The sequence below is a fragment of the Streptomyces sp. NPDC003393 genome, from assembly GCF_053589015.1.
The window spans coordinates 55190-111654 of the sequence record NZ_JBSFRB010000019.1; the positions used below are offsets into that span (position 1 = coordinate 55190).

The 56465-nt window shown below is 71.6% G+C and carries 48 protein-coding genes and 1 pseudogene; 26 read left to right on the forward strand and 23 right to left on the reverse strand.

What is annotated here, in order from left to right:
• Positions 1-39: 39 nt before the first annotated feature.
• Together ACWDUZ_RS19895 and ACWDUZ_RS19900 are read right to left on the reverse strand one after the other, a co-directional pair.
• On the reverse strand, positions 40-2517 hold the full coding sequence (locus tag ACWDUZ_RS19895) for an MFS transporter (protein WP_451633104.1): 2478 nt from the start codon (positions 2515-2517) through the stop codon (positions 40-42).
• 159 nt (positions 2518-2676) lie between these two features.
• Positions 2677-3120 (reverse strand): SRPBCC family protein, encoded by a 444-nt coding sequence (locus ACWDUZ_RS19900; protein ID WP_451633105.1) that lies wholly within the window; start codon positions 3118-3120, stop codon positions 2677-2679.
• Positions 3121-3318: 198 nt separating this feature from the next.
• On the opposite strand from ACWDUZ_RS19900, the gene ACWDUZ_RS19905 reads away from it, so the two are divergent.
• The 4 genes and pseudogenes from ACWDUZ_RS19905 (at position 3319) to ACWDUZ_RS19920 (ending at position 7050) form a co-directional block, all read left to right on the forward strand.
• Entirely contained in the window at positions 3319-4389 is a 1071-nt protein-coding gene (locus tag ACWDUZ_RS19905; RefSeq protein ID WP_451633166.1) for an Rv2578c family radical SAM protein, read from the forward strand.
• A 134-nt stretch (positions 4390-4523) separates the two neighbouring features.
• Positions 4524-6119 carry an alpha/beta hydrolase gene (locus ACWDUZ_RS19910; protein WP_451633106.1) on the forward strand — a complete coding sequence of 532 codons (1596 nt, stop codon included), beginning with the start codon at positions 4524-4526 and terminating at the stop codon, positions 6117-6119.
• Positions 6120-6179: 60 nt separating this feature from the next.
• Positions 6180-6526, forward strand: a pseudogene (locus ACWDUZ_RS19915) (Rid family hydrolase).
• Between the two features lie 20 nt (positions 6527-6546).
• Entirely contained in the window at positions 6547-7050 is a 504-nt protein-coding gene (locus tag ACWDUZ_RS19920) for an N-acetyltransferase family protein (protein WP_451633107.1), read from the forward strand.
• 4 nt (positions 7051-7054) lie between these two features.
• Here the strand turns inward: ACWDUZ_RS19920 and ACWDUZ_RS19925 are convergent, their stop codons facing one another.
• Entirely contained in the window at positions 7055-7630 is a 576-nt protein-coding gene (locus tag ACWDUZ_RS19925; protein ID WP_451633108.1) for an adenylosuccinate lyase, read from the reverse strand.
• A gap of 370 nt (positions 7631-8000) precedes the next feature.
• Here ACWDUZ_RS19925 and ACWDUZ_RS19930 point away from each other — a divergent pair, with 370 nt between their 5' ends.
• From ACWDUZ_RS19930 to pssA, 9 genes are all read left to right on the forward strand, one after another.
• Positions 8001-9806, forward strand: a complete 1806-nt coding sequence (locus ACWDUZ_RS19930) for a 3-hydroxyacyl-CoA dehydrogenase family protein (protein ID WP_451633109.1) — start codon at positions 8001-8003, stop codon at positions 9804-9806.
• Between the two features lie 136 nt (positions 9807-9942).
• Positions 9943-10761, forward strand: a complete 819-nt coding sequence (locus ACWDUZ_RS19935) for a TetR family transcriptional regulator (RefSeq protein ID WP_451633110.1) — start codon at positions 9943-9945, stop codon at positions 10759-10761.
• 442 nt (positions 10762-11203) lie between these two features.
• Positions 11204-12541 (forward strand): crotonyl-CoA carboxylase/reductase, encoded by a 1338-nt coding sequence (gene ccrA, locus ACWDUZ_RS19940; RefSeq protein WP_451633167.1) that lies wholly within the window; start codon positions 11204-11206, stop codon positions 12539-12541.
• Positions 12542-12558: 17 nt separating this feature from the next.
• Positions 12559-14607 carry a protein meaA gene (locus ACWDUZ_RS19945; protein ID WP_451633111.1) on the forward strand — a complete coding sequence of 683 codons (2049 nt, stop codon included), beginning with the start codon at positions 12559-12561 and terminating at the stop codon, positions 14605-14607.
• Positions 14604-15578 (forward strand): HpcH/HpaI aldolase/citrate lyase family protein, encoded by a 975-nt coding sequence (locus ACWDUZ_RS19950; protein ID WP_451633112.1) that lies wholly within the window; start codon positions 14604-14606, stop codon positions 15576-15578. Before ACWDUZ_RS19945 ends, ACWDUZ_RS19950 begins: the two co-directional genes overlap by 4 nt.
• A gap of 5 nt (positions 15579-15583) precedes the next feature.
• Positions 15584-16141 (forward strand): MaoC family dehydratase, encoded by a 558-nt coding sequence (locus ACWDUZ_RS19955; protein WP_451633113.1) that lies wholly within the window; start codon positions 15584-15586, stop codon positions 16139-16141.
• Positions 16142-16144: 3 nt separating this feature from the next.
• Complete coding sequence (locus ACWDUZ_RS19960) at positions 16145-17350, forward strand: acyl-CoA dehydrogenase family protein (RefSeq protein ID WP_451633114.1); 1206 nt, start codon at positions 16145-16147, stop codon at positions 17348-17350.
• Between the two features lie 169 nt (positions 17351-17519).
• Positions 17520-18176 (forward strand): phosphatidylserine decarboxylase, encoded by a 657-nt coding sequence (locus ACWDUZ_RS19965; protein WP_389836748.1) that lies wholly within the window; start codon positions 17520-17522, stop codon positions 18174-18176.
• Between the two features lie 22 nt (positions 18177-18198).
• On the forward strand, positions 18199-19017 hold the full coding sequence (gene pssA, locus ACWDUZ_RS19970) for a CDP-diacylglycerol--serine O-phosphatidyltransferase (protein WP_451633168.1): 819 nt from the start codon (positions 18199-18201) through the stop codon (positions 19015-19017).
• Positions 19018-19207: 190 nt separating this feature from the next.
• On the opposite strand, the gene ACWDUZ_RS19975 is transcribed toward pssA, so the two are convergent.
• From ACWDUZ_RS19975 to ACWDUZ_RS19995, 5 genes are read right to left on the reverse strand one after another with little or no spacing between them, the layout of a single operon-like run.
• Positions 19208-20473: an ABC transporter substrate-binding protein gene (locus ACWDUZ_RS19975; RefSeq protein WP_451633115.1), complete on the reverse strand. Its 1266-nt coding sequence runs from the start codon at positions 20471-20473 to the stop codon at positions 19208-19210.
• Positions 20473-21627 (reverse strand): branched-chain amino acid ABC transporter permease, encoded by a 1155-nt coding sequence (locus tag ACWDUZ_RS19980; RefSeq protein WP_451633116.1) that lies wholly within the window; start codon positions 21625-21627, stop codon positions 20473-20475. The genes ACWDUZ_RS19975 and ACWDUZ_RS19980 overlap by 1 nt, the downstream gene beginning before the upstream one ends.
• A complete protein-coding gene (locus ACWDUZ_RS19985) occupies positions 21620-22510 on the reverse strand; it encodes a branched-chain amino acid ABC transporter permease (RefSeq protein WP_451633117.1) in 891 nt (296 codons plus the stop codon). Before ACWDUZ_RS19985 ends, ACWDUZ_RS19980 begins: the two co-directional genes overlap by 8 nt.
• Positions 22507-23277 (reverse strand): ABC transporter ATP-binding protein, encoded by a 771-nt coding sequence (locus ACWDUZ_RS19990; RefSeq protein ID WP_451633169.1) that lies wholly within the window; start codon positions 23275-23277, stop codon positions 22507-22509. Before ACWDUZ_RS19990 ends, ACWDUZ_RS19985 begins: the two co-directional genes overlap by 4 nt.
• Positions 23277-24077, reverse strand: a complete 801-nt coding sequence (locus tag ACWDUZ_RS19995) for an ABC transporter ATP-binding protein (RefSeq protein ID WP_451633118.1) — start codon at positions 24075-24077, stop codon at positions 23277-23279. The genes ACWDUZ_RS19990 and ACWDUZ_RS19995 overlap by 1 nt, the downstream gene beginning before the upstream one ends.
• Before the next feature lie 179 nt (positions 24078-24256).
• On the opposite strand from ACWDUZ_RS19995, the gene ACWDUZ_RS20000 reads away from it, so the two are divergent.
• Positions 24257-25453: a helix-turn-helix domain-containing protein gene (locus ACWDUZ_RS20000; protein ID WP_451633119.1), complete on the forward strand. Its 1197-nt coding sequence runs from the start codon at positions 24257-24259 to the stop codon at positions 25451-25453.
• Positions 25454-25928: 475 nt separating this feature from the next.
• Here ACWDUZ_RS20000 and ACWDUZ_RS20005 read toward each other — a convergent pair whose 3' ends face one another.
• Positions 25929-26873, reverse strand: a complete 945-nt coding sequence (locus ACWDUZ_RS20005) for a helix-turn-helix domain-containing protein (protein ID WP_451633120.1) — start codon at positions 26871-26873, stop codon at positions 25929-25931.
• A gap of 157 nt (positions 26874-27030) precedes the next feature.
• Here ACWDUZ_RS20005 and ACWDUZ_RS20010 point away from each other — a divergent pair, with 157 nt between their 5' ends.
• Positions 27031-27897 (forward strand): oxidoreductase, encoded by an 867-nt coding sequence (locus tag ACWDUZ_RS20010; protein WP_451633121.1) that lies wholly within the window; start codon positions 27031-27033, stop codon positions 27895-27897.
• 68 nt (positions 27898-27965) lie between these two features.
• On the opposite strand, the gene ACWDUZ_RS20015 is transcribed toward ACWDUZ_RS20010, so the two are convergent.
• The gene (locus tag ACWDUZ_RS20015) at positions 27966-29084 is read right to left on the reverse strand and encodes a glycerate kinase (RefSeq protein ID WP_451633170.1); all 1119 of its coding nucleotides are present in this window, start codon (positions 29082-29084) and stop codon (positions 27966-27968) included.
• 178 nt (positions 29085-29262) lie between these two features.
• Between ACWDUZ_RS20015 and ACWDUZ_RS20020 the strand changes: the two genes are divergently transcribed.
• On the forward strand, positions 29263-30426 hold the full coding sequence (locus tag ACWDUZ_RS20020; RefSeq protein ID WP_451633122.1) for an ADP-ribosylglycohydrolase family protein: 1164 nt from the start codon (positions 29263-29265) through the stop codon (positions 30424-30426).
• The gene (locus tag ACWDUZ_RS20025; RefSeq protein ID WP_451633123.1) at positions 30423-30923 is read left to right on the forward strand and encodes an NUDIX domain-containing protein; all 501 of its coding nucleotides are present in this window, start codon (positions 30423-30425) and stop codon (positions 30921-30923) included. The genes ACWDUZ_RS20020 and ACWDUZ_RS20025 overlap by 4 nt, the downstream gene beginning before the upstream one ends.
• Before the next feature lie 18 nt (positions 30924-30941).
• Here ACWDUZ_RS20025 and ACWDUZ_RS20030 read toward each other — a convergent pair whose 3' ends face one another.
• Positions 30942-31130, reverse strand: coding sequence for a DUF2191 domain-containing protein (locus ACWDUZ_RS20030; protein ID WP_451633124.1), 189 nt, complete (start codon positions 31128-31130; stop codon positions 30942-30944).
• A gap of 83 nt (positions 31131-31213) precedes the next feature.
• Between ACWDUZ_RS20030 and ACWDUZ_RS20035 the strand changes: the two genes are divergently transcribed.
• Complete coding sequence (locus ACWDUZ_RS20035) at positions 31214-31951, forward strand: SIR2 family NAD-dependent protein deacylase (protein ID WP_451633125.1); 738 nt, start codon at positions 31214-31216, stop codon at positions 31949-31951.
• Positions 31952-31962: 11 nt separating this feature from the next.
• Here the strand turns inward: ACWDUZ_RS20035 and ACWDUZ_RS20040 are convergent, their stop codons facing one another.
• From ACWDUZ_RS20040 to ACWDUZ_RS20070, 7 genes are all read right to left on the reverse strand, one after another.
• Positions 31963-32454, reverse strand: a complete 492-nt coding sequence (locus ACWDUZ_RS20040; protein WP_451633126.1) for a methylated-DNA--[protein]-cysteine S-methyltransferase — start codon at positions 32452-32454, stop codon at positions 31963-31965.
• Positions 32455-32465: 11 nt separating this feature from the next.
• A complete protein-coding gene (locus ACWDUZ_RS20045) occupies positions 32466-34001 on the reverse strand; it encodes an AlkA N-terminal domain-containing protein (RefSeq protein WP_451633127.1) in 1536 nt (511 codons plus the stop codon).
• 121 nt (positions 34002-34122) lie between these two features.
• On the reverse strand, positions 34123-34635 hold the full coding sequence (locus tag ACWDUZ_RS20050) for an O-acetyl-ADP-ribose deacetylase (RefSeq protein WP_451633128.1): 513 nt from the start codon (positions 34633-34635) through the stop codon (positions 34123-34125).
• Entirely contained in the window at positions 34632-36041 is a 1410-nt protein-coding gene (locus tag ACWDUZ_RS20055; RefSeq protein WP_451633129.1) for a phytoene desaturase family protein, read from the reverse strand. The genes ACWDUZ_RS20050 and ACWDUZ_RS20055 overlap by 4 nt, the downstream gene beginning before the upstream one ends.
• A gap of 144 nt (positions 36042-36185) precedes the next feature.
• Positions 36186-37025, reverse strand: a complete 840-nt coding sequence (locus tag ACWDUZ_RS20060; RefSeq protein WP_451633171.1) for an inositol monophosphatase family protein — start codon at positions 37023-37025, stop codon at positions 36186-36188.
• Between the two features lie 127 nt (positions 37026-37152).
• A complete protein-coding gene (locus ACWDUZ_RS20065) occupies positions 37153-38979 on the reverse strand; it encodes a gamma-glutamyltransferase family protein (protein WP_451633130.1) in 1827 nt (608 codons plus the stop codon).
• A 139-nt stretch (positions 38980-39118) separates the two neighbouring features.
• Positions 39119-39550 (reverse strand): MerR family transcriptional regulator, encoded by a 432-nt coding sequence (locus tag ACWDUZ_RS20070; protein WP_451633131.1) that lies wholly within the window; start codon positions 39548-39550, stop codon positions 39119-39121.
• Between the two features lie 405 nt (positions 39551-39955).
• Between ACWDUZ_RS20070 and ACWDUZ_RS20075 the strand changes: the two genes are divergently transcribed.
• Positions 39956-41461: a SulP family inorganic anion transporter gene (locus tag ACWDUZ_RS20075; RefSeq protein WP_451633132.1), complete on the forward strand. Its 1506-nt coding sequence runs from the start codon at positions 39956-39958 to the stop codon at positions 41459-41461.
• 148 nt (positions 41462-41609) lie between these two features.
• Complete coding sequence (locus tag ACWDUZ_RS20080; protein WP_451633133.1) at positions 41610-42398, forward strand: OBAP family protein; 789 nt, start codon at positions 41610-41612, stop codon at positions 42396-42398.
• A gap of 253 nt (positions 42399-42651) precedes the next feature.
• On the opposite strand, the gene ACWDUZ_RS20085 is transcribed toward ACWDUZ_RS20080, so the two are convergent.
• Positions 42652-44292, reverse strand: coding sequence for a fucose isomerase (locus ACWDUZ_RS20085; protein ID WP_451633134.1), 1641 nt, complete (start codon positions 44290-44292; stop codon positions 42652-42654).
• Between the two features lie 139 nt (positions 44293-44431).
• On the reverse strand, positions 44432-45910 hold the full coding sequence (locus tag ACWDUZ_RS20090; RefSeq protein ID WP_451633135.1) for an FGGY-family carbohydrate kinase: 1479 nt from the start codon (positions 45908-45910) through the stop codon (positions 44432-44434).
• Positions 45911-46186: 276 nt separating this feature from the next.
• On the opposite strand from ACWDUZ_RS20090, the gene ACWDUZ_RS20095 reads away from it, so the two are divergent.
• The 4 genes from ACWDUZ_RS20095 to ACWDUZ_RS20110 are packed head-to-tail and all read left to right on the forward strand — an operon-like array spanning position 46187 to position 50553.
• Complete coding sequence (locus ACWDUZ_RS20095; RefSeq protein ID WP_451633136.1) at positions 46187-47278, forward strand: glycoside hydrolase family 172 protein; 1092 nt, start codon at positions 46187-46189, stop codon at positions 47276-47278.
• 44 nt (positions 47279-47322) lie between these two features.
• Entirely contained in the window at positions 47323-48744 is a 1422-nt protein-coding gene (locus ACWDUZ_RS20100; RefSeq protein WP_451633137.1) for an ABC transporter substrate-binding protein, read from the forward strand.
• The gene (locus ACWDUZ_RS20105) at positions 48741-49706 is read left to right on the forward strand and encodes a carbohydrate ABC transporter permease (protein WP_451633138.1); all 966 of its coding nucleotides are present in this window, start codon (positions 48741-48743) and stop codon (positions 49704-49706) included. Before ACWDUZ_RS20100 ends, ACWDUZ_RS20105 begins: the two co-directional genes overlap by 4 nt.
• Positions 49696-50553 carry a carbohydrate ABC transporter permease gene (locus tag ACWDUZ_RS20110; RefSeq protein WP_451633139.1) on the forward strand — a complete coding sequence of 286 codons (858 nt, stop codon included), beginning with the start codon at positions 49696-49698 and terminating at the stop codon, positions 50551-50553. The genes ACWDUZ_RS20105 and ACWDUZ_RS20110 overlap by 11 nt, the downstream gene beginning before the upstream one ends.
• 139 nt (positions 50554-50692) lie before the next feature.
• Here the strand turns inward: ACWDUZ_RS20110 and ACWDUZ_RS20115 are convergent, their stop codons facing one another.
• Positions 50693-51706, reverse strand: coding sequence for a LacI family DNA-binding transcriptional regulator (locus ACWDUZ_RS20115; protein WP_451633140.1), 1014 nt, complete (start codon positions 51704-51706; stop codon positions 50693-50695).
• Between the two features lie 190 nt (positions 51707-51896).
• Here ACWDUZ_RS20115 and ACWDUZ_RS20120 point away from each other — a divergent pair, with 190 nt between their 5' ends.
• Both ACWDUZ_RS20120 and ACWDUZ_RS20125 read left to right on the forward strand, forming a co-directional pair.
• The gene (locus ACWDUZ_RS20120) at positions 51897-52961 is read left to right on the forward strand and encodes a lipoate--protein ligase family protein (protein WP_451633141.1); all 1065 of its coding nucleotides are present in this window, start codon (positions 51897-51899) and stop codon (positions 52959-52961) included.
• 156 nt (positions 52962-53117) lie between these two features.
• Positions 53118-53825 (forward strand): hypothetical protein, encoded by a 708-nt coding sequence (locus ACWDUZ_RS20125; RefSeq protein WP_451633142.1) that lies wholly within the window; start codon positions 53118-53120, stop codon positions 53823-53825.
• A 57-nt stretch (positions 53826-53882) separates the two neighbouring features.
• Here the strand turns inward: ACWDUZ_RS20125 and ACWDUZ_RS20130 are convergent, their stop codons facing one another.
• A complete protein-coding gene (locus tag ACWDUZ_RS20130) occupies positions 53883-55415 on the reverse strand; it encodes an NCS1 family nucleobase:cation symporter-1 (RefSeq protein ID WP_451633143.1) in 1533 nt (510 codons plus the stop codon).
• Between the two features lie 26 nt (positions 55416-55441).
• Positions 55442-56464 (reverse strand): TIGR03842 family LLM class F420-dependent oxidoreductase, encoded by a 1023-nt coding sequence (locus ACWDUZ_RS20135; protein ID WP_451633144.1) that lies wholly within the window; start codon positions 56462-56464, stop codon positions 55442-55444.
• Position 56465: the final 1 nt, after the last annotated feature.

Genomic DNA, 56465 nt, shown 5'->3' on the forward strand with positions numbered 1-56465 from the left:
AGTTCGCCGGGATCGAGAAGAGCGGGGCCGGCGGCCCGATCAGTCCTCGTGGCCGAGCTGAAGGTCTCGTTCCGTGCGGCCACCGCCCGCCACCTGGAGCACCGTGGCGACCGGTGGGTAGCCGGCCGCGATCACGGTGTACTCGCCGGAGGACAGATCCACGAAGCGGAACGTTCCGTCCGGTCCCGTGGTGAGCGTGTCGACGACATTGCCGGCCGCGTCGAGCAGGGTGACACGCGCGTCCTCCACGGGCCGCCCGCCACCGGCTCGCACCGTGCCGCGCAGCACGGCGCCGCCCGCCAGTTCCACGTCCTGGCGGGTCTCCCGCGAGGCCCGCACGCTCACGGGGAGTGCGGTCGGGCGGAAGGCGGGGGCGCTGGCGGCCAGGGTGTACTCCCCGGCGACCAGCTCGGTGATGACGTAGCCGCCCTCGCGTCCGCTGCGGGTGCTCGCGACGACCTCGCCGTGCACGTTGGTCAGGGTGACGGCGGCGTCCCGCACCGGGGTGCCGTCCGCGGTGCACACCGTCCCCGCCAGACGGCCGGCACCGCCGAGGACGACGTCGAGTTCGACGGGCCGCTCGCCGACGGTCACGGAGACCGCCTGCGGCTGGTGTCCCCCGGCGGCGGCGATCAGGACGTACGACCCGGGGCCCGGCGTGGACAGCGCGTACCGCCCGTCCTCGCCGCTCGCGCCGCGCCCGATCTGACGGCCGCCGACGTCGATGAGGGTGAGCGCCGCGCGGGGCACGACGGTGCCGTCCGCGTGCTGCACCGTGCCGCAGACGGGGATGCCGGCGGGGTACGGGGAACGTGCCTGTGGCACGCCCGGGGCCGAGGCGCCGGTGGCCGGCGCGGCGGGCTCCGTGCCGTGGACGGGCGCGGCCTCGTAGCCGGGTGCGGCCTCGTAGGGTGCGGCGGGGGTGTTGTGGGACACCAGCGGTTTCTCCTTGAGCAAGAAGGCGATGAGCAGACCGAGCACCAGGACCGGCACGAGGTAGAGGAAGATGCGCGGCATGGCGTCGGCGTAGGCCTGGACGTAGGCGTCGCGCAGGGCCGGCGGCAGTGTGTGCACCACCTGAGGGGTGACCGACTCCGGGTCGGGCAGGCCGGCGCCCGCGCGTGCGGGAAGGCGGTCGTGCAGGGCGTCGGCGAGCCGGTCGGCGAACAGGGTGCCGAAGACGGCGGCGCCGACGCTGCCGCCGATCTGCCGGAAGTAGTTGTTGGCGCTGGTCGCCGTGCCGAGGTCGGCGGGGCGCACGGAGTTCTGCACGGCGAGCACCAGGACCGGCATGACCAGGCCGATGCCGGCGCCGAGCACGGCCATCCAGACGCTGTACTCCAGCCGGCTGGTGCCGATCTCCAGACGGGACAGCAGCCACATGCCGACGGCGGACAGGGCGCAGCCGAGGACCGGGTAGATCCGGTAGCGGCCCGTGTGGCTGATGAGCTGCCCGGAGAGGATCGACGCCCCCACGACGCCGCCCATCATGGGCAGCATCAGCAGTCCGGACTCGGTGGCCGAGGCGCCGTCGGCCATCTGGAGGAAGGTCGGAAGGTAGCTGGCCGCACCGAACAGCGCCACGCCGACGACGAGCCCGACCAGGCCGCTGACGTTGAAGACGGAGTCGCGGAACAGGCGCAGCGGGATGAGGGGCTCGGCGGCGAAGTGCTCGGCGACGACGAAGAGAACGGCGGCCGCGGCGGCTCCGGCGCCGAGGCCGATGATGACGTGCGACCCCCAGGCGTACTCGGTGCCGCCCCAACTGGTCAGCAGCACCAGACAGGTGGAGGCGGCGGCGAGCAGCAGGGTGCCCGGCACGTCGAAGCGGGCCCTGACCCGGGTTCTGGGCAGTTTCAGGACGACCGCGACGACAGCGAACGTGACCAGGCCGAAGGGCACGTTGATGTAGAAGCACCAGCGCCAGGACAGGTGGTCGGTGAAGTACCCGCCGAGCAGCGGCCCGGCGACGGAGGCGAGGCCGAAGGCCGCGCCGATGAGTCCCATGAACCGGCCGCGCTCGCGGGGCGGCACGATGTCCGCGATGATGGCCTGCACGCCGATCATCAGTCCGCCGGCGCCGATTCCCTGCACGGCCCGGAAGGCGATCATCTGGTCCATGGTCTCGGCCCGGCCGGCCAGCGCCGAGCCGACGACGAAGACGCCGATGGCGAACTGGAACACGCTCTTGCGGCCGATGAGGTCGCCCAGTTTGCCGTAGACGGGCAGCCCGACGGTGGCCGTGAGCAGGTACGCGGTGATCGCCCAGGACATCTTGTCCAGGCCGTGCAGCTCACCGACGATCTTGGGCAGCGCGGTGGCCACGATCATCTGGTCGAGCGCGGCGAGCAGCAGCGCGAGCATCAGGCCGAGGAAGACCAGCCGCACCCGGCGGCGACCGAGCAGGGGGGCGGCGTCCGGCTCCGCGGCCGTCGGGGGTGCGGCCGGCGCCGCCGCGGCGGTGTCCGGGGGCGGCGGCACGACCGGTTCGTCCTGCACCAGAGTGATCCCGCCCACGCGCCTCTCCCTCGTCGCCGTACCGCGCCATGTCCACGCGTAACGCGACAACTACGCACAAGCGCGACGAGTTACGGCGTTGGGCAAGGCTGTGGGGAGATCACTCGAACCGGTGAGAGGCCAACAGGGCCCGCCGAGAGGTGAGTTGTGACCCCCGATCTACTTCTCGACCTCGGCGGCGAGCTTGCCGAGCAGGGCGTCGTAGATCCGGGCGAGGCCCTTCGGTGCGAACGTCTTCTCGAAGAAGCCGCCGATGCCGCCGGCGCCCTTCCAGGTGGTGGTGACGACGACCCGGGAGCGGCCCTCGCCGGCCGGGGTGACCCGCCAGGTGGTGACCATGGAGGAGTTCCGGTCCTTCTCGACGAGCTCGCCGTCGGTGGGCTCGCTCACCTCCATGAGGCAGTCACGGATCCGCTTGCTGGTGGCCTGGAGCTTCCAGTGGACGAGGGTGCCCTCGCCGTCCCCGCCCTCGCGCACCTCGTACTCGCTGAAGTGCTCGGGCAGCAGCCGTTCACGGGTGCCGCTGTAGTCGGCGAGGGCGTCGAACACCTTCTCCGCGTCCGCCGCGACGACCCGCTCCGTAGTGGCCTCGACCTGCGCCATGGGGTTCCTCCAGGACATCCGTTCTCGGGGTTGGCACACAGCCAACCACCCCTGTGCCGGGACCCCAAATCGGGGTCCGGCAAGTGATCGGATCCGGCGACCCGGGCGATCAGGAACGGCGGCGGAGCGATCGTCCGCACGATCAAGGGAACACATGTTCTATTCTGCTTCCCAGTGCCACCGAACAAGGGAGGCGTGATGCGCTGGGACAACCTCACAGCGGACTCCGGGGGCTCCGGAGCCCTTGAACACAGCCGGGCCGACGCCGCGCTCTTCGGCGCGGACGCGGTCACCACCCGCACCTTCGACACGCCCGAGTTCCGCGGGATCACCTTCCACGAGATCCGGGCCCGCTCGATCATCAACCGCGTGCCGGGCGCCTCCCGCATGCCGTTCGAGTGGACCGTCAACCCCTACCGGGGCTGCACGCACGCGTGCGTGTACTGCTTCGCGCGCAAGACGCACAGCTATCTGGACCTGGACACCGGGCTCGGCTTCGACTCCCAGATCGTGGTCAAGGTGAACGCGCCGGAGCTGCTGCGCCGCCAGCTGGCCTCGCGCCGCTGGCAGGGGGAGCACATCGCGATGGGCACCAACGTCGACTGCTACCAGCGGGCCGAGGGCCGCTACCGTCTGATGCCGGGCATCCTGACCGCCCTGCGCGACCAGGCGAACCCGTTCTCGATCCTGACCAAGGGCACGCTCATCCTGCGCGACCTGGACCTGCTGACGCAGGCGGCCGAGGTCACCGAGGTGGGCATCTCCGTCTCCGTCGGCTTCACCGACCCCGAGCTGTGGCGCACCGTGGAACCGGGGACGCCCGCGCCGGAACGCCGCCTGGACGTCGTCCGCACCCTGGGCGAGCACGGCATCGGCTGCGGGGTGCTGATGGCCCCGGTGATCCCGTTCCTGAGCGACCACCCGGCCCAGCTGCGGGCGACGGTACGCGCGATCGCGGCGGCCGGGGCCACCTCGGTCACCCCGCTCACGCTGCATCTGCGGCCCGGCGCCCGCGAGTGGTTCATGGCGTGGCTCGGCCGGCACCACCCGCATCTGGTGCGCCGCTACGAGCGCCTGTACGCCGAGGGCGCCTACGCCCCGAAGTGGTACCAGCGCCGGATCACCCGTCAGGTCCACGACCTGGCTCAGGAGTACGGCATCGGGCCCACGCGCGCGGGCATGCCGCGGCGTATCCGCCCGGCGGAGCCGGACACCGCCGCACCGCATCCGTCCTCGGCGCCCGAGCCGGTCCAACTCACGCTTCTCTGAGGTCGTTCGAGCGCATCGCACGGCCCGATCGGGTCAACAATCGCAGGAACGCGTTCTTACCGCGGAGCTTTCCGGGACGATCGGCGAGGACCGCCGGACCAGCGGTCCGCAGCCTCTCCGTCCTGGGAGGACGCATGAGAAAACGCGTCGCCGCACTGTTCGGCGCCGCCGCCGTCGTCGCCGGTTCCGTCACGGCCGTCCCCGCCGACGCGAGCCCGTCGCACCCCGCGGCCGCCGTCCGGGCCTCCGCGGTCGACTGGAGGAAGTGCGGCACCACCGCCCATCCGACGCTGCAGTGCGGATCCCTGAAGGTGCCGCTGGACCACCGGCATCCGTCCGGGCGGCAGATCACCCTGGCGCTGTCCCGCGTTCCGCACACCGCGAAGACCTACCAGGGGCCCCTGCTGGTCAACCCGGGCGGCCCCGGCGCCAGCGGACTCTCGCTCGCCTCCTTCGTGGCCTCCTCGCTGCCCAAGGCCATCGCGGCGCAGTACGACGTCATCGGTTTCGACCCGCGCGGCGTGGGAGCCTCCGAACCGGCCCTCACATGCGCGCCGGACTACTTCAAGCCGGTGCGCCCGGACTCGGTACCGAGGACCCCCGCGCTGGAGAAGGCCAACCTCGCGCGCGTCCGGTCCTACGCGGCCGCCTGCGGCCGGAAGTACGCGAGCCTGCTGCCGTACATCGACACCGTCGATGCGGCCAGGGACATGGACTCGATCCGCCGGGCCCTCGGCGCACGGAGGATCAACTACTTCGGCTACTCCTACGGCACCTATCTCGGCACGGTGTACGCCAAGCTCTTCCCCGAGCGGGTGCGCCGTCTGGTCCTGGACTCCGTCGTCGACCCGGCCGGGGTCTGGTACGACGACAACCTCCAGCAGGACCATGCCTTCGACGACCGCCACCGCGCTCTCATGGCCTGGATCGCCGAGTACGACTCGACGTACCGGCTGGGCAGGGATCCGGCGGTGGTCGAGGCCAAGTGGTACCGGATGCGGGCGGCGCTCGCCCGGCACCCCGCGGACGGCAAGGTCGGCGCCTCCGAACTGGAGGACACCTTCATCCCGGGCGGCTACTACAACGGCTACTGGCCCGCCCTCGCCCGGGCGTTCGCGGCGTACGTCAACGAGGGGAAGACCGAACCGCTCGTACAGGCCTACGCCGACCACGGCGCCGTGGACGCCGCGGGCGCCAACGGCTACAGCGTCTACACCTCGGTGCAGTGCCGTGACGCCTCCTGGCCCCACGACTGGAAGCGGTGGCGCGCGGACAACTGGGCGGTGTACGGCAAGTCGCCGTTCATGACCTGGAACAACGCCTGGTACAACGCGCCGTGCGCGTTCTGGCCGACCGCGCCCCGGCGTCCGATGGACGTCGCCAACGACAAGCTGCCGCCGGTGTTGTTGTTCCAGGCGACCGACGACGCGGCGACCCCCTACGAGGGCGGGGTGAGGGTCCATCACCTCCTCGCCCGTTCCTCCCTGGTGGTCGAGCGGGGTGGCGGCAACCACGGCATCACGCTGAGCGGGAACGGCTGCCTGGACGGGTACCTGACGCGGTATCTGACGGACGGCACGGTGCCGCGCGGCCGGGCCGGCGCGGCCGACGCGGTGTGCGAGAAGCTGCCCGATCCCAAGCCGCAGCGCACGAAGGCGTCGGCAATCCCCTCCTCGTCCGGCGCGTCGCGGGGTGCGACGCTGCACGGGCTGGTGGGCTTCCGCGGCTGATCCGGCAGTCGGGGGCGGGGCCGTGCCCCGGTCGCCGGATGGGTGGTCCACCATGGGGCCATGACCGAACCGACCCTGATCCCCGCCCCCGAAGGGGTCGCCCCCGCCGCGCAGTACACCCGTGTCGTCATGGGCACCGGCCGCTTCGTCGCGGGCTCCGGCCGGCTTGCGCCGGACGAGGACGGCAGGCGCCGCTGCCTCGCCGCCGCCGGTGCGGGCTTCCACGACGTCGTCGAACTCACCTACGTCGTCACGGACATGAGCCACATGCCTGCCGTCCGCGAGGCCCGCGCCGCCCCCATACCGGACGACCGCCTGCCCGCCTCCTCGGCGGTCCAGGTGGCCGCCCTGTGGCCCGCCCGGAGTTCCTGATGGAGAGCGAGGCGTTCGCGGTGGTGGGCGAGTGAGCCGGCCCCGGGTACGGACCATGACGCTCGCGGACTGCGACCGGGTCGCCGAGATCCGCGTACGCGGCTGGCAGTGCGCCTACCAGGGCCTGATGCCGCAGCCGTACCTGGACGCGCTCAGCGTGGAGCGCGACGCCGAGCGCCGCCGCACCCTCTTCGCGCGGGGCGACCGTGCCGTGGTGAACCTGGTCGCGGAGAGCGAGGACGGCACCGTCGTGGGCTGGGCGTGTCACGGACCGTACCGGGACGGCGAGACCCGCACGGCGGAGGCCGAGCTGTACGCCATCTACGTGGACCCCGGGCGGTGCGGCGGCGGCATCGGGCGGGCACTGCTGTCGGAGGCGGTGCGGCAGTGCGGGGCCGCGGGGCGCGGGCGGATGCTCCTGTGGGTGCTCAAGGAGAACGCCGGCGCCCGGCGCTTCTACGAGCGGGCCGGGTTCCGCCCGGACGGCGCCGAGGAGCCCTTCGAGGCGGGCGGAATCCTGGTGCCGGAGGTGCGGTACGCCCGGGATCTGCCGGGATAGGCGGTCAGCGCTGCTTCGGGATCCTGGCCAGCGCCCGTACCGCGGCCTCGGCGAGGGCCGGATGGGCCAGGGCCTCGCCGAGCACGGGACGGGCCCGTGCGTCGCCGAGCGCGCCGAGCCCTTCGACGCAGGCGAGGGCCACCCGGCGGTAGGGGTCGTGCGGGCGCAGCCGGCGTTCCAGGGTGGTGATCAGCGCGGGGACGGACTCGGGGGCGCGCAGTTCCACCAGCAGGCGCACGGGGTGCAGCGCGTAGGCGACGCGCAGTTCGTTGGTGGCCAGGGCCGCCGCCGCCCGGGCGGTGCGGGGATCGCCGAGGCGGGCCAGGGCACGGGCGGCGTCGGCGCAGCGCTGGGCCTCACGGTGGTTCAGGAGCAGGACCAGGGACTCGAAGGCCCTGCGGTCGCCCGCCAGCCCCAGCCGGAAGGCCGCCAGCTCCCTGGCCCACAGCGGCTGCCCGGGAGCCGTGAGGACCTCGGCCAGTTCCTCCGGATCGTCGGTGGCCTCCAGCCGCCGGTACGCCGCCGTGCCGCCGGACTCCTGCCGTAAGCGCTCCGTGAGCGATCGCAACTCTTCGTCCACGGAACCCACCCTAAGGGCTGTCCTGCCCGGGACCTACCTCACAAACCCGGGGGGCTGGCGCGCTCGTTACCGGCGAGTTAAGCTCAGACGAGCGAGTCACCCACTCGCACCACCTCGCAGCGGCCTGGTGACGCAGCCGCCGCGAGAGTTGTCGGTTCGGTACGTCAGGTACCGCAGTACGACTCGGCTGGGGACAGAGCCGGTCGATATTTTGCCGTCGCCCGGGCGTGTGCGCGCCCTCGGTGATCGGCACCGGGCGCGTGCGCTCGCAGCCCGGAGACACCCGCATCCCTTTTCCCGCACCCGGTGCGCGCCTCTTCGCGCGCCGGGCCGCGTTCCCAGTCGTCACCCTCATTCCTGGAGTCCCGCGATGGCCACTCCCCTCTCCGACACCTCTCTGTCCCCGCTGAAGACGATCGCCGTCGTCGGCCTGGGCACCATGGGCACCGGCATCACCGAAGTCCTCGCCCGGGCCGGCCGCGAGGTCGTCGGCATCGACGTCAGCGAGGCGGCGGCCGCCCGGTCCGTCGCCGCCCTGGAGCTCTCCACCGCCCATGCCGTCGAGCGCGGCCGGCTCACCGCACAGCAGCGCGCGGAGCTGCTCGCCCGGGTGCGCACCTCCACCGAGCTGACCGCGGCGGCCGACGCCGACCTGGTCATCGAGGTGACACCGGAGTCGTACGAGATCAAGCAGCAGATCTTCCGCGAGCTGGACGGCATCGTGCGGCCCGGGGCGATCCTGGCGACCGGCACCAACGCCCTGTCCGTCACCCGCCTGGCCGCCGACTCGGCGCACCCCGAGCGGGTGCTCGGCCTGCACTTCTTCAATCCGGCGCCGGCGATGAAGCTGGTCGAGGTGGTCTCCTCCGTGCTGACCGCGCCGCAGGCCGTCGCCGCCGTCACCGACCTCGCGGTGGAGCTGGGCAAGGAGCCCGTCGCGGTCGGCGACCGGCCCGGGTTCGTCGCGGACGGACTGCTGTTCGGCTACCTCAACCAGGCCGCCGCCATGTACGAGGCGAAGTACGCCTCCCGCGAGGACATCGACGCCGCGATGCGGCTGGGCTGCGGCCTGCCGATGGGTCCCCTCGCGCTGCTCGACCTGATCGGCGTCGACACCGCGCGCACGGTCCTGGACGCCATGTACGCCGAGTCGCGCGACCGGCTGCACGCGCCCGCGCCGATCCTCAAGCAGCTCAGCGAGGCGGGTCTGACCGGCCGCAAGGCGGGCCGCGGGTTCTACACCTACGAGGCCCCGGGCAGCGGCACGGTCGTGCGGGACGCGCTGACCCCGCTGGACGGCGGCACCCTCACCCCCGGCCGCCCCGTCCGCTCGGTCGGCGTCGCCGGCTCGGGGACCATGGCCTCCGGCATCGCGGAGGTGTTCGCGAAGGCCGGGTACGAGGTGGTGCTCGCGGCGCGCAGCCCGGAGAAGGCGCAGGCCGCGAAGGCCCGTATCGGCAAGTCGCTGTCCCGCTCCGTCGACAAGGGGCGGCTGACCCCGGAGGCGGCCGCGCAGACCCTGGACCGGATCACCGCGACGGGCAGCTACGACGACTTCGCCGACGTGGACCTGGCGCTGGAGGCCGTCGCCGAGGATCTTGCGGTCAAGCAGCAGTTGTTCGCGACGCTGGACAAGGTCTGCAAGCCGGGCGCGGTGCTCGCCACCACCACCTCCTCGCTGCCGGTGGTCGCCTGTGCGCGGGCCACCTCGCGCCCGCAGGACGTGATCGGCATGCACTTCTTCAACCCCGCGCCGGCGATGAAGCTGGTCGAGGTGGTGCGCACGGTGCTGACGGGGGACGACGTCCACGCGACGGTCCGCGAGGTGTGCGGGAAGATCCGCAAGCACGCGGTGGACTGCGGCGACCGCGCGGGCTTCATCGTCAACGCGCTGCTGTTCCCGTACCTCAACAACGCGATCAAGATGGTGCAGGAGCACTACGCGTCCCTGGACGACATCGACGCGGCGATGAGGCTGGGCGGCGGCTATCCGATGGGGCCGTTCGAGCTGCTGGACGTGGTCGGCCTGGACGTGTCGCTGGCCATCGAGAAGGTCCTGCACCGCGAGTTCCGCGACCCGGGTCTGGCCCCGGCGCCCCTGCTGGAGCACCTGGTGGCCGCGGGCTGCCTCGGCCGCAAGACCGGCCGCGGTTTCCGCGAATATGCCCGCCGCTGACCGAGGAGGCGACCGGTTCCCGGCGGGACGGGAGTGGGGCGGTCTGCTGGAGCCCGCCGCCCCGCCCGCGCCCGCCGGGCACGGGGCAAGCCGGGGACCTGCGCACCGGGGCGCACGCATGCAGTACGTTCAGGGCATGTCCCAGCCCGCCAGGTCCTCACGCACACCAGCCACGCCCGACGCGCCGGAGAGCGCCGCGGGCTCCCGCGCGGCCGCCCAGCGACTCAAGATGCGCCGGGAACTGGCCGCCGCCGCGATGGAGCTGTTCGCGACCAAGGGGTACGAGGCGACCACGGTCGACGAGATCGCCGCGGCGGCCGGGGTCGCCCGCCGCACCTTCTTCCGTCACTTCCGCTCCAAGGAAGAGGCGATCTTCCCCGACCACGACGACACCCTGATCCGCGCCGAGGCGGTGCTCAACGCCGCCCCCGCGCACGAGCACCCGCTCGACACGGTGTGCCGTGGCATCAAGGAAGTCATGAAGATGTACGCCGCCCAGCCGGAGATCTCGGTCGCCCGCTACCGGCTGACGCGCGAGGTGCCCACGCTGCGGGAGGCGGAGATCGCCTCGGTGGCCCGCTACGAGCGTCTGTTCACCCGTTATCTGCTGGGCCACTTCGACGAGCGCGCGCACGCCGACGACGCCAACGACGACCCGCTGCTGGCCGAGGTCGCCGCCTCGGCGGTGGTCACCGCGCACAACCATGTGCTGCGGCGCTGGCTGCGGGCCGACGGCCAGGGGGACGTGGAGGCGCAGCTGGACCACGCCTTCGCCATCGTCCGCAAGACCTTCGGCACCGGGATCGGGGCCGGCCGCACGACCGCCTCCCAGCCCGCTCAGGCCGCACCGGCCGCTGCCTCCCGGCAGGGCGACGTCCTGGTGACCATCGCCCGCACCGACGCGCCGCTGGACGAGGTGATGCGGACCATCGAGGAGGCGCTGAAGGAGCGCTGACCCCCGCGCGCGACGGCCTGGGAGGGCCGGAGTCGCTGTGAGAACGGCCACCCTGCGGGGTGGCCGTTTTGGCATGTCAGGGGCCCTTTTCGACAGGCTCTGCGACCCGATTCGATCGATCATCGCTCATTTGTTGCGTAAAGATTTCGTCTGAGCGGAAGTTATGGCACTCAGTGCCTTGCCGACTGACACGGGGTGTCATACGTTGAAGAGGTCCGGGCGACCGGCGTGCAGCGACCGCACCGCATGCCGACTGTCCCTGCGGCCCCATGGCCCGCATGTCCGGACGCCTGCGTCACAGGCAACCTCCCGCGCCACAAAGCGCTGCCACAACACCACCCCCGCCGAACCGACGGCACCCTCACCCACCCCTCAGCAGCACCGACGCAACCCTCAGCGCCCCTCCCTCAGGGCGCTCATCGCCGGAGGCAACACCGTGACCGTGAAGGACATCCTGGACGCGATCCAGTCGCCGGACTCCACGCCCGCCGACTTCGCCGCACTGCCGCTCCCCGAGTCGTACCGCGCGATCACCGTGCACAAGGACGAGACGGAGATGTTCGCGGGCCTTGACACCCGCGACAAGGACCCGCGCAAGTCGATCCACCTGGACGAGGTCCCCGTGCCCGAGCTGGGCCCGGGCGAGGCCCTGGTGGCCGTCATGGCCTCCTCGGTCAACTACAACTCCGTGTGGACCTCGATCTTCGAGCCGCTGCCGACGTTCGGCTTCCTGGAGCGCTACGGCAGGCTCTCGGAGCTCACCCGGCGGCACGACCTGCCGTACCACATCATCGGCTCCGACCTCGCGGGCGTCGTCCTGCGCACCGGCCCGGGCGTGAACGCCTGGAAGCCCGGTGACGAGGTCGTCGCCCACTGCCTGTCCGTCGAGCTGGAGTCCTCCGACGGCCACAACGACACCATGCTCGACCCCGAGCAGCGGATCTGGGGCTTCGAGACCAACTTCGGCGGCCTGGCGGAGATCGCCCTGGTGAAGTCCAACCAGCTGATGCCGAAGCCCGCGCATCTGTCGTGGGAGGAGGCAGCAGCCCCGGGCCTGGTCAACTCCACCGCCTACCGCCAGCTGGTCTCCCGCAACGGTGCCGGCATGAAGCAGGGCGACAACGTGCTCATCTGGGGCGCCAGCGGCGGCCTCGGCTCGTACGCCACCCAGTTCGCCCTCGCCGGCGGCGCCACCCCGATCTGCGTCGTCTCCAGCGAGCAGAAGGCCGAGATCTGCCGGAAGATGGGCGCCGAGCTGATCATCGACCGGACCGCCGAGGACTACAAGTTCTGGAAGGACGAGCACACCCAGGACCCCAGGGAGTGGAAGCGCTTCGGCAAGCGCATCCGCGAGCTCACCGGCGGCGAGGACGTCGACATCGTCTTCGAGCACCCGGGCCGAGAGACCTTCGGCGCCAGCGTGTACGTCACCCGCAAGGGCGGCACCATCGTCACCTGCGCCTCGACCTCGGGCTACCAGCACGAGTACGACAATCGCTACCTGTGGATGTCCCTGAAGCGGATCATCGGCTCGCACTTCGCCAACTACCGCGAGGCCTGGGAGGCCAACCGGCTGGTGGCCAAGGGGAAGATCCACCCGACGCTGTCGAGGGTCTACTCCCTCCAGGACACCGGCCAGGCCGCCTACGACGTCCACCGCAACCTCCACCAGGGCAAGGTCGGCGTGCTCTGCATGGCCCCCGAGGAGGGCCTCGGCGTGCGCGACCAGGAGATGCGCGCCGAGCACGTCGACGCCATCAACCGCTTCCGGAACGTCTGAGGCAGCGGAGGTCATCGATGACAGAGCGTCAGCCCGCCGGAGGCAGGCGGGAGAAGGACCGGCCGTGGCTCATGCGGACCTACGCCGGCCACTCCACGGCCGAGGCGTCCAACGAGCTGTACCGGCGCAACCTCGCCAAGGGCCAGACCGGACTGTCGGTGGCGTTCGACCTGCCGACGCAGACCGGCTACGACCCCGATCACGTCCTCGCCCGCGGCGAGGTGGGCCGGGTGGGCGTGCCGATCGCCCACCTCGGTGACATGCGCCGCCTGTTCCAGGACATCCCCCTGGAGCAGATGAACACCTCGATGACGATCAACGCCACGGCCATGTGGCTGCTGGCGCTCTACCAGGTCGTCGCCGAGGAGCAGGGCGCGGACATCACCAAGCTCCAGGGCACGACCCAGAACGACATCGTCAAGGAGTACCTGTCCCGGGGAACCCATGTCTTCCCGCCGGGACCGTCGCTCCGGCTGACGACGGACATGATCGCGTACACGGTCTCCCACATCCCCAAGTGGAACCCGATCAACATCTGCAGCTACCACCTCCAGGAGGCCGGCGCCACGCCGGTGCAGGAGATCGCGTACGCGATGTCCACCGCGATCGCCGTCCTGGACGCGGTGCGCGACTCCGGCCAGGTCCCGCAGGAGCGCATGGGCGACGTGGTCGCCCGCATCTCCTTCTTCGTCAACGCGGGCGTCCGCTTCGTCGAGGAGATGTGCAAGATGCGCGCCTTCGGCCGGATCTGGGACCGGATCACGCGCGAGCGCTACGGCATCGAGGATCCCAAGCAGCGCCGGTTCCGCTACGGCGTCCAGGTCAACTCGCTCGGCCTGACCGAGGCCCAGCCGGAGAACAACGTCCAGCGGATCGTGCTGGAGATGCTGGCCGTCACGCTCTCCAAGGACGCACGCGCGCGTGCCGTGCAGTTGCCGGCCTGGAACGAGGCGCTCGGCCTGCCCCGCCCCTGGGACCAGCAGTGGTCGCTGCGCATCCAGCAGGTGCTCGCCTACGAGAGCGACCTCCTGGAGTACGACGACATCTTCGAGGGCTCGAAGGTGATCGAGGCGAAGGTGGAGCAGCTGGTCGAGGCGGTGACCGCCGAGATCGAGCACATCCAGGAGATGGGCGGCGCGATGGCCGCCGTGGAGTCCGGCTATCTGAAGTCGCAGCTGGTCGCCTCGCACGCCGAGCGCCGGGCCCGTATCGAGTCCGGTCAGGAGAAGATCGTCGGCGTCAACATCTTCGAGGGGACGGAGCCGAACCCGCTCACGGCCGACCTGGACACCGCGATCCAGACGGTCGACCCGGCGGTCGAGGCCCGGGTCGTCGCCTCGCTCGGGTGCTGGCGCGACACCCGGTACCAGCCGCCGTTCAACCACCCGCGCCCCTGCAAGGCGCTGGAGCGGCTGAAGGAGGCCGCCAAGGGCACGGACAACCTCATGGAGGTCACCCTGGAGTGCGCCCGGGCGGGTGTCACGACCGGGGAGTGGGCCGGGGCGCTGCGGGAGGTGTTCGGCGAGTTCCGGGCGCCCACCGGCGTGTCCTCCGCGCCCGTCGCGGTGGCCGCCGAAGAGGGCTCGGCCCTGGCCGACGTCCGCCGGAAGGTGGATGCCACCGCGCGTGACCTCGGCGTCGGCAAGCTGCGCTTCCTGGTCGGCAAGCCCGGCCTGGACGGCCACTCCAACGGCGCCGAGCAGATCGCCGTCCGCGCCCGGGACGCCGGGTTCGAGGTCGTCTACCAGGGCATACGCCTGACGCCTGAGCAGATCGTGGACGCGGCCCTCGCCGAGGACGTGCACGCGGTCGGCCTGTCCGTCCTGTCCGGCTCGCACGCCCAGCTGGTGCCGGACGTGCTGCACCGACTCCGTGTGGCCGGTGCCACAGATATACCCGTGATCGCCGGTGGCATCATCCCGAACGGTGACGCCGAGCAGCTCAGAGCCGCCGGTGTGGCCGCCGTCTTCACCCCGAAGGACTTCGACATCACCGGGATCATCGACCGCATCGTCGACGAGATCCGCACAGCGAACAAGCTCGACCCCCTGGAGGTCCCCGCATGACCAGCCCTGCTCCCCAGGTCAACCGACTGCGCCCGCGGCGCTCCTGCCTGGCCGTACCGGGCAGCAACCCCCGCTTCCTGGAGAAGGCGCAGGGCCTGCCCGCCGACCAGGTCTTCCTGGACCTGGAGGACGCGTGCGCGCCGCTGGCCAAGCCGGAGGCACGGCACACCATCGTCAAGTTCCTCAACGAGGGTGACTGGACGGGCAAGACCAGGGTGGTGCGCGTCAACGACTGGACGACCGAGTGGACGTACCGGGACGTCGTGACGGTGGTCGAGGGCGCCGGCCCCAACCTCGACTGCATCATGCTGCCGAAGGTCCAGGACGCCCAGCAGATCGTCGCCCTCGATCTGCTGTTGACGCAGATCGAGAAGACGATGGGCTTCGAGGTGGGCCGCATCGGCATCGAGGCGCAGATCGAGAACGCCCGGGGCCTCAACAACGTCAACGAGATCGCCCAGGCCTCCCCGCGCATCGAGACGATCATCTTCGGCCCGGCCGACTTCATGGCGTCGATCAACATGAAGTCCCTCGTCGTGGGCGAGCAGCCGCCCGGCTACCCGGCGGACGCCTACCACTACATCCTGATGAAGATCCTCATGGCGGCCCGCGCCAACGACCTCCAGGCGATCGACGGCCCCTACCTGCAGATCCGCAACGTCGACGGCTTCCGCGAGGTGGCCGGTCGCGCCGCCGCGCTCGGCTTCGACGGCAAGTGGGTGCTGCACCCCGGCCAGGTGGACGCCGCCAACGAGGTCTTCTCGCCCTCCCAGGAGGACTACGACCACGCGGAGCTGATCCTGGACGCCTACGAGTACTGCACGTCCGAAGCGGGCGGCAAGAAGGGCTCGGCGATGCTCGGCGACGAGATGATCGACGAGGCCAGCCGCAAGATGGCCCTGGTCATCGCGGGCAAGGGGCGCGCCGCCGGCATGACCCGCACGTCGAAGTTCGAGATTCCGGAGGCCTGAGCGCGATGCAGTTCGGACGGACCTACGAGGAGTTCGAGGTCGGCGCGGTGTACAAGCACTGGCCGGGCAAGACGGTCACGGAGTACGACGACCACCTGTTCTGTCTCCTCACCATGAACCACCACCCGCTCCACATGGACGCGAACTACGCGGAGCGGACGACTGACTTCGGCAAGAACGTCGTCGTCGGCAACTACATCTACTCCCTGCTGCTCGGCATGTCGGTGCCGGACGTCTCCGGCAAGGCGATCGCCAACCTGGAGATCGAGTCGCTGCGGCACGTGGCGCCCACCTTCCACGGCGACACGATCTACGGTGAGACGACGGTGCTGGACAAGTGGCCGTCGAAGTCGAAGAACGACCGCGGCATCGTCCATGTCGAGACCAAGGGCTACAAGCAGGACGGCACCCTCGTGTGCGTGTTCCGCCGCAAGGTCATGGTGCCGACCGAGACCTACATCAAGGAGCGCGGCTGGGGGCCCCTCCCAGGCCATTCGGGCACTGGGGGAGAGCATCCGGGCCGCCCGGAACTGAACGCCCCTACGGAAAAGACGGAGAAGTAGGCCATGGCCCGTCTCGCCCAGACCGCCGGTCTGACCGATGTCCAGCAGGAGATCGTCTCCACCGTCCGTGACTTTGTCGACAAGGAGATCATCCCGGTCGCGACCGACCTGGAGCACCGTGACGAGTACCCGCAGCAGATCGTGGACGGCCTCAAGGAGCTGGGCCTGTTCGGTCTGATGATCCCCGAGGAGTACGGGGGCCTGGGCGAGTCGCTGCTGACGTACGCGCTGTGCGTGGAGGAGATCGCGCGCGGCTGGATGTCGGTGTCCGGCATCATCAACACCCACTTCATCGTCGCGTACATGCTCAAGCAGCACGGCACGCAGGAGCAGAAGGACTACTTCCTGCCGAAGATGGCCCTCGGGGACATTCGGGGCGCGTTCTCGATGTCGGAGCCGGCGCTCGGCTCCGATGTGTCGGCAATCACATCGAAGGCGGTCAAGGACGGCGACGAGTACGTCCTGACCGGCCAGAAGATGTGGCTGACCAACGGTGGCACCTCCTCGCTGGTCGCGGTCCTGGTCCGAAGTGACGAGGGTCACCCCGAGGGCACCGCACCGCACAAGTCGATGACGACCTTCCTGGTGGAGAAGGAGCCCGGGTTCGGCGAGGTCCGCCCCGGCCTCACCGTCCCGGGCAAGATCGACAAGATGGGCTACAAGGGCGTCGACACCACCGAGCTGATCATGGACGGCCTGCGGATCCCGGCCGACCGGGTGCTCGGCGGCACCACCGGCCGCGGTTTTTACCAGATGATGGACGGCGTGGAGGTCGGCCGGGTCAACGTGGCCGCCCGCGGCTGCGGCGTCGCCCAGCGCGCCTTCGAGCTGGGCGTCCAGTACGCGCAGCAGCGGCACACCTTCGGCAAGCCGATCGCCCAGCATCAGGCCATTCAGTTCAAACTCGCGGAGATGGCCACCAAGGTCGAGGCCGCGCATGCCATGATGGTGAACGCGGCCCGGAAGAAGGACTCCGGCCAGCGCAACGACCTCGAGGCCGGGATGGCGAAGTACCTGGCCTCCGAGTACTGCAAGGAGGTCGTCGAGGACGCCTTCCGCATCCACGGCGGCTACGGCTTCTCGAAGGAGTACGAGATCGAGCGCCTCTATCGTGAGGCCCCCATGCTGCTCATCGGTGAAGGTACCGCCGAGATCCAGAAAATGATCATCGGCCGCAGACTGCTCGAGGAGTATCGGTTCCAGGGCTGATTGTCCGCGTACGGGGTGTTTTCTCGGAGAAGAAGATCACACCCCGTGAACGGTTATCGGCCGTCGACTCGGCTTCCCGGCTTACCCAGTTGTGGCCCTTAACCGCTACGATCGCGGAAAGCCGCCGTCCCCCGTCGAAGCGCGGCATCATCCGCTACGAAGGTCATCCATGCCCCACAGCCAAACCTCTGCACCTCGCGACAGCCTCGCCGGCGTACGCCTCGCGCGCGGAGCATCGCCGTGGCTTCTGCCGACCGTCGCCACCGCGGCCGTCAGCCTGGTCCGCGCTCGCCGCTCCGGTGCGGCCAGGGCCGTAGCCGTCCCCGCCACCGCACTGGCGGCGGGGATGCTGTGGTTCTTCCGTGACCCGGAGCGCGAGATCGCCCAGGGCCGGGTCATCTCGCCCGCCGACGGCGTGGTGCAGAGCATCATGCCCTGGAAGGACGGCCGCACCCGCGTCGCGATCTTCATGAGCCCGCTGAACGTCCACGTCAACCGCGCCCCGCTCGCCGGCACGGTCACGTCGGTCGAGCACATCCCCGGCGGGTTCGTCCCGGCGTTCAACAAGGAGAGCGAGAACAACGAGCGCGTCGTCTGGCACTTCGACACCGAACTCGGTGACATCGAGATGATCCAGATCGCCGGCGCGGTGGCCCGCCGTATCGTCCCCTACGTCCCGTCGGGTACCAAGGTCGAGCAGGGCGACCGGATCGGTCTGATCCGCTTCGGCTCGCGCGTCGACCTCTACCTGCCCGAGGGCGTGGAGGTCGCGGTCGAGGTCGGCCAGAAGACCGTGGCTGGGGTGACTCGCATTGACCGTGATTGATCCCGACACCCAGGCCGGCTGGGTGCCCGAGGCCGACGACGTGGACGACGACGAGGAGATGCCCCTCTCGCTGCGCCTGTCGATAGCCGACACCCTCACCCTGGGCAACGCCACGTGCGGCTTCATGGCGGTGTACTTCACCACCACCGGCATCCTGATCCCGCACCTGACCGGCAGCAGCGAGTCGGGCATGGCCCGGCACAGCGCCGCCACGGCCGTCATCCTGATGCTGTGCGCGGCGGTGTTCGACCTGTTCGACGGCCTGGTCGCGAGGAAGCTGCGCTCCTCCCCCATGGGCGCCGAGCTGGACAACCTCTCCGACCTGATCAGCTTCGGGCTGGCCCCGGCGTACTTCGTCCTCGTCTACGGCATGGTCGCCGACGACGCCCACCAGAGGGTGGCCGCGCTGGGCGCGATCGTGGTGCTGCTGGCGGTGGTGCTGCGGCTGGCGAGATTCTCCTGCGTGACGATGAAGGACGGCATGTTCCAGGGCATGCCCTCGCCCTTCGGCGCACTGACCGTGGTGTCCATCGTGCTGCTGGAGCTGCCCTTCGTGGCCACGCTGCTGGCGATCCTGGGCACCGCGTGGCTGATGGTGAGCCGCGTGGAGTACCCCAAGCCGCGTGGGCGCCTGGCGGTGGCGATGCTCTCCTGGATCGTGCTGTCGATGGGTCTGCTCGCCGCCTGGGCGTTCGACGCCCCCAGCGGCCAGCTGCTCCTCCAGACCGGATGCGCGCTCCAGCTGGTCATGGGCGCGGTGATCCCGCTGTTCGCCACGGCGCGCCGGGTGAACAACTTCCGGGACAACCGTCGCGAGGCGCGGGCGGCACAGCTGCCGTAGGCCGCCCCGCGCTCGCGAGCGGGCCCCGGCCGACGCGGTTGCCGTTGGTCGATCCGGGGCCTTACACCTGCTTCACACCTGCTTCGCCCCGTCGATCGTCCGGTCGACGGGGCGAAGCCGTATGCAGGGCGGGTCCGGGGCCTCGAAGGGGCACCGGCGGGGCGCCGGGGGACGAACCGTCCCCTCCGGCTCAGCCCTTGCCCGGGGTGTACGCCCGGGCCGCGTCGGACGCGGCGGCCTGCTGTACGACTCTCATGCCGCCGGTCACGTTCTTCTCCGGCTTGAGGATCACGCTCTCCCGCGAGGACGGAGCGGCGGGATCGGTGAAGTCCTGGACAGTACCGAAGCCGATGTCGAAGGAGTCGATCGTCAGCAGCGCCTTGTCGACACCCTCCCGGGTGAGGTCCTTGTTCGCACAGGCCTTCTTCAGTGCCTCGCCGAAGGCCGACGCGGCGGTCCAGCCGGCCACGATGCCGTTGTCGAGGGTGTCCTTCGGATAGGCCGCCCGGTAGTCGGCGACGAGCTTCTTCGCCTCCGGGGTGTCCGCGCCGATGGGAAGCGAGGGGGAGGCCACGTAGTAGTTCTTCGTCAGGGCCGGGCCGGCCTGGGTGGCCAGCAGCTGGGGCGCGAAGGCCGAGTTGTTGCCGATGACCGGCACATCGAAGCCGGTGGCCGCCGCGACACCGACCAGGGAGGCCGCCTGGCGCGGCCCCGCGCTGATCACGATCGCCTTGACGCCGGCCTGCTTGAGGGCGGCGACCTGGGCGGTCATGTCGTTGTCGGTCGGTTTGATCTTCTGCTCCACGACGGTGAGACCGGCCTGCCGCGCCCTGTACCGCGAGCCGACGAGGGCGCTCTCGCCGTAGTCGCCCTCGAAGTAGACATGGCCGATCCTGTCGCCCTTCTTCAGTCCCTTCTTCTTGATCAGGAAGTCGACGGCGTTGATCGTCTCGAGGTCGTAGGTGGATCCGATGACCCGGATGTACGGGCTGCCCAGCAGGGCCGACGACCAGGCCTGCGGCAGGACGACGTCCTTGTCCTGTCCGTCGACGCGCTGCTTGACGGCGGCGACGAACGGCGACCCGATGAACTGGACGAAGCCCAGGACCTCGGGTTCCAGCTCGGTGTAACCGGCGACGGCCTTCTGTGGGTCGTAGCCGTGATCGCGGACCGAGAGGGCCACCTGGTAGCCGCAGACGCCGCCGGCGGCGTTCAGCTGCTTCACATAGAGCTGCTGGGCCTGGGTGACGCTCTTGCCGAGGGTCGCGTAGACGCCGGTCATGTCGGTGAGCGCGCCCAGCGTGATCGTCTTGCCGGAGATGCCCTGCCCGGTCTTCACACCGCCCGCATCCGGTTCACCGCGGTCGTCGTCCTTGGCCTTGGAACTGCATCCGGCCAGCACGAGCAGTGCCGCCACGGCACCCGCGGCGACCCTGGACCTGTACCTCGTGATCATCATTGCTCCCCTGGATCGGTTCTGACGCGGCGCCGGGCGACCACGCCGACCAGGCCGCCGGGCAGGAACAGCACCACCAGCACGACGGCGGCGCCGTAGAGGTACCGGGCTGCCTCGCCGGGTGCGATCCCGCCCGTGCCGGGGGCGGACAGGAAAGGCAGCGTGTCGCTGTAGCGGGTCAGCAGTTGGGGCAGCAGGGAGACGAACACGGCCCCGGCCACCGCCCCGGAGACCGAGCCGAGCCCGCCGATGACGATCATGGCCAGATAGTCCAGGGACAACGTGATGCCGAAGTAGTCGGGCACCGTCCGCTGGAAGACCAGGGCCAGCAGGACGCCGGCGAGGCCCGCGTACATCGAGGAGAGCACGAACACGGCGGCACGGTGGCGGGCCACGGGCACGCCGAGCACTCCGGCGGCGATGCGGTGGTCGCGGATGGCGTTCATGGCACGGCCCGGACGGCCGCGCAGCACCCCGCGGGCGAACAGGGCACCGGCGAGGAGCAGGACCAGACCCGCGTACCAGAGTTTCTCGGCGGATCCGAACGGCACATGGGCGACGAGGACCTCACGGTCGTCGAAGGTGAGGCCGAACAGGCTCAGGGGCGGGACGTCCCGGCCGTTCGCGCCGCCGGTCAGGTCGTGCGCGTTGAACATCACGTGCTGGCCGGCGAAGACGAGGGCGAGGGTGGCGATGCCCAGGTAGGCGCCGCTGAGCCGGCCGGAGATGGGGCTGAACAGGCCGCCCGCGACGCCCGCGAGGAGCACCGCGAGCACGGCCGCGAGCCAGCTCGGCAGGGAGAGCCCGGTCAGTCCGTCACCGCCGGACGCCCCGAACACGCAGTAGCCGTAGGCGCCGACGGCGAGGAAGAAGGCGTGTCCCATGGAGAGCTGCCCGGTCGCGCCGGTGAGGAGGTTGATGCCGATCGCGCCGATCGCGGCGGCCATCGCGAACAGACCGGCCTGAAGCCAGAAGCGGTCCACGTAGAACGGGAGGGCGAGCAGCAGGACGGCTCCCGCCCCCCAGGCGCAGGTGCGGAGGCTGGGCCTGGGACCGGGGCGGAGACGGGGACGAAGACGGATGCGACGGCCGGGCCCGCGACGGGGGCGGACGGGCGCCTCGCCGGCCGCGCCGCGGCCGAGGACCTCAGACACGGGCGAGCTCCTTCGTGCCGAACAGCCCCGCGGGCCGGACCAGCAGGACCGCGACCATGACCAGGTAGGGCGCGAGGTCTCCGAGACCGCGCCCCAGAAACGTCAGATCGCCCTGGTAGCCGGTGGCCAGCGACTCCGTGACGCCGACCAGCAGGCCGCCCACCAGCGCACCCGTCGTGGAGTCGAGGCCGCCGAGGATCGCCGCCGGGAACGCCTTGAGCGCGGCCAGTGATGTGGTCCGGCCCAGGCCCGGCGTCGGGAAGACGGTGAGGAACAGCGCGGCCACGGCGGCCAGGCCCCCCGCCACGGCCCAGGCACCCAGCGAGACCCGCCCCAGCCGCACGCCCATCAGCGCCGCGGTCTGCGGACTCTCCGCGGTCGCGCGCATCGCCACGCCCCACGAGGTGTACCGGAAGGCGAGCAGGAATGCGGCGATGAGCAGCGCGGCGGTCACGAACGCGGCGATCCGCGTGTGCGCGAGGGACACCGGTCCGATGCTCAGGACGGCGTCGCCCCAGGGGTCGCCCAGCGGAATGACGTCCGTGCCGATGCGGCGGGTCAGTTCGGTGGTGAGCAGGATGTCGACGCCGATGGTGACGATGGCCAGGACACTCTGGTCGGTGCCCCGGTAACGGCGCATCACCAGGAACTCCACAGCCGCGCCGACCAGTGCGGCGCCCGCGATCCCGGCGAGCAGCGCGGGCCAGAAGCCGATGTCGTCGTGGAGGGACGCGGTGATGTAGCCCCCCGCGAGCAGCAGCGAGGCATGGGCGAAGTTGACGACCTCGGTGGCCCGGAAGATGACCACGAAGCCGAGGGCGATGAGTGCGTAGACGGAGCCCAGCGAGACTCCGCCCAGGAGGATCTCGGCGAGGTCGCTCATGTTTCGGCCCCCAGGTAGGCGCGTACGACGGCCGGGTCGTTCTGTATGTCGGCGGGGGCGCCGTCCGCGATCCGGCGCCCGAAGTCCAGTACGGTCACCGCGTCCGCGAGCCGCATCACCACCCCCATGTCGTGTTCGACCAGCACGATCGAGATGCCGAGACCGTCGCGGACGCCCGCGATCACGGCGGCGGTCCGGCGGCGTTCGCCGGCGGTCATGCCGGCGACCGGCTCGTCGAGGAGCAGCAGCCGCGGCTCCATGCACAGGGCGCGGGCCAGTTCGGCGAGCTTCTGCTGCCCGTACGGAAGGGAGCCCGCCGGGCGGTCGAGGCAGTCGGCGATGCCGACGAACTCGGCGATCTCCCGGACGCGTGCGCGATGGCGCCGCTCCTCACGGGCCGCCGACGGCAGCCGCAGGCCCGCGGCCAGGAAACCCGTGCGGGTCAGCCGGTGCCGGCCGAGCAGCAGACAGTTCTCGACCGAGGTGTGCGGCGGCAGCGCCAGATTCTGGAAGATGCGGGCGACGCCCAGGCCGGCGATGCGGTGCGCGGGCAGGCCGGTCAGCTCGTGCCCGCCGAAGCGGACGCTGCCCGCGGTGGCCCGGTAGACCCCGGACAGCACGTTGAAGCAGGTGGACTTGCCCGCGCCGTTGGGCCCGATGAGGGCGTGCACGGTGCCGGGGCGGACGGTGAAGCCGACGTCGTCCAGGGCGGTGAGCCCGGCGAAGCGGACGGTCAGGTTGCGCACTTCGAGGGTGTCCACGCGCATCACCCCTGCCAACGGGTCAGTGTCCGCGGTACGCCGGCCACCCGTTCGACGTCCGCGGCGGCGTCCTCGTCGACCACGCCCAGGTAGCGGCGGCGCACCTCGTCGGAGGCCGCCAGCTCCGCCGCCGGTCCGGACAGCGTGACCTCGCCGACCTCGAGGACGTAGGCGTGCGTGGCGAGCCGCAGGGCGAGCGCGGCGTTCTGTTCGACGAGGAGGACCGAGGTGCCCTGGGCGTTGATCTCCCGCACGGCGCCGGCGATCCGCTCGGTCATGAGCGGCGCGAGACCGAGGGACGGCTCGTCGAGGAGCAGCACGCTCGGCGCCGCCATCAGGGCCCGGGCGACGGCGAGCATCTGCTGTTCGCCGCCGGAGAGCAGCCCGGCGCGCTGTCCCGCGCGTTCGGCGAGCACGGGGAACAACTCGTGGACGCGGTCGAGGGCCGCGGCCCGGCCCGCCCGGCTGCCGCCGAGCGCTCCCGCACGCAGGTTGTCGGCGACCGTCATCCGTGCGAACACCCGCCGCCCCTCGGGAACCTGGGAGACGCCGGCGGCCACCACCCGGTCCGGTGGCAGCCCGTCGAGGCGGCGGCCGTCCAGGCTCACGCTGCCTTCGGTCACCGCGCCGCCGTGGAAGGACAGCGTCCGGCTGATCGCCCGGAGCAGGGTGGACTTGCCCGCCCCGTTGGCGCCGAGCACCGTCACCACCGCCCCGTACGGCACCTGGACCGACACCCGCCGCAGGGCGCGCACGGGTCCGTATCCGACGGACAGATCACGTACCAGCAGTCCGGATCCGCCCATGCACGGCCCCCTGTTCCATTCGGTGTGGCGCTCACCTCAGCACCGACAGGGGCGTCCGTCCACGGCTCCTGGCGGAATCGCTGCGGGTGCCCAGTGAGCCGGGCCGGGCGTTGTGCGCGTGCACAACACCGCGTGTCAGGGGCCTGTGCGAGTCCGGGTCCCGATGGCATCCTCCGGCCATGGGAGGGCGAAGGCCGCGGACCGGTCATGACTGGAAGCTGCTCGCGGAGTCCTGCGCGGCTCTGCTGGAACGGCTGCCGCAGCTCGTCGACGAGCACATGCGGCAGCTCACCGAGTACTCCCCCGTCTACGGGCAGGTGCTCCCGCCCGACCAGCAGTGGCGGGAGGCGGAGGAGGCGATGCGGATCGGCATCGAGACGCTCTCGGCGCCCCGGGACTCGCCGCGCCGGGACCTCGAGCACGCGGAGGACGCCGGCCGGCGCCGGGCCCGGCAGGGGCTGCCGCTCGATCTCGTCGTGCACGCCTACCGGAACGCCGGCTATCTGCTGTGGGACGCGCTCGTGGAGGGGGCGGCCGACCGGGAGCCCGACCGGCTGGCTGCGCTGATGCGCTCGACGACGATGGTGTGGTCGGCGGTGGACGCACAGGCCCAGGCGGCGTCGGAGGCCTACCGGGCCACCGAGGCGGAACTGCGCCGGCGTACGGACGAACAGTTGCAGGCGCTGCTGGACGCGCTGCTGGAGGGACAAGCCGCACCCGGGCTGGCGGCACGGGCGGCCGCGGGACTCGACCTGCCGGAGCACGGGCCGTATGCGGTGGTGGTACTGCGGGCCGCGCGGCGCGATGCGGCCGAGCGGCCGGTACGGGGTGCGGGGCTCCGCTTCGTCTGGCGGATGCGGGCCGAGGGCGAGGTGGGGGTCGTGGCGCTGGCACCCGGTCAGGACCTGGACGCGGTCGCGCGGGTGCTCGACGGGCGGTGCTCGGGTCCGGGCGGCATCAGCCCGGTGGTGCCCGGCCTCGCCGAGCTGGGGCGGGCCCGGCGACTGGCCGAACTGGCGCTGTGCACCTGTCCGCCGGACGCGACCACGGTCGTGCGTCTGGACCAGCGGATGCCGACGGCGCTGGTGGTCAGCCAGCCGGAGCTCGCCGACCGTCTGGTGTCGGACGTGTTCGGCTCGCTCCTCGCACTGGAGCCCGCCGACCGGGCCGTGCTCCTTCAGACCCTGGACGCGTGGCTGGCCTGCGAGGGGTCGGCGGGCCGGGCCGCGGGACGGCTGTACTGCCACCGCAACACGGTCTTCAACCGGCTGCGGCGGCTCGAACAGCTCACGTCCCGCTCGCTGGCCCGGCCCCGGGACCTGATCGAGATGACACTGGCCCTGGACGCGTACCGGCTGTCGGGGGCTCGGAGTTGACCTTCTCCGCCGCCTGTGTCAGGGCGATTCCGGAGTGCCCGGGGCCGCCGAGCGCGGACACCCCCGGGCGCCGGACACCCCCGGACGCCGGAGGCCTGGGCGCCGGAGGCCCGGACGCCGGAGGCCCGGACGCCGGAGGCCCGGGCGCCGGGGCACGAAGGTGAGCAGAGTCGCCCGGCACGGGGACCGTCCGAGTCGCCGGGCCGCAGGGGTGACCCGATCGGCTTGATCCACTTCGGCTCACGCGTCGACCTCTACCTGCCCGAGGGCGCGTGCACCGAGGCCGACGACGTGGACACCGACGAGGAGACGCTCCTCTCGCTGCGCCTGACGACGGCCGACGTAGACGCGGTGATCCGGCTGTTCGCCACGGTGCGCCGGGGAACAACTTCCGCGACACCCGTCGCGAGGCACGCGCGGCACAGCTGCCGTAGCGGTCCACGTACGGCGCAGGGCGGGCGAGGACGCCCGAACCTCACGATTCGGGGGCCCTGCCGCTCTCCGGGGCGCGGCCGGACCGCTGCTCGTCCGCCGGTCCGGACCGCTGCTCCGCCGCCGGTGCGGAGAGGCTGCCCAGGATCCTCAACAGCTCTGCGCTGCGGCTGGCAGGCTCGGCGTGGAAGACCACCAGGGTCAGACCGTCGGTGCCGTCGATGGTCAATTTGTCCGAGAGCAGTTCGAGATCGCCGACCCGTGGATGGCGCAGCCGTCTCACCAGCCCACGTCGGGGCAGCACGTCGTGGCGGGCCCACAGCCGGCGGAAGCGGTCGCTGCGCACCGACAGCTCACCGACCAGTTCCCGCAGCGCCGGATCGTCGACGTCCGGCCCCACCCGGGCGCGCAGCGTGGCCACCGCCTCCTCGGTGACCTCCTCCCAGCCGTCTCTGAGCTCTCGCTCGGCGGGGTCGAGGAAGACCGCCCTCAGGAGGTTGACGCCGGGGGTGTAGTTCGGCGACAGGGCGGCGCACAGGCGGTTCACCGCGAGGACGTCGGTGAGCCTGTTCTGCACATAGGCCGGGTTGTCGGGCCAGCCGTCCATGAGCTGCAGGATGCTCACCGGCACGGCCGCCGCCCGAGCCGCCGGGCCGCGCACGCGTCCGGCACCCCCGGACCGGCCGCCGCCCGTGCTCCGCGCGCCGGACCGCCGTGGCTGCGCCAGGGAGAGCAGGTGCTCGGTGGCGGCGGCGTCCAGTCCCAGGACCCTGGCGATCGCCTCGAGGACCTGGACCGACGGGTTGCGGTCCCGGCCCTGCTCCAGGCGCAGGTAGTAGTCCGAGCTGATCCCGGCGAGCATCGCCACTTCCTCGCGGCGCAGCCCCGGCACCCGCCGCAGACCACTGCTGCGCAGGCCGACGTCCTCCGGCCGTACCTGCCCCCGGCGGGCGCGCAGGAACTCCCCGAGCGCGTTCGTACCGTCCATGCCCTCACCGTACGGCTCCGCACCGGGACGTTCCTGTCCCTGTGAGTCCCAGGAACGGCGGGGCACTGCCCCCGCTCCCGGGACCGGCGCAGGCTGGACGGCACACGGGACGACGACGTCACGACGACACGACAGCACGGCACGGAAGGCACGACACATGCCCGCGAACCTCGGCGGAACCCTCACCCCGGCCCAGGACCTGACCCTCACCCGCATCGGCTACGGCGCCATGCAGCTGGCCGGACCGAACGTGTTCGGCCCGCCCAAGGACCGCGGCCGGGCCGTCGCGGTGCTGCGCGCCGCGGTGGAGGCCGGGATCACCCACATCGACACCGCGGACTTCTACGGCCCGGCGGTCGTCAACGAACTGATCAAGGAGGCGCTGCACCCCTACCCGGCGAAGCTGCGCATCGTCACGAAGGTCGGCGCCCGCAGGGGCCCGGACGGAAGCTGGCGCCAGATCCTGGACCCGGCCGATCTGAAGGCCCAGGTGCACGACAACCTCGCGCATCTCGGCGTGGACGCGCTGGACGTGGTCAACCTCCGGCTCGGCTCCCACGACACGCCGACCGAGGACTCCCTGGCGGAGCAGTTCGGCGCCCTCGCCGAGCTGCGGCAGCAAGGGCTGATCCGCCACCTGGGTCTGAGTGCCGTGTCCGCCCGGCAGCTGGCCGAGGCACAGGCGATCGCGCCCGTCGTCACGGTCCAGAACCTCTACAACCTCGCCCACCGCCAGGACGACGACCTGCTCGACCTGTGCGCGGCGCAGAACATCGCCTTCGTCCCGTACTTCCCGCTGGGCGGCTTCACACCGCTGCAGTCGGAGACCCTCACGAAGGTCGCCGCCCGCCTGGGCGCCTCCCCGCAGCAGACCGCCCTGGCCTGGCTCCTCCAGCGCTCCCCCGCCATCGCGCTCATCCCCGGCACCTCCTCGGTGTCCCACCTGCACGAGAACATCGCGTCGGCGGACCTCACCCTGCCCGCCGACGCCATCGAGGAGCTGGACGGGCTCGGGGGCAGGTGAGGAGGACGCGGCGGGGACGCGGGCCCGTGGGGCCGGACACGCGGCTCCCACGGGCCCGCCCGGAGCTTTCAGAGAAGGAAGTCCCGGGCGATGCGCTCCGCCACGCTCTCCAGGATCGGGCCGGCGTCGGCGATGCACTTCGCCACGTCCGGCTCCAGGTCGGTGAGGGCGTAGGCACGACGGATGCCGGCCCTGCCGAGGACCTCCGGCGGGAGTGCCAGGCGCCCGCACACCGCGACGACCTCCTTGTCCGCGGCGCGAGCCGCCGCGGCGACCCCCGCCGGGGCCTTGCCGTGCAGGGTCTGCTCGTCCAGCGAGCCCTCACCGGTGATCACCAGCGAAGCGCGCTCCAGTGCCGGGGCGAACCCGAGCACGTCCAGCATGACCTCGATACCGGCCCGGAACCGGGCGCCGAGGATCAGCGCGCCGTACCCGATGCCGCCCGCGGCCCCGGCCCCGGGGGACGCCGCGTACTCGGCGGCCCGGGTCCCGATCGACTCCCCCAGGACCTTCGCGTAGTGCGCGAGCGCCGCGTCCAGCGTCTCCACGTCCTCCGGGGACGCGCCCTTCTGCGGACCGTAGACCGCGGGCGCCCCCTTGGGGCCGGTCAGCGGGTTGTCGACGTCGCTGGCGAGCACGAACTCGACGGAGGCGAGCCGGGGGTCGAGGCCGGACAGGTCGGCGTGGGCGAGTTCCGCCAGTCCGCCGCCACCCGGCGGAATCGGCTCACCGGCCGCGGTCGAGAGCCGCGCGCCGAGCGCGGACAGCATGCCCGCGCCCCCGTCCGTGGTCGCGCTGCCGCCGACGCCGAACACGATCGTCCGCGCCCCCGCGTCCAGCGCGGCTCGCAGCAGTTCGCCGGAGCCGTAGGTCGACGCCGTGAGCGGCGCCAGGACGCCCGCCGGCAGCCGCTGCAACCCGCTGGCCTCCGCCATCTCCACCACCGCGGTGTCGCCGCGCAGCGCGAACGCGGCCGTCACCTCGTCGCCGAGGGGACCGGCGACCCGTGCCTCACGGCGCTCGAACCCGGCCGCGACCGCCGCGTCCACGGTCCCGTCGCCGCCGTCGGCCACGGGCAGCGCCTCGACCCGGAGGTCCGGCACGATCCGGCGCAAACCGGCCGCCACCCGCTCCGCGACCTGCACGGCCGTGAGCGAGCCCTTGAACTTGTCCGCGGCAACCAGCACCCCGCGGGTGCCGTGCACTGCAGCGTCCGCCACCTTGCCATCCCCTTGCTCTCCGGGCCCCGCGCGGGGGCCAGTCACGCCGCTGCGACCATAACCGGCGACCGGGCACGGCGCCATGCCCCGCCCGCTCCCCGAGAACCGCCGGGGACGGCCGGGGGAAAGCGGGTACACCGCTCTTATGACCCCTGCGGGCACCGATCCGGGCCGCGCCCGCCGCCCGGCATCCTCCGGCCACCCGGCCGCCACCGACCGCCCGGCCGCCACCGAGCGCCCGGACCCCGCCGACCGGGCCGACCTCGCCGACCGCGTCCTCGGCGGCTGGCTGGGCCGGATCGCGGGCAACATGCTGGGCAAGCCGGTCGAGCAGGGCGAGGTGTGGACCCGCGACCGCATCGACCGCTATCTGCGCCGGGCCGCCGCGCTGCCGCTCACCGACTACCTCCCCGAACCCGTGGGCGCCGACGACCTTCCGGAGCTGCGGCCCGAGTGGCGTGACTGCGTGCGCGGCCGTATCCGGGGCAGCTGCCGCGACGACGACATCGACTACGCGATCCTCGGCCTGGACCTGCTGGAGACCTACGGCTTCGGCTTCACCACCGAGCAGGTCGGCGACCTGTGGCTGCTGCGGCTGCCCTACCTTCAGACGTTCACCGCCGAGCGCGTCGCGTACCGCAACCTGGCGAACGGTCTCAGACCACCGCTGACCGCGACGTACGACAACCCCTACCAGGAGTGGATCGGCGCCCTGATCCGCGCCGACATCCACGGCTGGACCAGCCCGGGCGACCCGCGCCGCGCCGCCTCGCCGGCCCGCCGCGACGCGGTGCTGTCGCACACCGGCAACGGCGTGTACGGCGCCATGTGGGCGGCCGCGCTGATCGCGGCGGCGTTCACCGCTCCGAACGTCCATGCCGCGGTCGAGACGGCCCTCACGGTGATCCCGGCGAGCAGCCGGCTGGCCCGCACGGTACGCCGCGCCGCCTCCCTGCACGACACGGGGCTGCCCTGGGAGGACACCCTCACCACGCTCACCGAGGAGACCGCGGGGCTCGGCTGGATCCACACCGTCCCCAACGCCGCCGTCCTCACGGCCGGTCTGCTCTACGGCGACGGCGACTTCACCCGTACCATCGCGCTGACCGTCCGCGGCGGGCTGGACACCGACTCCAACGGTGCGACGGCAGGCTCGGTGGCCGGAGTGCTGACCGGAGCGCGGGCCGTCCCGGCCCAGTGGAAGGACCCCCTGGAGGACACCGTGCGCAGCGCGGTCTTCGGTTTCGACGGTGTCCGGATCAGCGAACTGGCCGAACGGACGCTGCGACTGGCTACCCTGCCAGGATGACGACTCCCGACATCCCGGACTACGCCACCTACATCGCCCGGCTGCCCCGCATCCTCGCCGGTGCCGCCACGCTCTTCCGCGACGCCGAGGGGCGGGTGCTGCTGGTCGAGCCCAACTACCGGGAGGGATGGGCGCTGCCGGGCGGCACGGTCGAGTCGGACGACGGTGAGACACCGCGCCAGGGCGCGCGCCGCGAGACGCTGGAGGAGATCGGCCTGGACCGGCGGCCGGGACGGCTGCTGGCCGTCGACTGGGTGCCCGGCACGGCACGCCCGCCGCTGGTGGCCTACGTCTACGACGGCGGGGTCCTTGCCGAGGAGGACCTGAAGGCGATCCGCCTGCAGGAGGAGGAGTTGCTGTCCTGGCGCCTCGTCCCGCGCGGCGACCTCGCCGCCCACCTGCCGGGTGCTCTGGGCCGCCGCGTCCTGGCCGCCCTGGACGTGCTCACCGAGAACAGGGGCACGGCGGAACTGGAGAACGGCCACCGGGTCGGCTGACCGCCCTCGCGCCGTGCGTCAGCCCTCCACGTCCCGGGGCTTCACGTCCGAGTCGCGCAGCCCCTCGTCCCGAGCGGCGACCCTGGCCTCCGTACGGTGGCCGCGCTCGATGTAGTCGCGCACGACCAGCTCCACGGCGTCCTGGGGGTTGCCCACCCCGGCGAGCACCATGACTTCGACGTCGAGCGAGACGGTCACCTTGGCCATGTGCGGACCGTAGCACCGCACCGGCCCCGGGCGGACGGATATCCGTTCGCCCGCCCGGCTCCCCCGCCCCTACCCTCTGTCCCATGGCCAAGCCCCTCGTCGCGATCCTCAGCGGCGCCGGTGTCTCCACCGACTCCGGGATCCCCGACTACCGCGGCCCCAACGGGCTGTGGCGGCGTGATCCGGAGGCCGAGAAGCTGGTGACGTACGACTCCTACATGGGCGACCCCGAGATCCGCCGCCGCTCCTGGCGGATGCGACGCGAGAACCAGACCCTGCGGGCCGAGCCGAACGCGGCGCACCACGCGGTCGCCGAACTGGATCGCTCCGGGGTGCCGGTCCGGGTCATCACCCAGAACGTGGACGGCCTGCACCAGCTGGCCGGAATGCCCGCCCGCAAGGTGCTGGAACTGCACGGCACCGCCCGCAGCGTCGTCTGCACCCGGTGCACGGCCCGCAGCCCCATGGACGAGGCGCTCGCCCGCATCGAGGCGGGCGAGGACGACCCGTCCTGCCTCGAATGCGGCGGCATCCTGAAGGCGGCCACGGTGATGTTCGGCGAGCGCCTGGACCCGGTCGTCCTCGGCCAGGCCGTCGCCATCACCAAGGCCTGCCACGTCTTCGTCGCCGTCGGCACCAGCCTCCAGGTCCAGCCCGCCGCCGGCCTCGCCGGCGTCGCCGCCGACCACGGCGCACGCCTGATCATCGTCAACGCCGAGGCCACTCCCTACGACGAGATCGCCGACGAGGTCGTCCGCGAACCGATCGGCACCGCACTCCCTCGACTGCTGCGCATCCTGAGCGCACAGGACCGGGACTGAGGCTCGGCCTGTCAGAACAGGGCCGATCCGCTCTCGAAGTCCAGCAGGCGCCTCTTGCGGTCCAGGCCGCCGCCGTAGCCGGTGAGGCTGCCGTCGGCGCCGACGACACGGTGGCAGGGGACGATGATGCCGATGGGGTTCTTGCCGTTGGCGAGGCCGACGGCACGGGAGGCGCCCGGGGAGCCGAGTGTGTCGGCCAGTTCGCCGTAGCTGCGGGTCTCGCCGTAGGGGATGGTGCGCAGCTGGTCCCAGACGCGGCGCTGGAACGGTGTCCCGTTCAGGCGCAGTGGCAGAGTGAACGTCTTCAGCTCGCCCGCGAAGTAGGCCTCCAGTTGTTCCTCGGCCGCGTCGAAGGCCGGCGTGGCGGCGCGGACGCCGAACACCTCCTCCCGTGGGCGGTGGCGTTGGTCGGTCATGTACAGGCCGCACAGCACACCGTCCTCGCAGACGAGGGTGAGGGGGCCGTAGGGGCTGTCGACGACGGTGTGCTGCTTCGTGTTCATCGTGGACGTCCTCAGACGGGAAGGAAGTTGATCGGGTGGCTGTCCGTGGCCCACAGGTACTGCACGGCGTACGCCCGCCACGGCCGCCAGGCCGCCGCACGGGCCGTGAGGGCCGCCGGTGTCGAGGGCAGGCCCAGCTCCTTGGCCGCACGGCGGATGCCGAGGTCGGTGGGGAGGAAGGCGTCGGGATCGCCCAGCGCGCGCATGGCGATGACGTCGACGGTCCAGGGGCCGAAGCCGGGGAGCGACAGCAGCCGGGCGCGGGTCTCCTGCCAGTCGCTCTCGGCTCCCAGGTGGAGGGTGCCGTCGGCGAGGTGGGAGACCAGCGTGGTGAAGGTCGTGCGCCGGGTGCGGGGCATCGCCAGGGACTCCGGGTCCAGGGCGGCCAGTGCCTCCGGTGCGGGGAAGAGGTGGGTGAGACCGCCCTCGGGGTCGTCGACCGGTTCGCCGTGGGCGAGGACCAGACGGGCCGCGTGGGTGCGGGCGGCGGCCGTGGAGACCTGCTGTCCGAGCACGGCCCGGACGGCGAACTCGGCCTCGTCCACGGTGCGCGGCACCCGTCGGCCGGGAGCCTTGTCGACGAGGGGCGCGAGGACGGGGTCGGTGCGCAGCTGGTCGTCCACGGCGGCCGGGTCGGCGTCCAGGTCGAGCATGCGCCGGCAGCGGCTGATGGCGACGGGCAGGTCACGCAGGTCACTGAGAACGAGGCGGCAGGCGATGTGGTCGGGCTGGGGCGTCAGGGCGACGATCCCGTTCCCGTACGGCAGCCGCAGCGTGCGCCGGTAGGCGCCGTCCCGCCACTCCTCCACGCCGGGGACGGCGGTCGCCGCCAGGTGACCGAAGAGGTTGTCCGGGTTGAGGGGGGTACGGAAGGGCAGACGCAGGGAGATGGCACCGGGGGCCGGGGTGGTGTTGGTCCCGGCGGTCTGCGGGGTCCTGGACGTGCCGTGGGTCGTCTTGGGTGTCTGCTTCCCGGGCGCCCGGGTGCGCAGTTCGCTGGGCGAGAGCGCGTAGACCTCGCGAACGGTGTCGTTGAAGGTGCGGATCGAGGAGAATCCGGACGCGAAGGCGATCTCCGCCATCGGCAGGGCCGTGGTCTCGATCAGCAGCCGGGCGGTCTGGGCACGCTGTGCGCGGGCGAGCGCGAGGGGGCCGGCGCCGAGCTCGGCCAGGAGCTGGCGTTCGACCTGGCGGCTGCTGTAGCCGAGGCGGTCGGCGAGTCCGGGCACGCCCTCGCGGTCGACGACGCCGTCGGAGATCAGCCGCATGGCGCGGGCCACGAGGTCGGCGCGCTGGTTCCACTCCGGCGAGCCGGGGCTGGTGTCGGGCCGGCAGCGCTTGCAGGCCCGGAACCCCGCCTGCTGGCATGCGGCGGCGCTCGGGTGGAAGACCATGTTCTCCGGCTTGGGCGGCACCACCGGGCAACTGGGCCGGCAGTAGATCCCCGTCGTCAGGACAGCCGTGAAGAACCATCCGTCGAACCGCGCGTCCTTCGACCGGACGGCGCGCACGCAGCGCTCCCGATCGGTGTGCATCCCGTTCCGCATGCCTCCAGCATCGGGCACGGGGCCTGCGAGGGCTGGCAGGAATCCGACATCGACGTCCGGTGTGCTGGAAGCGCACGGTCTGATCGCTCGCACCGGGCGGGGCGGGCGCCGCGGCGGTTCCTCAGCCGACCAGCGCGGTGAACGCCGCGTACGCCCGTTCGTCGAAGAGGACGAACCTGACCTCCTCGACCTCCGTCTCAGCGGCTCGCACCGTCTCCACGGCGATGCGGGCGGCGTCCTGCATCGGGTAGCGGTACACGCCGGTGGAGATGGCCGGGAAAGCGACGGTGCGGGCGCCCAGTTCGTCGGCGACGCGGAGGGATTCCCGGTAGCACGAGGCCAGCAGGCCGGAGCGGTCCTCGGAGGCGGACCAGACCGGGCCCACGGTGTGGATCACCCAGCGGGCGTCCAGTTCGCCCGCCGTGGTCGCGACGGCCTGGCCGGTGGGCAGGCCGCTGCCGTACCGGGAGGCGCGCAGGGCGCGGCATGCCGCCAGGATCGCGGGGCCGCCGCGGCGGTGGATCGCGCCGTCGACGCCGCCGCCGCCGAGCAGCGAGGAGTTGGCGGCGTTGACGATGGCGTCGGCGCTCTGTCGGGTGATGTCGCCCCGGGCGAGGGTGATGGTGGTGGTCATGGCTGCCGCAGCCTCCTCCAGACGGCCTTCGCCGCGTTGTGCCCCGACATGCCGTGCACGCCGGGTCCCGGCGGGGTGGCCGACGAGCAGATGAAGACGGCCGGGTGGGGGGTCTGGTACGGGAACAGGGACAGTTTGGGGCGCAGCATGATCTGGAGCCCGGAGACCGCGCCGGTGGCGATGTCACCGCCGACGTAGTTGGCGTTGCGGGCGGCCACCTCGGCCGGGCCTGCGGTGGCGCGGGCCAGGACGAGGTCGCGGAAGCCGGGGGCGAATCGCTCCAGCTGGCGTTCTATGGCGTCGGTGAGGTCACCGTCCCAGCCGTTGGGCACATGGCCGTACGCCCAGAAGACGTGCTTGCCCTCCGGGGCGCGGGTGGGGTCGACGACGCTGGGCTGAACGGTGATCATGAACGGTCTGCCGGGGGCGCGGCCCTCGCGGGACGCGGCGCGCAGTGCGGTGCCGATCTCGGCCTGGCTCGCGCCGATCTGCACCGTGCCCGCCGCGCGGGCCTCGGGGGCGGTCCATGGGACCGGGCCGTCCAGGGCGTAGTCGATCTTGAAGACGCCGGGGCCGTACCGGTACGCGTCGTAGTAGCGGCCGAGGCCGGCGATACGGGCGAGCGCGGTCGGTGAGGTGTCGAAGACGTAGGCACGGGCGGGCGGCAGGTCGTCCAGGCGCTTGACCTCGTAGTCGGTGTGCACGGCGCCGCCGAGATCCTGAAGGTAGGCGGCGAGGGCGTCGGAGATGGCCTGCGAGCCGCCGCGGGCCACGGGCCAGCCGCGGGCGTGCGCGGCCAGGGCGAAGACCAGGCCGACGGCGCCGGTGGCGAACCCGCCGAGCGGGACCATGACGTGGGCGACGAGGCCGGCGAAGAGGGCCTTGGCCCGCTCGTCGCGGAAGCGGCGCATCAGCCAGGTCGAGGGCGGCAGCCCGGCCAGGCCGAAACGGGCGAGGGTGACGGGGTCGCGCGGCAGCGCCGTGAGCGGCAGGGACATGAAGTCCCGCACGAGCGTGTCCCACTTGGGCAGGAACGGTGCGACCAGCCTGCGGTACGTGCCCGCGTCGCGCGGTCCGAAGGAGGCGGCCGTCTCGGCGACGGAGCGGGCCAGGACCGCCGCGGTGCCGTCGGGGAAGGGGTGGGCCATGGGCAGCGGAGCGTTCAGCCACTGAAGGCCGTAGCGCTCGAGGGGCAGCGCGCGGAACGCCGGTGAGCTGATGGCGAGGGGGTGGGCGGCCGAGCACGGGTCGTGCCGGAAGCCGGACAGGGTGAGCTCCTCGGTGCGGGCGCCGCCGCCGACGGTGGACCTCGCCTCGAACAGGGCCACGGAGAAGCCCCGGCGTGCCAGCTCCACGGCAGCGGTCAGTCCGTTCGGCCCCGCACCCACCACGACCGCATCGAGCATCGACGGCACCTTCGGACCCCTTCGTCAGCCGATGGTCACTCGTGGTCAGGATATGCCGCGGGACCGACACCCAGGGGCACCGGGCCGCGGAGCCCGAGGTTCCGCCCGGAAGGCATCCGGCCGGGGGCGCCTGGCCCGCCCTCCTCAGTGCGAGGGTGTCAGCAGACCGGCCACCCGGCGGGCCGTCGCCGCGTCCCGGGCCGCCGTGAACGGCAGCGCGTTGCCGCCGGTGACACGGAACGGCTCGCCGGCCGTCGTCAGGTGGACTCCGCCCGCCTCCTCGACCAGCAGCAGGCCGGCCGCGTGGTCCCAGGCCGCCTCCCAGGAGAACGCCGTCGCGTCCAGTTCACCGCGGGCGACGGCCAGGTACTCCAGCCCGGCCGAGCCACAGACCCGGGGTTCGACACCGTCCGTCCACAGGCCGAGCAGGGCGCGCTTCTGTTCGTCCGTCGTGTAGTCCGGGTGGGAGGTGGCCACCCGCAGGGCGCGGTCCGGGTCGGGGGCGCCGGCACGCAGCCGCTCACCGTCGAGGCGGGCGCCCCGGCCGCGCACGGCGGTGGCGAGCCGGTCGTGCGCCGGCGCGTACGTCCAGGAGGCCAGCACGACCCCGCCCAGGGCCAGGGCCACCAGGGTGCAGAAACCGGGGTCGCCGTGGACGAACTGCCGCGTGCCGTCCACCGGATCGACGATCCACACCGGCGCTTCGCCGCGGATCGCCTCGTACACCGCCGGGTCGGCGTGCACCGCCTCCTCGCCGACCACCACGGAGCCGGGCAGCAGGCCGCCGAGCGCGTCGGTGAGGTACCGCTCGGTCAGCCGGTCGGCGTCCGTCACCAGGTCGTGCGGACCGGACTTCTGGTCGACCTCGTGGTCCGCGAGGCGCCGGAAGCGGGGCATGATCTCGGCCGCGGCCGCCTTGCGGACCGCCTCCTCCACGTCGGCCGAGTGGCGCTCGGCGAACTCTCCCACAAGGACGTCGTCCAGGGGGGACCTCCGGGTTCTGCTCTGTTCGATCACGTCCCCATGAGACCACGCGCCGCTGACAATCCCCGCCCGTCCGGTGCACCGGGGGTGGAATGGGGATGAACAGCAGGTGCCGCGCACGGCCGTCTCAGCGCCCGACCGCGTACCCCTGCATCCCCCGGGGGTTGGCGGCGGCCGACAGGATGCCGGTCCGGGGGTCCCGGGCGACCGCGCACAGGCGTCCCTCGGACCAGGGCTCGCCGACCGTCACGCGGTGGCCGCGCCGGCTCAGCTCCGCGACGACCTCCGGGGCCGTGCGGGACTCCACGGTGACGCTGCCGGGGCGCATCCCGCGCGGGTAGAACGACCCCGGGAAGGAGTCGTTGTGCCAGTTCGGAGCGTCCACGGCCCCTTGGAGGTCGAGGCCGCCGCGAACGGCGGCGCGCAGGGCCACCGCGAGGAAGAAGTGCAGCTGCCACTGGTCCTGCTGGTCGCCGCCGGGTGTGCCGAAGGCCATGACGGGCACGCCGTCGCGCAGGGCGATGGACGGGGTGAGCGTGGTGCGCGGGCGGCGGCCGGGGGTGAGCGAGTTGGGCAGGCCCTCCTCCAGCCAGGTCATCTGCAGCCGGGTGCCGAGCGGGAAGCCCAGTTCGGGCACGACGGGGTTGGACTGGAGCCAGCCGCCGCTGGGCGTGGCGGAGACCATGTTGCCCCAGCGGTCGACGACATCGATGTGACAGGTGTCGCCGCGGGTGCCCCCGTCGGGGGCGACCTCCGGTTCGCCCGGCACGGGCGAGGCCGGCGACTTGGCGACCGTCGGCTCCCCGACGCCCATCGCGTCGAACTCCCCCGCATCGCCGACGATCCGGTGCGCGTGCCGGCTCAGACGCGGGGCGCGCCCGCCGGGGCTGCCGGGCCGCAGTTCACAGGAGGCCGTGTCGCCGACCAGCTTGCGCCGTTCGGCGTTGTACTCCGGCGACAGCAGTTCGGCCAGCGGCACGTCGGCGGCGTCCCCGTACCAGGCCTCCCGGTCGGCCATGGCGAGCTTGCAGCCCTCGACCAGCAGATGGACGTAGTCGGCGGATCCGTACGCGGGCAACTCGGGTGGGAGCAGGGCGAGTTGCTGGAGGAGGACCGGGCCCTGACTCCAGGGGCCCGCCTTGCACACCCTCCAGCCGTTCCAGTCGTACGTCACCGGGGTTTCGTAGGTCGCGGACCAGGCGGCGAGGTCGTCGGCCGTGAGGGTGCCGGAGTGCCGCTCGCCGCTGGTGTCCATGGTGGGCCGCCGGGCCTGGCGGACCAGGGCCTCGGCGACGAAGCCGCGGCGCCACACCTGACGGGCGGCCTCGATCCGGGCCTCCCGGTCACCGGCGCCCGCGGTCTCGGCGAGCAGTCTCTGCCAGGTGGCGGCGAGCGCGGGGTTGCGCAGCAGCTCCCCGGGCCGCGGCGGGCGCCCGCCGGGCAGATAGACCTCGGCCGAGGAGGTCCACTCGGTCTCGAACAGGCGCCGTACGGTCGTGACGGTCTCCCCGACGCGCTCCACGGGGGCGTGCCCGTGCTCCGCGTAGCCGATGGCGTACTTCAGGACGTCGGCGAGGTCCTTGGTGCCGTGGTCGCGCAGGAGCAGCATCCAGGCGTCGAAGGCGCCGGGGACGGCGGCGGCGAGCGGTCCGGTGCCGGGTACGAGGTCCAGTCCCAGCCCGCGGTAGTGGGTGACCGTCGCTCCGGCCGGTGCCACCCCCTGCCCGCACAGCACGCGCACCTCGCCGTCCGCCGGCGCGAGCAGGATCGGCGCCTCCCCGGCGGGCCCGTTGAGGTGCGGCTCCACGACATGCAGCACGAACGCCCCGGCCACGGCCGCGTCGTAGGCGTTGCCGCCGTCCTCCAGCACGGCCATCGCCGACTGCGAGGCCAGCCAGTGTGTGGAGGACACCATGCCGAAGGTGCCCTGGAGAGTCGGACGTGTCGTGAACATAGGACCTCTCACCTCGTGGTCTGCGGAACTGGCGGGTGCGCGTGCTGACCGCCGCGGCCGGGAGGGCGCGGTCGTGGTCGGCGCCCGCCGGTGCCGGCTCGGTGCGGATGCCCCTCCGCTCGCCCAGGGCGCGTGGAGGTCACCGTCGGGCGAACCGGCCCGACGGCGCCGGCCCGGCGGCACGGGCCAGGCGTGTGCGCAGCGTGCCGGCGAACTCCTCCGCCCGCGCCAGCTGGGTCCGCAGGTCCGCCACCCGCTGCTGTGCCGCCTGCTCGTACTCCCGCACGCGGGCGAGGAGCTCTTCGCGTTCGCCGTCGGTGAGGCCGTCACCGGCGTCGAGGCGGTCGGTGGCCGCCAGCAGGTCACGCATCTCGTCGAGGGTGAACCCGAGCGGCTTCATACGGCGGATGACCATGAGGCGGGCGACATCGGCCTCGGTGTACAGGCGGAAGCCGCCCTGGGAGCGCGCGGAGGGAATGACCAGGCCCGTCTCCTCGTAGTGCCGGATGGTGCGCAGCGACAGCCCGGTCCGTGCGGCGACCTCGCCGATCTGCATGTGCTTGCCGCTCACGCCTCTGCCTTCCCTGGTCTCGTGCCGTGCTGCACGGCGACGGCTTCGATCTCTACCGTAACGTTAGGGTAGGGTTGCTGGTCGGAGTACGGGCACCGTTCCGTGCCCACCCACCCTTGGTGCGGGAGCACTTCCCGTGACCGTCAGCCGTGTCGGGGCCGACGACGCCCCCGGCGAAGACCGATGCGTGCAGGAGAGAGCAGAGCGGATGCCCATGACGCCCCGCGCCGCCGCCTGCCCGCCGTGACCCTTCGCCCCTGAGCAGCGGTCACTGCCGCCGACCGCCTCCCACCGACTTCGGTCCGCCGACGCGCGGGCTTCGCGACGGGCCGCCCCGGTCCTCTCGCGCCCTCCCGCACACCCCCTTCCCCTCGGGTGTGCCCGAACACGACAGGTACTGCCCTCTTGTCCGCTCCTGCGCTCTCTCCCGCCGCGCGGCTGCGCGGCCTCAGGCCCGACTGGATCACCGATCCCAAGGTGTGGCGCACCGAGGTCCTCGCGGGACTCGTCGTCGCGCTCGCCCTGATTCCCGAGGCGATCTCGTTCTCCGTCATCGCCGGGGTCGACCCGCAGATCGGTCTGTTCGCCTCCTTCACCATGGCCGTGACGATCTCGGTCGTCGGCGGCAGGCGGGCGATGATCTCCGCCGCGACCGGCGCTGTCGCCCTGGTCATCGCGCCCCTCAACCGGGATCACGGACTCGGTTACCTCGTCGCCGCGGTCATCCTGGCCGGTGTCTTCCAGGTGGTCCTCGGTGCGCTGGGCGTGGCGAAGCTGATGCGGTTCGTTCCCCGCAGCGTGATGGTCGGCTTCGTCAACGCCCTCGCCGTCCTGATCTTCATGGCGCAGGTGCCGGAGATGCACGACGTACCCTGGGCCGTCTACCCGCTGATCGCCGGCGGGCTGTTGACGATGGTGTTCTTCCCGAAGGTCACCAAGGTGGTCCCGGCGCCGCTCGTCTCCATCTTCATCCTCACCGCGATCACCGTGGCCGCCGGGATCGCCGTACCGACCGTCGGCGACAAGGGCGCACTGCCCTCCTCCCTGCCGGTACCCGGCCTGCCCGACGTGCCGTTCACGCTCGACACGCTGACCACCATCGCCCCCTACGCGCTCGCCATGGCTCTGGTCGGACTCATGGAGTCGCTGATGACCTCGAAGCTCGTCGACGACATCACCGACACCCACTCCTCCAAGACCCGCGAGTCCATCGGCCAGGGCATCGCCAACATCGTCACCGGCTTCTTCGGCGGCATGGGCGGTTGCGCCATGATCGGCCAGACCATGATCAATGTGAGGGTGTCCGGCGCCCGGACCCGCCTTTCCACGTTCCTGGCGGGCTCGTTCCTGATGGTGCTGTGCATCGTCTTCGGGCCGGTCGTCTCCGACATCCCCATGGCCGCCCTGGTCGCGGTCATGGTGATGGTGTCGTTCACGACCTTCGACTGGCACTCCGTCGCCCCGAGGACGCTCAAGCGGATGCCGGCCGGTGAGATCACCGTCATGGCCATCACGGTCGTCGTCGTGGTCGCCACCCACAACCTCGCCATCGGTGTGGTCGTCGGCTCGATCACCGCCATGGTCGTCTTCGCCAGGCGCGTCGCCCACCTGGCGAACGTCACGGCGGTCACCGACCCCGACGGCAGCAGCGCCGTCTACTCCGTGACCGGCGAACTGTTCTTCGCCTCGTCCAACGACCTGGTCGGCCAGTTCGACTACGCCAACGACCCCGAGAGGGTCGTCATCGATCTGAGCGCCGCCCACATCTGGGACGCCTCGTCGGTCGCCGCGCTCGACGCGATCGAGACGAAGTACGCCCAGCGCGGGAAGTCCGTCGAGATCATCGGCCTGAACGAGCCGAGCGCCCGGATCCGCGAAAAGCTCAGCGGCGAGCTCACCGGCAGCCACTGACCAGCCTGTGCGGCACACGAGGGCCGCCGCGGGGCCACCGGCGTCCGCGGCGGCCCTCGTCGCTCTCGCGCATGAGCGAGGGACGGAGTGAGTGCTCACTCCCGGGGCCCGTTGTTACGGCCACCGGGCACGGGGCACTCGCCTGCCCATGGCACTCACACTGGGCACGCACCGTTCGCGCGGCTCCGGCCGGAGGCCGGCCGCTTCCATCGGCATCGGTGTCGCAGCGGGTGTGACGGCTGCGGCGGGTCTCCGGCTCGGGCGCAAGGCGGCCATGATCCGCAAGATCGGCACGGGGCACCCGCTCAAGCACCGCGCGCTGGACCTGGCGGCCGGCGCGATGCAGCCGAAGTACCCGCTCGACGCGATGAGCACCTACCTCGACGGCTTCCACCTCTACGCCGACGACCTGGGCCGGCAGGTGGAGGCAGCGCACTTCTGCATCCACCTCCGGCACGATCTGCACCAGTGCGTGATCTTCGACCGCAACGCACCCGACGCCCGTCTGATCGGCATCGAGTACATCGTCAGCGAGGAGCGGTTCCGCGGTCTGCCCGAGGACGAGAAGCGGCTGTGGCACAGCCACCACTACGAGGTGAAGTCCGGCGTCCTCACCGCCCCGGGCATCCCGGACCTGGCCGAGCACGCCTACTTCGAGGACCTCGTGACCACGTACGGCAAGACCTTCCACACCTGGCAGTACGACCGTGACGACTTCCCCTATGGAATTCCGCAGCTGATGATGGGTTTCACCGGGGACGGGCAGGCCATGGACGAGATGGTCCGGGCCCGGGACGAGCGGCTCGGCATCTCCACCTCCCGCAAGCGGCAGAACCGGGCGGACATCCCCATGCCGGAGGTGGCGCCGGGCGCCAACGCATGGGAGAGCGGCCGCACGGTACAGACACGCGTCGAGGAGCTGGACTTCAGGCGCTGACCGCGGCTTGCCCGGCCGGAGCCCGGATGCCGCGTCCGTGAGTGTGGTGGACCTGCCGCGCGAAGCTCGCCGGAGTCGTGAGAGTGCCCGGTTCGCTCGGTCGGTGGTTGCCGTGCGGGTGGCCCGGTGTCCGGCCCGCGTGCAGGGTACGGGCCGGACACCGGGGTTTCCATGGGCGATCCGGGCGAGCGGGTGCCGGCCCGCCCGCCGGGCGCCGGGCTCGCCCGACCACCAGGCCGGGGGGCGTGGACCCCTACGGCTGCGGCGCCGCGTCCCCGCACAGGTGCACCTCGACGCCCAGCTCGGCGAAGAGCGCCGCCTTGGCGCGCAGCGCCTTGTCCGCGGTGGCCGCGTCGGGGGCGTAGGCGACGTTGAGGTGGTTGGCGCGATGGCGGGCCATGAACTGGTCGCGGGTGACCCCGTGCAGGACCGCGTGCATGATCGGCCACTGGTGGTTGGTGGCCTCCAGGCGGCGCCGCGTCTCCTCCTCGGGAAGTTCGACGGCGCTCGCGCGGCCGAGGTCGACGTGCAGCCGGCCGTCCATCAGGAACACCCGCGACCAGACGATCTCGCCGGGCTTGGATACACCGCTGAGGGTGCCGCCGCCGAGCGGGAAGAACATCGGGGGCTGGCGCATGCTGTACGACTTGTCGTAGCCGCCGTTGTGGGAGGCGGGCACGGAACCGGAGATCTCGAAGACCCAGACGAACCGACCGTCGTACTCCTCGCCCCAGCGGATGTCGTGCAGCGTGGTGGCCGGGTCCAGGCCCATCGCGGTCCAGATGCGGTTGGTGACGAGGGAGTCGACGGCGACACCTTCATCGACCTCGTTGAAGTGCGGCAGCGGCGCGCCCGCGTAGAGCTCGCGGGAGCCGTCGCGGCTGAGCACGGGCGGGCGCTGAACGTTGTTGAGCAGGCCCTCGGCCAGGTCGCTCGCCGGGACGGTGTCCTTCAGGCCCTGCTGGTACTGGATGCCGACCGCGTCGAGGCCGAAGTCGTCGGCGATGCGCAGCGCGGCGATGTACATCTTGAACTGGCTGAGCAACTGGGCGTCGGTGAGTTCGGTGGCCTCGTCGGTGCCGGTGTGGAAGGTCATGCCGGCGGCGTCGAGCCAGGCGCGGACCGCCTGCGCCTCCTCGTCCGAGACCTTCTTCATCTCGGCGACCAGCGCGCTCTGCGACAGGCGCTCCTTGTAGATGCCGAGCGGGTTGAGGAACTCGTCGTCGATGATGGCGTTGTACATGCCCATGCAGCCCTCGTCGAAGACGCCGATGATCGCCTTCTCCTCGCGCAGTTGCCGCGCGAGGGCCACGCCCAGTTCGGTCTCGGGGTCCTCGGGCAGGGGCGGCAGCGGCCGGACGTGGCCCGTGTCGTGGGTGAGTGTGCCGGTCTCCAGCCAGGTGCGCAGTCCGTCCCGCGCCCAGTCGTCGGTGAAGTCGGTGCTCCACAGGACGGAGTAGTCGCGTCCGGCCTTGGTGAGGCTCCCGGCGAGGTTCAGCAGGCCGACCAGGCCGGGGAACTCCCCGCTCCAGTTGGCCACGACCAGGATCGGGCCCTCGTGGCTGCGCAGGCCGGCCAGGACGTGGTGGCTGTACTGCCAGACGGCCTCGACGACGATCAGCGGGACGTCCTTGGGCAGGGTCTTGAAGACCTCGATGCCGGCGCGCTGGCTGTCGATGAAACCGTGGCCCTTGGCCTCGTCGACCACGTGGCCACGGCGCACCTTCCAGCCGAGGTCGGTCAGGGCCGCGGCGAGGTCGTTCTCCAGCTTCTCCTGGGTGGGCCAGCAGGTGACGTTGGCGGCGGGGCGCAGGTCGCCGCTGGCCACGGTGTAGACGGTGTGCGGCTCGGCGGCCGGCGGCCGGTTGAGCTCGGGCAGGGCGTACGTGGTCATGCGGTCTCCGTCGGTGGTTCGGGTGTGCGCCGAGGCTCGGCCGGCCGTGCGTGTGCGCCGGTGTGAGCGCCTCTGCGGATGTGTCGCGCCCGTGGCGTGCACGGGCACATGACTGTGTCTTTGCGGGTCTGGGCTGCGGTCAGCGCTCCTGCAGTGCCGCCAGCGTGTGGACGGCGTCCGCGGTGTCCGGGTACAGCCGCCGGTAGAGGGCGTACAGCGCGTCGTAGCGCGCGGCGTTCTCGGCGCGTGGCGTCACCGTCTCGCGTACCGGGTTCCAGTCGTCGACGGAGGCGTGGCCGACGAGCTGGGCGGCCAGCAGCGCACCACCGTAGCTCGCGCCGATCGTGATGGTGCGCAGTTCCTGCGGGCGGCCGGTGATGTCGGAGACGATCTGGGTCCACAGGGAGCCCTGGGTGCCGCCGCCGACGGCGACCACCCGGCGGATGTCTCCGCCGGCCTCCTCGATGACCTCGATGTTGTGGCGGACGCCGAACCCGGTGGCCTCCAGGGCCGCCCGGTACAGGTCGCCGCGGGTGTGGGAGAGGGTCAGCCCGGCGATGACCCCGCGGGCGTGCGGGTCCATGACCGGGGTGCGCTCGCCGGAGAAGTACGGCAGCATCAGCAGGCCGCCCGCGCCGGGGCCGGACTCGTCGGCCAGCCGGGTGAGTTCGGTGTGGTCGGCGCCGTCGAACAGGTCGCGCAGCCAGTTGGTGACGGCTCCGGAGGTGGCCATGCCGCCCGCCAGGTTGCGGGTGCCGGGCAGGGACCCGACCGTGGCCCACAGGGACGGGCTGGTGAGCGGCTTGGGCACGGTGTGCACGAGGAACATGGTGGTGCCGTACATCAGCATCAGATCGCCGGTGTGCTGCGCACCCACGCTCAGTGCCTCGGCCCAGGCGTCGATGGTGCCGGTGGTGACGGGGATGCCGGCGGGCAGTCCGGTCTCCCGGGCGGCCTGGGCGGTGACGGTGCCGGCCGCCTCGCCGGACCAGGCGAGTGGCGGCAGTTCGATGCCGGGGGCCACCTCGGCGGCCCAGGGGGCGTACCAGCTGCGGGCGTGCGTGTCGTACAGCGGGGTGCACTGACTGGCCGAGTGGTGGTCGAGGACGTAGGCGCCGGTGAGCTGCCGGACCAGCCAGGAGCTGGGCATGTAGAGGCGGCGGGCCCGGGCGTAGAGACCGGGCTCCTCCTCGGCGATCCAGGCGATCTTCGGCCCCGCGGCCTGCGTGCTCAGGGCCGAGCCCGAGCGGCGGATGATCTCCTCGGCGCCGAGCCGCTCCTCGATCCGGTCGATCTGGCGGACCGAGCGGGTGTCCACCCCGTAGAGGATGGCGGGGCGCAGCGGTGCGTCGTGCTCGTCGGTCAGCAGGACGCAGGGTCCCATGCCGCTGACGCCGACGGCGACGACGGCGGTGTCGGCGGGCCCGGTCAGCTCGCGGGCGAGTTCGGTGAACTCTCGCCACCACACGGAGGCGTCCATCTCGAAGCGGCCGGGTCCCGGCCGTGCGGGTCTGTGCTCCCGTACGGCCGAGCGGATCAGGGCACCGTCGAGGCCGACCAGGACGCCCTTGCTGCTCGACGTGCCGATGTCCACGCCGATGACTGCGTTGCGAGGCATGTCCAGGACCATTGCAGAAATCGATTTCAAGGTCAAGGGTCCGCGCGGCGGTCGCGAATTCCGCAGGTAAGAGCCTTTGATCCGTGCAAGGCCGACACCCCGGCACGCCCGGGTGTCTCACCTCTTGACACCCCTGGGGACCCCCTCTACGTTTCGGTGAAATGGATTTCAGAGGTGTTCCACCGCGGTATCGGGTGCCGCCTCGCCCTTCCGCGCCCCGCGGTGCCTAGCCGGCCCGCGGCGCGCCCCCGTACTCCACCATGAGGGCAAGACACGATGACGACCTTTGGACTCGACGGCATCTCCCGCAGGACGCGTGCCGTGAGCCGTTCCATCAGCGCCGAGAACTTCACCGGCGCCAAGTCCGGCGGCGGCCGCGCCACCGAGGGCACCGGTGCCGTCGCGGCGAGCCGGCTGGGGCCGGGCTGGAAGATCTCCCCCAGCATCGACATCACCGCCGGTGAGACGGCGGTGCTCGCCGACATCGAGGGCCCCGGCACCATCCGCCACCTGTGGTGCACCACCGACCCGCACACGGCCTGGCGCGGCACCCTGCTGCGGATGTACTGGGAGGGCGAGGACGACCCGGCCGTCGAAGTGCCGCTCGGCGACTTCTTCTGCAACGGCTGGAACACCTTCAGCCAGGTCTCGTCCGTGCCGGTCGCCGCCAACCCCAACGGCGGGTTCAACGCCTACTGGCCGATGCCCTTCCGCCGCGGCGCGCGCATCACCCTGGAGAACCTGACCGCCGAGAAGGTCACGCTCTACTACCAGGTGGACTACGAGCTGGACGAGGTCGGCGAGGACGCCTCGTACTTCCACGCCCAGTGGCGCCGCAGCCACCCGGTACCCTTCGGCCAGGTGCACACCCTGCTTGACGGCGTCACCGGCGCCGGCAGCTACGTCGGCACCTACCTGGCCTGGGGCGTCAACAGCCCGGGCTGGTGGGGCGAGGGCGAGCTGAAGTTCTATCTGGACGGCGACGACGCGTTCCCGACGATCTGCGGCACCGGCACCGAGGACTACTTCGGCGGCGCCTGGAACTTCGACGTACCCGGCCAGGGCTACACCGCCTACACCACGCCCTACCTGGGCCTGAACCAGATCCTGCGTCCGGACGGGCTGTACCGCAGCCAGCAGCGGTTCGGGATGTACCGCTGGCACGTCCTGGACCCGATCCGCTTCCGTGAGGACCTCCGCGTCACCGTGCAGAGCCTCGGCATCGGCCCGGGCCAGGGCAACGGCCTGCCGCACCGCTACCGCCACACCAGCGACGACATCGCGAGCACCTCGCTGTTCTACCTGGACGCCCCGTCCTCCGGGTCCCGTCCGGCCACGCCGGACCTGCTCACCCTCGAAGTCGACTGACCCGTCTGCTCCCAGCCCCATCCCACTCCGACAGGAGCGCACACATGCTCCAGCACGGCAACGACGCCGAGCGTCCCGCCAGACCCTTCGGCCCCGCCGGCGCCTCCGGCACGCCGGGCCGCGGCTTCCCCGCCGGCACCTCGCGCCGCCGCTTCCTGACCGCGACGGCGGGCGCCGGGGCGGCCCTGGCGTCCCCGGCCCTGCTCACCGGCTGCGGCACCGCCCAGGCGAAGGGGGGCAACCTCCAGTTCTGGAACTTCTACGGCCCGCAGCGCTCACCCGACCCGGCGATCAACGCGCAGTCCAAGTGGTTCACCGACATGGTCGCCAAGTGGAACGCCACCCACCAGGCGCAGATCGACCTGGTGTATCTGCCGCAGCCCACCTACCTCAACGGATTCAAACTGCCGTCCGCCTTCGCCACCGGCGAGGGCCCGGACGTCTTCCTGCTCTCCCCCGGCGACTTCCTGCGCTACTACAACGGCGGCGTGCTGGCCGACCTGACTCCGTACATGGAGAAGGAGGCCATCGACGACTTCGGCTCCGCGCTCGACAGCCGCAAGGTCGACGGCAAGGTGTACGCCCTCCCCATGGAGATCGAGCCGCTGGCGATGTTCTACGCCCAGGACGTGTGGGAGAAGGCCGGCCTGTCCGAGGCGGACATCCCCACCACCTGGGACCAGATGCTCGACGTCGGCGACAAACTGCGCACCAGGACCCGGGCCGGCCTGGTGTTCGAGACCAACCCGGGCTACTACCAGAACTTCACCTGGTACCCGTGGATGTGGCAGGGCGGCGGCGACGTACTGGACCAGCAGGGCGACGTCGCCTTCGACTCCAAGGCCACCCGCCAGGCCCTGGCGCTCTGGCAGGACGCGGTGCGCCACGGCATCGCCCCGCGCACGCTCCCCGCCGCCGGCGACGTGATCGGCGGCTTCAAGGGCGGCAACGTCGCCATGTGGCAGCAGGGCATCTGGAACGTCTCCAGCTTCAAGGCGTTCGCACCCCAGTACAAGTACGGGGTCTTCAAGCTGCCCTTGCCGCCGGGCGGCACGTACGTGACCACGCTCGGCGGCTGGTCGTTCTGCGCCAACGCGCAGGGCCGCAACCCCGAGGCGGCGGCCGAGTTCTGCGTCTGGGCGCTGGGGTCCATGAAGGACGACTCGATCGACCGGATGGTCGACTGGTGCGTCGGCGCCAAGTCCGACGTGGCGCCCCGCACCAGCGCCCTGGAGCGCGGAGCCGCCAAGGGCGGCTACGACTCCGCGATCATGAAGAAGTTCAAGGACGAGATCTTCCCGGGCGGCCGCGCCGAGCCGCGCTATCCCCCGGTCGTCTACAAGGCGATCTCCGACGCCATCCAGGGCACCATGCTCGCGGGCCGCGGGGTGGCCGGTGAGGCGGAGCGAGCCACCCGGTCCATCGCTGCCTACACCAAGAGCTACAAGGGGGCGAGCCTGATATGAGCAGCGTCCCCGCACAGGAGGGCCGGCGCACCTCACTCGCCCCGGCCCAGGCACCCGCCTCGTCCGACGGGCGCAGGCTGAGCCGCAAGCACCGCGAGTGGCTGGCCGCCGGCCTGTTCCTCGCGCCCGACGTGCTCGGGCTGCTGGTCTTCGTCGCCGTCCCGATGGTCCTCTCCATCGGTCTGAGCTTCTTCCAGGTCAGCGGCTTCGGCAGCTACGAGTGGATCGGGCTCGGCAACTACCGGCGGATGATGGACGACCCGCTGTTCTGGGACTCCATGAAGATCACCGGCGAGTACGTGGTGATCCTCGTCCCCGTCCTGTTCTGCGTGAGCCTCGGGCTCGGCCTCCTGGTCAAGCAGAAGCTGCCCGGCGCCGGGGCGTACCGCACCGCGCTCTTCCTGCCGTACGTCATCAGCCTCGTGGTGGTCGGCGTGCTGTGGAAGTTCCTGCTGGACGAGCAGACCGGTGTGGTCAACCGGGCCATGCGGGCGGCCGGCTTCGACGGCGAGTCCTGGCTGGGCAGCCCGTCCCTGGCCCTCGGCTGCGTCATCGCCGTCATGGTGTGGGTGATGATGGGCTACTACATGATCATCTTCTTGGCGGGGCTCCAGGAGATCCCGAAGGAGTTCTATGAGGCCGCCAGGCTCGACGGGGCGGGCCCGTGGACGACCTTCCGCACGATCACCTGGCCGCTGCTGCGCCCCACCAGCTTCTTCGTCCTGTTGATGTCGACGGTCGCCGCGATCACCGGCGGTCTCGACCTGATCTTCGTCCTGACCAACGGTGGCCCGGCCAACGGCACCTCGCTGGCGATCTTCTACATCTACCAGCAGGCCTTCGGCTTCGGTGAGTACGGCTATGCCTCGGCGATGGGCTCGTTCCTGGTGCTGATCATGGTCGCCGTCTCCGCGGTGATCTTCAAGTTCACGAGAGGCGGGAGGTTCGACGATGGCGAGTGACGCCACGGCGGCCCAGGCCACCCCACCGGCCGGCCGGCGCCGGCTCACCTCACGCGCCGGACTCACGGCCCTGGCCGTCGTCCTGTCGCTGATCAGCGTCTTCCCGGTGCTGTACATGGTCACGTCGTCCTTCAAGACGCGGGCCACCGTCACCGACGGGAGCCTGGTCCCCCGCGACTTCACGTTCGACAACTTCGTCTACGTCTTCACCGAGGTGCCGTTCGCGCGCTACCTGTGGAACAGCTTCTTCATCTCCGCGGTGATCACCGTCGCGGCGCTGTTCTTCCACTCGATGGCCGCCTACGCACTGGCCCGGCTGCGCTTCCCGGGCCGTGAGAAGCTCTTCGGCGCGATCTTCGCAACGCTGCTGGTCACCGCGCCGGTGGTGCTGATCCCGCTGTTCCTGGTGGCCCGCCAGCTGGGCCTGCTCGACAGCTACGCCGGCCTGATCATCCCGGCGATCTTCAACGCCTTCGGCATCTTCCTGCTGCGCCAGTTCTACCTGGGGCTGCCCAAGGAGCTGGAGGAGGCGGCGATCGTGGACGGCTGCGGTCCCTGGAGGGTCTACTGGAACATCGTCCTGCCGATGTCCCGGCCCATCCTCTCGGCCCTGGCGATCTTCTTCTTCCTGGCCAATTGGAACGCCTTCGTCTGGCCGCTGGTCGCCACCAACGACCAGTCCCTGACGGTGGTCCAGCTCGGCATCGCCTCCTTCCAGACGCAGTACGGCTCCAACTGGAACTACATCCTGGCGGCGGCCACCGTGGCCGCGCTGCCCATGCTGGCGCTGTTCTTCGTCTTCCAGCGGCAGATCGTGGAATCGATCAAGACGTCCGGACTGAAGTAGCGGCCCGGCACCCGGAAAGGGGCGCCGCACCGGTCGGGTGACCGGTGCGGCGCCCCTTTCCGCTGCCGTCCGTGACCTTGCCGCGCAAGGGCCGTGGGGCCGTCCGCCCGGTGCGTCCGGCGCCCGTCCGCGTGGTTCGTCACTCCGGGGCGACGGGTCCGGCGGTGCTCTCCCTGATCTGGAGTCTGGTGCGCAGCACCACGGTCTGCAACGGCGCCGTGCTGCCTTCCATGCGCTGCAGCAGCAGGTCGGCGGCAGTGCGCCCGAGCTCGTACGACGGCAGTTCCACCGCCGTCAGCGACGGTCGCACCAGCGACGCCCAGGGCACGTCGCCGAAGGAGAGCACGCCGACCCCGGGCGGAGTGCGTCCTGCCTCGCTCAGGGCGTCGAGTGCGCCGATGGTCATGAGGTTGTTGGTGACGAACACCGCGTCGGGCGGCTCGGGCAGGGCCAGCAGCTCACGCATGGCCGTCCGGCCGCCCTCCACGCGGAAGTCGGCGTGGCGTACGTAAGCGTCGTCGGCGGCGATCCCCTCGATCCGGGCCGCGCGCAACGCCGCTCGGTAACCGGCCAGGCGCTCTTCGGAGGTGGAGGCGCCCTCGGGTCCGGTGATGCAGGCGATCCTGCGGTAGCCGGCCTGCAGCAGATGGCGGGTGGCGACCTCTCCGCCGTGCTGGTCGTCGGCCCTGACCGCGTCCACCTCGGCGTCGTGCGGCCGCCGGTCGACGGCGACCACGGGCACGCCCCGGGCGATGAGCGGCCCCAGGTCCGTGTCGTCCTGCGAGGCCGCCGCCACGATCACGCCCGCCATCTGCTCGCCGAGCGCGACCTCCAGGTAGCGCCGTTCCTTGTCGGTGTCCTCGTCGGAGTTGCACAGCACCACCGAGAGGCTGGTGCGCTGCGCGGCGTCCTCGACACCACGGGCGAGCGAGGTGAAGAAGGGGTTCTCGATGTCCGGGATGATCAGGGCGATCACACTGGAGCGCTGCTTGCGCAGGCTGCGTGCCAGCCTGTTGGGGGCGAACCCGAGTTCCGCGGCGGCCTGCTGGACGGACCGGGCGCGTTCCGGGGTGACCCTGCCGCCGTTGAACACACGCGAGACGGTCGCCGGGGAAACTCCGGCGGCTCGCGCCACGTCATGGATCGTCACCACCTGTGTCGGCATCCTTTCACCGAGTCCGGGTTCCCACCCTACCCTGCTGGTGAAAAGGATTTCACCCCCGTATGGAGCGGGACTGGGCCGGCACCCTGCCGGGCCTGGCGAGCCCCTGGTGCCCACCGAGCGGGAACACCCCGGCCGCCCCCGGCGTTCATCTCCTGCGGCAGGAACGGAGGGCCGGAGAGTGCACGGTGAGTACAAGGTGCCGGGCGGGAAGCTCGTCGTCGTGGACGTGGAGGCCGACGACGGCGTGCTGCGGCGGGTGCGGGTGGCGGGCGACTTCTTCCTGGAGCCGGACGAGGCGCTGGACGCCGTGAACGGCGCGCTGGAGGGCGCCCCGGCGGACACCGACGCGGCGGGCCTGGCCGCCCGGATCGACGCGGCGCTGCCGCCGGGCACGGTGATGTACGGGCTGACTTCGGAAGGCGTCGCCATCGCGGTGCGGCGCGCGCTGGCGCACGCCACCGACTGGACCGACTACGACTGGCAGCTGATCCACGACGGCCCCCAGTCCCCCGCGCTGCACATGGCGCTGGACGAGGTGCTGACGGCCGAGGTCGCCGCAGGACGGCGGCCCCCGACGCTGCGGGTGTGGGAGTGGGCCGCCCCCGCCGTGATCATCGGCAGTTTCCAGTCGCTGAGCAACGAGGTGGACGCCGGGGGTGCCGCCCGGCACGGCGTGGAGGTGGTGCGCCGGATCTCCGGCGGTGGCGCGATGTTCGTCGAGCCGGGCAACACGATCACGTACTCGCTGTCGGTGCCCGAGGCGCTGGTGCAGGGGCTGTCCTTCCAGGACAGCTACGCCTACCTCGACGACTGGGTGCTCGGTGCGCTCGGCGACATGGGGATCCGGGCCTGGTACCAGCCGCTGAACGACATCGCCACCGACCAGGGCAAGATCGCCGGTGCCGCGCAGAAGCGGATCGTGGGTCCCGGCGGCGGCCCCGGCGCGGTGCTGCACCACGTGACCATGGCCTACGACATCGACGCCGACAAGATGCTCGAGGTGCTGCGGATCGGCCGGGAGAAGCTGTCCGACAAGGGCACGAAGAGCGCGAAGAAGCGGGTGGACCCGCTGCGCCGGCAGACCGGGCTCGCGCGCGAGGCCGTCATCGAGCGGATGATCGAGTCCTTCGACGGCCGGTACGGACTGTCCGGGGGCAAGGTCACCGACGAAGAGCTGGCCCGCGCCGAGCAGTTGGCCCGGACGAAGTTCACCACACCGGAATGGACGGCACGGGTGCCCTGACCTGCGCCCACCCCACGGGTGACCGGTGTCGCGGTTCCGTCACCGCTTGAGCACACAGCGAGTTCGCACTTCCGCCCCACTACGACTCGTGTGACACTGTCGTACCGTCCATGCTGTGGACGGCCTCCGCATCGTCCCCCACACGAGAAGTGCGCCGTGCGTGATCTTCCGCTGCCGCTCGCGCTCACCGCGCGGCTGACCCCGGTCGTCGTCCTGGCCTGTGCGGGCTGGGCGATGACGTCCGGGCCGTTCGCGGCGTCGTCCGCCGACGGGCACCGCTCCACCGGGCAGGACACCCGCACGACCGACGCCGGGTCCTCGTCCTCCTCCTCGTCGTCCGGCTCTGCCCCGACACCCTCGTCGACCCCCGGGTCCAAGGCGTACGCGTCCGCTCCGGCGCCGTGCACCTCCATCGCAGGCAAGACGATCACCTCGCTGGTGCCGGGCGCGAAGACGGCCGGCAAGGAGATCCCGTCGACGGACACCAAGGTGCGCCGCACCTGCTCCTGGAACGCGCTGAAGGGGTTCGACTACCGCTGGCTCGACGTGTCCTTCGAGATCACGCAGTCGGAAGCGGCGGCACAGAAGTCGTACGAGCAGCGCACCGCGGAGAAGAGCGGCGGCGGCGCGGTTCCCGGCCTCGGTGACGCCGCCTACTCCGTCGTCAACCTCACCACGGAGGACAAGCAGCAGACCCGCGAGGGCGTGGTGATGGTGCGGGCTTCCAACGCGCTGGTGACCGTCACGTACAACGGCAGCGACTTCGAGACGAAGAAGGCGCCGGGCACGGACGAGATCAACAAGGGGGCCATCAAGGCCGCCCGGGAAGCGGTGTCCGCGCTGAAGGGCGGCCAGGGGAACTGACCGCCCTTCAGGCGCCTCGCCCGGCCGCCCTCCCCGACTCGGGGCCTGCGCCGGCGGTCAGGCGACGGTCTCCTCCCGGGAGGGCGGGCGCGTCAGCATGAGCAGCAGGTACAGCGCCATCGACGTGCCGAGGCCCACCGCCCAGCCGTAGTCGGCGAGCGGCTTCAGCGCCGGTATCGGGCGGCCGTCGACGAGCGGGTGGAAGTCCGCGCCGCCGATGGCGAGCACGCCGCCCGCCAGGAAGGCCACGACCGCCCGCCAGTTCCAGCCGGCCGCGTACCAGTAGCGCCCGCCGGTGCGGTAGAGGTCGACGAGGTCGAGCCGGCTGCGGCGCAGCACCCAGTAGTCGGCGACGAGGATGCCCGCGACCGTGCCGAGCAGCCCGCCGACCAGGCCCAGCCAGGTGAAGATGTAGCCCTGCGGGTCGGCGTAGAGCTTCCACGGGCAGATGACCACGGCGAGCACCGCGGTGACGAGGGCCCCGGTGCGGAAACTGACCTTGCGGGGGGCGATGTTGGAGAAGTCGAACGCCGGGGAGACGAGGTTGGCGGCGATGTTCACCGACAGGGTGGCCACCAGCACGGTCACCAGCGCGTACAGCAGGCCGACCACGTTGTCCGTCTTGGCCGCCAACTGCACCGGGTCCCAGACCGGTTCGCCGTAGACCGCCTGGGAGCCGGAGGTGACCAGCACCGACAGGAAGGCGAACAGGGTCATGGTGGTGGGCAGGCCGAGCGCCTGGCCCCGGGTCTGCGCCTTCTGGCTCTTTCCGTAGCGGGTGAAGTCGGGGATGTTCAGCGACAGCGTCGACCAGAAGCCGATCATGCCCATCAGGGAGGGGGCGAACAGCTTCCAGAAGTCGGCTCCCCAGCCCAGTTTCGACGGCTGGTCGAACAGCGGGCCGAGGCCGCCGGCCTTGCTGCTCATCCACCACAGCATCACGAACGCGCCGACGAGCACGAACGGGGCCGCCCAGTTCTCGAACCGGCGGATGGTCTCCATGCCCCGGTAGATCACGGCCACCTGGATCACCCAGAAGATCGCGAACGACAGCCACATCGTCCAGGCGTGGCCGCCGAACTGGGCGGCCTTCGACCAGCTGTCGCCGATGAGTTTCCCGGCCAGGAAGTAGATCGCCTCACCGCCGATCCAGGTCTGGATGCCGAACCAGCCGCAGGCCACCAGCGCCCGTACCACGGCCGGCAGGTTGGCGCCGCGCACCCCGAAGGAGGCGCGGGCGAAGACCGGGAAGGGAATGCCGTACTTGGGCCCCGCGTGCCCGGTGAGCAGCATCGGGACGAGCACGATCACATTGGCCAGGGCGATGGTGAACACCGCCTGCTTCCAGTCCATGCCGACGGCGATCAGACCGGAGGCCAGGGTCCAGGAGGCCGTGTTGTGGGCCATGCCGACCCACAGCGCGGAGAAGTTGTACGTGGTCCAGGTGCGCCCGGCCACGGGGACCGGCAGCAGGTCCGCGTTGGCGTAGCGGCCGCTGGGGGGTGGAGTGCCGGGGGCGATCTCCACCCGCCCGTCGGCGAGGGTCACCTGCGCGGACGGTGATATGCCCCAGGGAGCGGTGTCGGTCATGGGCAGCCCAATCGGATGGCAACCGGTTATCTGGAGTTGACGACGGGAATGACCTCGCGGCCGTACGCGTCGATCACGGCTTCCTGCGCGTCGTGCATGTCGTACACGGCGAACTGGTCGACGCCCAGTGCGCGCAGCGCGTTCAGCTTCTCGATGTGCTTCTCGACCGGTCCGATCAGGCAGAACCGGTCGACGATCTCGTCGGGCACGAAGGCGGTGTCCGGGTTGCCGCTGCGCCCGTGGTGGGCGTAGTCGTATCCCCGGCGGGACTTGATGTAGTCGGTGAGTTCGTCGGGTACGGCGGCGGAGTGCTCGCCGTAGCGGGCGACCAGGTCGGCGACGTGGTTGCCGACCATGCCGCCGAACCAGCGGCACTGCTCACGGGCGTGGGCGAGCGCCTCGGGCGAGTCGTCGGCGGTGACATAGGCGGGGGCGGCGACGCAGATCGTCACCTCGGCCGGGTCGCGTCCGGCCGCTGCCGCCGCGTCCTTGACCGCCTTGACCATGTACTCGGTCAGATAGAGGTCGGCGAGCTGGAGGATGAACCCGTCGGCCTCCTCGCCGGTCATCTTCAGCGCCTTGGGGCCGTAGGCGGCCATCCACACGGGGAGTTCGGCGCCCGGCTTGATCCAGGGGAACCTGATCACGGTGCCGCCGAGGTCGGCCTCCTCTCCCCGGGCCAGGGCCCGGATGACCTTCATGGCCTCGCTGATCCGGGCCAGCGTGTTGGGTTTGCGGCCCGCGACGCGCATCGCGGAGTCGCCCCGGCCAATGCCGCACACGGTGCGGTTGCCGAACATGTCGTTGAGCGTGGCGAAGGTGGAGGCGGTCACCTCCCAGGTACGGGTGCCCGGGTTGGTGACCATCGGACCCACCGTCAGTTTCTCGGTGTTCGCGAGGATCTGGCTGTAGATGACGAACGGCTCCTGCCAGAGCACGGCGGAGTCGAAGGTCCAGCCGTAGCGGAAGCCGTTGCGCTCGGCCCGCTGCATCAGGCTGACGACGCGGGAGGCCGGCGGGTCGGTCTGCAGGACGAGTCCGAAGTCCATG

Bases quoted from the DNA above. Each gene is read 5' to 3' on its own strand.
- ACWDUZ_RS20005 (WP_451633120.1), bottom strand. From the start codon at position 26,873: ATGGACGGTACGAACGCGCTCGGGGAGTTCCTGCGCGCCCGCCGGGGG.
- ACWDUZ_RS19910 (WP_451633106.1), top strand. From the start codon at position 4,524: ATGAGAAAACGCGTCGCCGCACTGTTCGGCGCCGCCGCCGTCGTCGCC.
- ACWDUZ_RS20045 (WP_451633127.1), bottom strand. From the start codon at position 34,001: ATGCGGAACGGGATGCACACCGATCGGGAGCGCTGCGTGCGCGCCGTC.
- ACWDUZ_RS20080 (WP_451633133.1), top strand. From the start codon at position 41,610: ATGGCACTCACACTGGGCACGCACCGTTCGCGCGGCTCCGGCCGGAGG.
- ACWDUZ_RS19965 (WP_389836748.1), top strand. From the start codon at position 17,520: ATGCCCCACAGCCAAACCTCTGCACCTCGCGACAGCCTCGCCGGCGTA.
- ACWDUZ_RS19955 (WP_451633113.1), top strand. From the start codon at position 15,584: ATGCAGTTCGGACGGACCTACGAGGAGTTCGAGGTCGGCGCGGTGTAC.
- ACWDUZ_RS20030 (WP_451633124.1), bottom strand. From the start codon at position 31,130: ATGGCCAAGGTGACCGTCTCGCTCGACGTCGAAGTCATGGTGCTCGCC.
- ACWDUZ_RS20035 (WP_451633125.1), top strand. From the start codon at position 31,214: ATGGCCAAGCCCCTCGTCGCGATCCTCAGCGGCGCCGGTGTCTCCACC.
- ACWDUZ_RS19945 (WP_451633111.1), top strand. From the start codon at position 12,559: ATGACAGAGCGTCAGCCCGCCGGAGGCAGGCGGGAGAAGGACCGGCCG.
- ACWDUZ_RS19930 (WP_451633109.1), top strand. From the start codon at position 8,001: ATGGCCACTCCCCTCTCCGACACCTCTCTGTCCCCGCTGAAGACGATC.
- ACWDUZ_RS19990 (WP_451633169.1), bottom strand. From the start codon at position 23,277: ATGCGCGTGGACACCCTCGAAGTGCGCAACCTGACCGTCCGCTTCGCC.
- ACWDUZ_RS20025 (WP_451633123.1), top strand. From the start codon at position 30,423: ATGACGACTCCCGACATCCCGGACTACGCCACCTACATCGCCCGGCTG.
- ACWDUZ_RS20105 (WP_451633138.1), top strand. From the start codon at position 48,741: ATGAGCAGCGTCCCCGCACAGGAGGGCCGGCGCACCTCACTCGCCCCG.
- ACWDUZ_RS20040 (WP_451633126.1), bottom strand. From the start codon at position 32,454: ATGAACACGAAGCAGCACACCGTCGTCGACAGCCCCTACGGCCCCCTC.
- ACWDUZ_RS19950 (WP_451633112.1), top strand. From the start codon at position 14,604: ATGACCAGCCCTGCTCCCCAGGTCAACCGACTGCGCCCGCGGCGCTCC.
- ACWDUZ_RS19920 (WP_451633107.1), top strand. From the start codon at position 6,547: ATGACGCTCGCGGACTGCGACCGGGTCGCCGAGATCCGCGTACGCGGC.
- ACWDUZ_RS20065 (WP_451633130.1), bottom strand. From the start codon at position 38,979: ATGTTCACGACACGTCCGACTCTCCAGGGCACCTTCGGCATGGTGTCC.
- ACWDUZ_RS20100 (WP_451633137.1), top strand. From the start codon at position 47,323: ATGCTCCAGCACGGCAACGACGCCGAGCGTCCCGCCAGACCCTTCGGC.
- ACWDUZ_RS20050 (WP_451633128.1), bottom strand. From the start codon at position 34,635: ATGACCACCACCATCACCCTCGCCCGGGGCGACATCACCCGACAGAGC.
- ACWDUZ_RS19900 (WP_451633105.1), bottom strand. From the start codon at position 3,120: ATGGCGCAGGTCGAGGCCACTACGGAGCGGGTCGTCGCGGCGGACGCG.
- ACWDUZ_RS19905 (WP_451633166.1), top strand. From the start codon at position 3,319: ATGCGCTGGGACAACCTCACAGCGGACTCCGGGGGCTCCGGAGCCCTT.
- ACWDUZ_RS19975 (WP_451633115.1), bottom strand. From the start codon at position 20,473: ATGATCACGAGGTACAGGTCCAGGGTCGCCGCGGGTGCCGTGGCGGCA.
- ACWDUZ_RS19960 (WP_451633114.1), top strand. From the start codon at position 16,145: ATGGCCCGTCTCGCCCAGACCGCCGGTCTGACCGATGTCCAGCAGGAG.
- ACWDUZ_RS20000 (WP_451633119.1), top strand. From the start codon at position 24,257: ATGGGAGGGCGAAGGCCGCGGACCGGTCATGACTGGAAGCTGCTCGCG.
- ACWDUZ_RS19995 (WP_451633118.1), bottom strand. From the start codon at position 24,077: ATGGGCGGATCCGGACTGCTGGTACGTGATCTGTCCGTCGGATACGGA.
- ACWDUZ_RS20135 (WP_451633144.1), bottom strand. From the start codon at position 56,464: ATGGACTTCGGACTCGTCCTGCAGACCGACCCGCCGGCCTCCCGCGTC.
- ACWDUZ_RS19985 (WP_451633117.1), bottom strand. From the start codon at position 22,510: ATGAGCGACCTCGCCGAGATCCTCCTGGGCGGAGTCTCGCTGGGCTCC.
- ACWDUZ_RS20130 (WP_451633143.1), bottom strand. From the start codon at position 55,415: ATGACCGACACCGCTCCCTGGGGCATATCACCGTCCGCGCAGGTGACC.
- ACWDUZ_RS20090 (WP_451633135.1), bottom strand. From the start codon at position 45,910: ATGCCTCGCAACGCAGTCATCGGCGTGGACATCGGCACGTCGAGCAGC.
- ACWDUZ_RS20020 (WP_451633122.1), top strand. From the start codon at position 29,263: ATGACCCCTGCGGGCACCGATCCGGGCCGCGCCCGCCGCCCGGCATCC.
- ACWDUZ_RS20010 (WP_451633121.1), top strand. From the start codon at position 27,031: ATGCCCGCGAACCTCGGCGGAACCCTCACCCCGGCCCAGGACCTGACC.
- ACWDUZ_RS19935 (WP_451633110.1), top strand. From the start codon at position 9,943: ATGTCCCAGCCCGCCAGGTCCTCACGCACACCAGCCACGCCCGACGCG.
- ACWDUZ_RS20110 (WP_451633139.1), top strand. From the start codon at position 49,696: ATGGCGAGTGACGCCACGGCGGCCCAGGCCACCCCACCGGCCGGCCGG.
- ACWDUZ_RS20095 (WP_451633136.1), top strand. From the start codon at position 46,187: ATGACGACCTTTGGACTCGACGGCATCTCCCGCAGGACGCGTGCCGTG.
- ACWDUZ_RS20085 (WP_451633134.1), bottom strand. From the start codon at position 44,292: ATGACCACGTACGCCCTGCCCGAGCTCAACCGGCCGCCGGCCGCCGAG.
- ACWDUZ_RS20055 (WP_451633129.1), bottom strand. From the start codon at position 36,041: ATGCTCGATGCGGTCGTGGTGGGTGCGGGGCCGAACGGACTGACCGCT.